The sequence below is a fragment of the Pseudoduganella umbonata genome (assembly GCF_014192225.1).
GTDB classification, from domain to species: Bacteria; Pseudomonadota; Gammaproteobacteria; order Burkholderiales; family Burkholderiaceae_D; genus Rugamonas; species Rugamonas umbonata.
The window spans coordinates 486,740-544,410 of record NZ_JACHXS010000004.1 but is presented as its reverse complement, the minus strand read 5'-3'; the positions used below and the strand labels follow the sequence as shown (position 1 = coordinate 544,410).

Here is a 57,671-nt window from a genome sequence, read left to right as displayed (position 1 = left end):
CGAGGTGTCGATCGTCGACATCGACTTCGATCCCGCCGCGATCGAGACCGATACGCTGAGCCTGGAACTGACTTGCACCAACGGCAACCTGCCGGCCACGCTCACCTATGGCCTGCCGGGCGGCGACCTGTTCATGGAAGGCGGGGCGCGCGTGTCCGCCATCGGCTTCCTGCGCAAGCCCACCCCGTCGCAGCACTTCGCGCGCGGCGCCGGCGCCCACTGGCGCCTGATCTCGCACCTGTCGCTGAACCACCTGTCGCTGGCCGACGGCGGCGTCGAAGCGTTCCGCGAAATGCTGGCCATGTACGACCTGCCGCGCTCGCCGGCCTCGCAGCGCCAGATCGGCGGCATCGCGCAGGTGGCGCACAAGCCGGCCAATGCCTGGCTGCCCGGCAACCCGTTCGCCTGCCTGGTGCGCGGCATGGAAGTGCGCCTGACGGTGGACGAGGAAGCCTTCGTGGGCAGCGGCATCCATGCCTTCGCCCACGTGATCGAGCGCTTCCTCGGCCTGTACGTGCATGCCAACAGCTTTACCCGACTCGTCATCGTATCGTCCAAGAATGGAGAAGAATTATTGAAATGCAGCCCGCGCAGCGGCGATTTGAGCCTGCTGTAATCGAACGCCTGTTCGCGCATCCGCACCGCTTCGAGTACTTCCAGGCGGTGCGGATGCTCGAGCTATGGCTGAAGCGCCACGGCCGGATGCGCGAGGGGGCGGTCGCCAACTTCCTGCGCTTCACGAACTCGACTTCGCTGGCGTTCCCCGCCAGCGAGCTGGAGGCCATCCACGCCGAGCCGCGCGAGCCCGGAACGAAGGTCGGCCTGGACCGGGATTCGCTCGGCGCGGCGCTGCAGGACGCCACGCTGCGCTACGTGCGCATCACGCCGGCCTTCATGGGCCTGCTGGGCGGCACGGGTGCGCTGCCGGCGCACTACACGGAACGCATCGCCGCGCACGTGATCACCACGCGCGACGACGGCCCGCGCGCCTTCCTGGACACTTTTTCGAACCGCTCGCTGGCGCTGTTCTACGAAGCGTGGCGCAAGTACCGGCTGGAGCTGAAGTACCAGGTCGACGGCAAGGACGGCTTCCTGCCGCTGCTGCTGTCGCTGGCCGGCGTCGGCCAGCCGTCGCTGCGGCGCCGCTTCGCCGACGGCGAGCATGGCGGCCTGCTGGACGAATCGGTGGCCTATTTCGCCACCGCGATGCGCCACCGGCCGGCGTCGAGCGTGCAGATCGCGCGCGTGCTGTCCGAGTACTTCGACGTGCCGGTGAAGACCGAGCAGTTCATCGGGCGCTGGTACGAGATGCCCGAGGAGCAGCAGTGCCGGCTCGGCATGGCCAATGCCATGCTGGGCGCGGGCGCCATGGCCGGCGCGCGCGTGTGGCAGCGCGACCTGCGCCTGCGCCTCGTCATCGGCCCGCTCGAGCACGCGCGTTTCGAATCCTTCCTGCCCGGCGGGAAGGCGGCCCGCGCGCTGGCCAGCATGCTGTCGATGATGACCGGCGTGTCCCTCGAATACGAGGTGCAGCTGGTGCTGTGCGCGCGCGAAGTGGAAGGGGCCTCGCTGTCGGATTCGCGCAGCGGCGGGCGGCTGGGCTGGGATACGTTCCTGGTCACCGGCGGCGCGGCGCGCGACCGCGACGACGTGCGCTACGACGTGCACGCGCTGTGACCGCGCCTGACCGCCTCTACGACATTGCAATGACATTTACATCAACACCTGACCTGACAAGGGACCACCTGCATGAGCCTGAACCTCAAGACGCTGATCGGTAAGCTGAACGACACCTGCCGCACGGCCGCCACCCGGGCCGCCGGCCTGTGCGTGTCGCTCGGCCAGTTCGAAGTCGACCTGGAACACCTGTTCCTGGCCCTGCTGGAGCAGCCCAAAAGCGACTTCGCCATCATCGCCCGCCAGAGCGGCATCAGTGCCGGCATGCTGGAGGCGGACCTGCAGGCCGAGGTGGCGCGCTTCAAGAGCGGCAACGCGCGTACGCCGGTGTTTTCCGCGCGCCTGCCGAAACTGTTCGAGCATGCCTGGCTGATCGCCTCGCTCGACATTCCCGACGGCCGGCCGGCCGGGATCCGCAGCGGCCACCTGCTGCAGGCGCTGCTGACGGATGCCGAGCTGTCCCAGCTGGCCTACCGCGGCTCGAAGCTGTTCGACAGGTTCGACGTCGACCAGATCAAGCACAACCTCGACAAGATCGCCGCCGGCTCGCAGGAAGCCGCGCCGCCGCAGACCCAGGCCACGGCAGCGGCGCAGCAGCAAGGCAGCGACCCGGTGGGCGAGCTGTCCGCCACCACGCCGTCGAAGACGCCGGCGCTGGACCAGTTCACCACCAACCTCACGCAGCGCGCGCGCGACGGCAAGGTCGATCCGGTGATCGGCCGCGATACGGAGATCCGCCAGGCGATCGACATCCTGATGCGCCGCCGCCAGAACAATCCGATCCTGACCGGCGAGGCCGGCGTGGGCAAGACCGCCGTGGTCGAGGGCCTGGCGCTGCGCATCGCCACCGGCGACGTGCCGGACGTGCTGAAAGGCGTCGAGATCCACACGCTGGACATGGGCCTGCTGCAGGCCGGCGCGTCGGTCAAGGGCGAATTCGAGAACCGCCTGAAGAACGTCATCGACGAAGTCAAAAAGAGCCCGCACGCGATCATCCTGTTCATCGACGAGGCGCACACGATGATCGGCGCGGGCGGCCAGGCAGGCCAGAACGATGCCGCCAACCTGCTGAAACCGGCGCTGGCGCGCGGCGAGCTGCGCACCATCGCCGCCACCACGTGGAGCGAATACAAAAAGTATTTTGAAAAGGATGCGGCGCTGGCGCGGCGCTTCCAGGTCATCAAGGTGGAAGAGCCGAGCGAGGAGCTGGCCTGCGCCATGCTGCGCGGCATGGCGCCGCTGATGGAGAAGCATTTCGGCGTGCGCGTCTACGACGAAGCGATCACGGAAGCGGTACGCCTGTCGCACCGCTACATCAGCGGCCGCCAGCTGCCGGACAAGGCCATCAGCGTGCTCGATACCGCCTGCGCCAAGGTGGCGCTGGGCCAGAACGCCACGCCGGCCCTGATCGAGAACCTGGCGCGCAAGCTGGAGCGCATCGACGCCGAAGCCGCCGCGCTGAAACGCGAGCAGAGCTCCGGCAGCGGCCACGCCGCGCGCCTGGCCGAACTGGAAGAAGCCCGCGCCGCCGCGGCGGACGAGCATGCGGGCCTGGGCGCCCGCTGGGAAAAGGAAAAGGCGCTGACCGAACGCATCATGCAGGGCCGCCGCTCGCTGGAAGAAGCGGGCGAGGGCAATGCCAGCGCCGGCAACGACGTGCAGGCGCTGGTGGCCGAACTGCGCGCGCTGCAGGGCGAGACGCCGATGGTGCCGGTCCAGGTCGATGGCCACGTGGTGGCCGAGATCGTCGCCGGCTGGACCGGCATCCCGCTCGGCAAAATGGTCAAGGACGAAATCAGGACGGTGCTGAACCTGAAGGACCTGCTGGAAGAACGCGTGCTGGGCCAGCCGCACGCGATCGAAGCGGTGGCACAGCGCGTGCGTACCGCCCGCGCCAACCTGGACGATCCGAACAAGCCGAAGGGCGTGTTCCTGTTCGTCGGCCCGTCCGGCATCGGCAAGACGGAAACCGCGCTGGCGCTGGCCGACGTGCTGTACGGCGGCGAACGCAAGCTCGTCACCATCAACATGAGCGAATACCAGGAAGCGCACAGCGTCTCCGGCCTGAAAGGCTCGCCGCCCGGCTACGTGGGCTATGGCGAAGGCGGCGTGCTGACCGAAGCCGTGCGCCGCAATCCGTACAGCGTGGTGCTGCTCGATGAAGTGGAAAAGGCCCACCCGGACGTGCTGGAGCTGTTCTTCCAGGTCTTCGACAAGGGCGTGATGGACGACGCCGAAGGGCGCGAGATCGACTTCCGCAACACCATCATCATCCTGACCTCGAACGTGGCGTCGAGCACGATGATGCAGGCCTGCCTGAACAAGAGCGAGGAAGAGGTGCCGGCACCGGGCGAGCTGGAAGAGCTGATCCGCCCGCAGCTGATGAAGCAGTTCAAGCCGGCCTTCCTAGGCCGCCTGAAGGTGATTCCGTACTACCCGCTGCCGGACGAAGTGCTGGTCGAGATCATCGAACTGAAGCTGGGCCGGATCGCCCGGCGCATCGCCGTCAACCACAAGGCCGCGTTCTCGTACGACGAGGCGCTGGTCGAAGCCGTGCTGGCGCGCTGCACCGAAGTCGATTCGGGCGCCCGCAACGTCGACAATATCCTCAACGGCACGCTGCTGCCGGAAGTGGCCGAGTCGGTGCTGGGCCGGATGGCCGACGGCGCCGGCATTTCGCGCATCGCCGTCACCGCCGACGAACAGGGGCAGTTCGCCTACACGATCGAGTAAGCGAGGAAGGCGCCGCCGCGGCAGCGCCTTCCGGTGGATCCATCAGTTCGAATCCGGCTGCACGCCCAGCAATTCCTCGATGTGCGCCAGCGAAGCCGAGTCCTTGACCACGGAGCGCAGCCAGGTGTGCAGGTCCTGCTCGCCCGCGGTGGCGGCTTTCTCGGCGTAGTAGGAGACCGGGCTGTGCGGCTCGGTGCGGCGGAAGAATTCGGCGATCGTGCGCAGCTGGGCGATGGCCTGCTGGCGCGTGTGGATGGCGCCCGGCGGACCGGCCGGTGCAGCAGCCGGCACGGCCACGTCGCCGGTGACCACCGCCGCGCCGTTTCCCGCGGCGGCCGGCGCTGCATCCTCGGCCGGCGCGGGTACCAGGTCCTGCATGTCGCGGATGGCGTCGCGCGCGCTGACGAAGCCCGGCGCGTCGTGCCCCAGGCGCCGGTCGGCCACGCGCTCCAGGTCCAGCAGCGCATCCAGGCACGCCTGGGTATCGGCGGCGAAGGCGCGGCGGAACGCTGCCGAAGTGCCGCGCTTCGCCGCATCCAGCTCGGCGATGCGGCGCTCGTCGCCGCCTTGCCGGCGCGCGCTCTCGAAGTCGATGGCCGACCACGCGCCGCCGCTGCCGTCCGTGATCGGCATCTCGCGCACCAGCGGCTTGATGCGGCCCAGCAGCCAGCCCAGCGTGCCGATGCGGCGTTCCTGGTCGCCGTCGTCCGCCTCCGGGTAGAGTCCCCGGTCCCAGAAGCGTTCCAGCAGCCCGCCCAGCACGCGCAGGCCTTCGGCCAGGCCGCGCATTCCGTGCTGCCTGGCGGCGGCCTCGGTCAGCCAGGCGGCCAGGCGCAGGTCCTTGCTGGAGGTTTCCAGCAGGCTGGCGCAGCTGCGCACCACGAATTCCCAGTCGGCTTCCTTCAGGTCGGTGACCCATTCGCCCTGGTCGAGCGACGGATCGTCGAAGGTGCGCGCGTGGGCGATGGCGTCCAGTTCCGGAGAGAAGGACAGGTCGGCGCCGGCCGGCTGGTCCGGGCTGATCGGCTGGAGTAACTGCTCGGCTGAAAACATTGCTTGGTTCCTCATGCGTCGTGACCGCGCTTACTGCGCGATGCGGAATTCGATGCGGCGGTTGCGCGCGCGCCCTTCGGGGGTATCGTTGCTGGCGACCGGGCGGTCGGCGCCCTGGCCCGAGGCGGTCAGCAGCTCGCCATTAATGCCGTTGGCCGACAGGTAGGCCTTGACCGCCTCGGCGCGCGCCTGGCTCAGGCCCTGGTTGGTGGTGCGCAGGCCCTGGTTGTCGGTATGGCCGATGATCTCGATCCTGCGCTGCTTCAGTTTCAGCATGGCGCGCAGCATCTCGTCGAGGATGGCGCGCCCGGCCGGCGTCAGCGTCGCCTTGCCGCTCTCGAATTCCACGGTGCGGTTGGCCAGCGTGCTGTCGAGGATGCCCTGGTCGGCGCTGGAGACGCGCAAGCCGTTGTTGACGGTGTAGGTCGGATTGAGGCTGGTCGCCACGTCGCTGGCGATCTTCTGGCGCTGCGCCTCGTTGGCCACCTCGCCGCGCAGGCTGACGGTGGTGCCGTCGATCTTGAGCTGGCCGCGGCTGATCTGCTTCAGGTCGGGCGTCAGCAGCTTCTGCACATGGCCGTTCCAGTTGGCCGGCGTGGCGACCTGGCCGATGTCGACCTGGTCGACCACGCGGTCGGCGCCGTAGATCTCGCGCAGGCGCGCCAGCACGGCGGCCTTGGTGGCTTCATCGGGCACCGTGCCGGCCACGTTCACCTGGCCGGGCTGGGGCGCGGCGGTCTGCGCGAGGGCCGGGCCGGCAGCGGTGCCGGCGGCAACGGCGAAGAGTAAGGGGATCAGTCTTGACATCGTCAGCTTCCAATAAAGGCGGTGCCCAGCGAGTCGAGCGCGGCCTTGAGGGACAGACCGGGCTGGGCCAGGTAGGTGGACAGTTTTTTCACCGCATAGTCGTCGTTGACCTGGTCTTCCACCCAGTCCAGTTCATCGAAGGCGATATGGCGCTCCAGGCCCGCCTGCCGGTCCATGATGGCCTGCAGCGTCTGCGCCGAGGCGCCCGAAAAGCCCAGCACCAGCGCCGGCCGCCCGTCCAGCCGGGCGATGAACAGCGCCAGCTCGAAATCGGCGCGCGCCAGGAACGGCGTGACCACGTGCATCCAGAACGCCGCCGCCAGGCTGCGGTACATCGGGTCGGCCGGCAGCGGCAGCACCAGGCTTTTTTCCAGCCGGCTGGAGCTGCTCGCCATCACCGGCTGCAGCAGCATGCCCAGCGCAAGGAGGATCTGGCGCACCGACCCTTCGTAGCCGCCCTGGGCCAGCTGGGCCTGCAGGGTGCCCACGGTCTGCAGTTCGAGGAAATCGGCGAAGGCCGCGGCGTACGCGGCCGCCCGCAGGTCCAGCTCGACCGCCTGGCCGGCCGCGGCCTGCAGCGGCGCGCCCGGATCGGCCGCGCTGACGACGCTGTGGCTGAGCGCCGCCAGCCGGTTCCACAGGCGGTTCAGCACCAGCGGCGCATCGCCCACGAAGGTGGCCGGGTCGGGAACTTCCATGGTGCTCATCATCAGGAACGGGAAGCGCCGGTGCGACTGGTCGCTGCTGGCCACGATATGGCCGGCGATCGCATGGCGCCGGCGCGGGCCGATGATGGCGAAGTCGAGCGGGGCGACGGCGTCGTAGCTCAGCTTCCAGCGCGCGTCGGCGCTCATCAGGTCCATGGCCCTGGCCAGCCAGTCGTCCAGCAGCTTGATCAGGGCCGGGTTGTCGCTGCCCTTGACGAAGTCGCCCCGGCCGGGAATCTTGCCGAAGTAGCCGATGGTGGCGGCGGTGGTGGCCGTGCGGCTCGCTGAAGTGCTCATTGTGCTGCTCCTTCCGCTGCCGCCGCCGCCGAGACCACCGGGGCGGGAGCGATGATGGTTTCAGGCAGGCGCAGGCGCTTGAAGCCCTGGCCCGGCTGGGGTGCCGCCGCCACGACGGGGGCCGGCTTGGTGGTGCCGACGATCTTCAGGTTGGCGGTCACGGTCACGCCCGCGTTGCTCCAGCTGAGCTGGAACACGCCGTTGTCGCCGCGCTCGCGCGACGCCGTCTCCACCATCTTGCGCAGGCCATTCGCGCCCGGCTCGTTGAGCAGCACCACGCCGTTGCCCTGCGGCGTGATGGCAGTGATGCGCGCCCCCGGCGTGCCGCGCGCGTTCGGCCACACCATGTGCACCCACGGCTGCGCCTGGCCGCGCCAGCGCAGTGCCTGGCCGTCGATCTCGATGGTGAATTCGCTGGCGCCGATCGCCTTCAGCGCCTGCAGGTCAAACATGGTCTGCTCGACGGCGGCGGTAGCCGCCGCGGTGGCCACGCCGCCTTCGGACAGCGGCGCGACCCAGCCGGGGAAGCTGGCCAGCACCGCCGGCGACAGGTTGACGCCCATGTTGGCCCATGTCCTGGCGCTGAGCGCATCGCCGCGCCGTACCACGAGCGGGCCCATGGTGGTGTCGACGAATTTGGCGATCGCGCCCTGCGGGCCGAACACCTGGCCGATCTCGGCGTTGCTGGCTTCCTGCCTGGATTCGAGCGAGAACGGGTACTTGTTCACCAGGTTCTGGCGGAACGGCGTCAGCACCTGCGCGCCCCACACCTTGTCGATCTCGGCCTCGGTCGGCTTGACGATCACCGCGAAACTCTGCATCAGCGGGCGCACCAGCAGCGCGCGCACGGCCTGCTTCTGGGTGTCGCTCATGCCGGTCAGCATCTGCTCGTCGACATATTTCAGTGCGTCGGCCAGTTCCGAGCCGTTGCCGTCCAGCGTCTGCTGCATCAGCTGCTTGGCGCCCGGGCCGGGATCGCCCTGGTTCCGGATGGTGTTGAAGCGGCTGCGCAACTTGGACAGGTGGCCCATGTAGCCGCCCATCAGCGAGGCGTTGTTGTCCCGCGCGACGACCATGCGTGCCACGCCGGCGAACTCGCGGCCCACGGGGCCCAGCGGCAGGGCGGCGTTCTTCGCGGTGCCCGGCGCCGGAATGTTGATGTTGACGCGCGACGGCGACTGGCGCAGCACCGTTTCGCGGAACCAGGCGGAGATGCCGCGCTGCGCCTGGGCGATGCCGGCATCGGCCAGCGTCGGGTTGTCCCACGAAGTCTGCTCGTACACCACGGTGACCAGTTTGCCGATCGGCGAGATCTGCGGGTCGCCGAGCCGGTTCATCGCGGCCGCGGCGGCGTCGAATCCGGCCAGGTCGCGGATCGTCACGCCCTGCAGGAAGCGCTGCCACTCGCGCGCATATTCGGTCTTGTACAGGTCCACCAGGCTTTTCTGGATCTGTTCCGGGCTGCCTTCCAGCGTCAGGTCGTCCTTGGCCGACGTGCGCAGCACCCAGTCGGCGCTTTGCAGTTCGCGGTTGGCCGCATCGCGGAACGCATCGCGCACGAAGCCTTCCCATGCTTCGCGGGTGAACGTGCCGGGGATGGCATAGCTGCCCAGCACCAGTTCCTTGTCCTGCTCGCCGACGATGCGGGCCACCGTCATCGTCGGGAAGCGGGTCGCGGCGCGCGCCTTGACGTCGGCGTATACGCGTTCGCGTGCCGGCATGCCGCGCACCACGCGCTTGAGGCTTTCGCGCGTCTGGTCGACCAGGGCCAGCTTCGGCTCCAGGCGCGGCCACGACGTATCCTGGATCTGCGCCAGGTGGAACGTGATGATGCGTTCGGCGCCGCGGATCATCTGCTCGCGCGACATGGTGCCGCGGTTGGCATCCAGCCAGCCGCGCCAGAAGCGCGTCAGTTGGTCGTTCAGGTGCGCGCCTTCCGCGCGGGCCGGGTCGGCCAGCATCAGGTAGGTCTTCAGCGCGTTGTAGGCATCCTCGCTGCTGGTCGGCGAGGAATCCTTGAACTGCTGGGCGGCCGCCTGCACCGTCGGCGCGGCTGCCGTTCGGGCCTCGGGCTGCAGCAGGGCGGCATTGCGGTTTACTTCCGCCAGGTAGCCTTCGAGCGCTTCGCCCACCGGCTTGAGCATCACTTCGCGCACGCCGCTGAAGTATTCCTCGCGCAGCTTGCGTTCCAGCTTGTCGCCCTGGTACAGGCCCAGGCTGAGCGACAGCGGGCGGTTCTCGCGGTAGCTTTCCAGCTGCTCGATGCGGTCCTGCAGGATGCGCAGCGCTTCGAAGCGCGACTGCAGGTCGAGGCGCTTGTCCTGCACCCGCGCCGCATGCACCAGGTCGGCCTCGACGTTGGCCACCAGCTGGCGGTTGTTCACGTACGACCAGCTCCAGCCGCCCAGCGCCAGGCCGGCGATCGCGGTGGCGGCGAAGAAGGCCGCATAGCGCATGCGCGTCTTGGCCGGGCTGGCGTACTGCGCGACCAGGTCCTTGTCGGCGAAGATCACCTTGCGGAACAGGTTGAGCAGGAAGTAGCCCTGCTGCCGGTGCGCTTCCTCATGATGCTGCGACTGCAGGCGGATGTCGAAGCGCTGCGCCACGCGTTTCGACGATGCCGAGACCGGCGCGCCTTCCTGCAGCGCGCTGGTGAAATAAAAGCCGCGGAACACCGGCTTGAACTGGAACGGGTTTTCCTCGAACAGCGTGGCGATGAACGAACGCAGCGGCGCCTTGATGGTGGAGAATTCCAGCGGGAACGTGAACACGCCGGGCGGCATGCGTTCGCGCCGCTGCAGCGACATGTTGGCGGCGCTCATGTCCTTCAGACCTTCGTACAGTTCGTCGAAGCGGCTATCGAACTGGTCCAGCACGTGCTGGCCGCCGGCATTCTGGTGATAGGGCAGGGTGGCGCCCCATACGCGGTCGCGTTCCGCGCCTTCCGCATCCTGGAAGAATTCGGAGAACCCGGTGATCAGGTCGGCCTTCGTGAAGACCACGTAGACCGGCGCATGCACCTCCAGCTTCTCGGTCAGTTCCTGTACGCGCTGGCGCAGGTTCTTGGCCAGGTTGATCACGAACTCCGGGCGGTTGCCGGTCAGGTCCGCCACGCTGGCGGCGATGATGACGCCGTTGATCGGCGCCTTCCTGCGGTATTTTTTCAGCAGCGACAGGAAGCCGAACCACTCGGCGCGGTCTTCGTCGGCCACCGAGTAGCGCCCGGCGGTGTCGATCAGGATGCCGTCCGTGGTGAAGAACCAGTCGCAGTTGCGCGTGCCGCCCACGCCCTGCACGATCTGCGAATCGGCAAACGGAAACTGCAGGCCCGAGCTGGCGATCGCCGTGCTCTTGCCTGCCGCCGGATTGCCGATCACCATGTACCAGGGCAGTTCGTACAGCGCCGCGTCGCCCGACAGGTGGCCCAGCTTGGAGCCCTTGATGGTGGCGATGGCATCGAGCATGCGCTGGCGGATCGCTTCCTGTTCCTGGCGCTGGGCGGCGTTGGCCTGCGGCGTGGCGGCGACGGCCTGCTGCTCCAGCATGTCGCCCAGTTCGGCGGCGGCATGGCGGTTGCGCCACCAGCGCCAGGCCCACAGCGCCGCGCCGATGGCCAGCGCCAGCACGAACAGCCCCACGGCCCACGCCGGCGGCAGGCCGAGCAGCCGGGTGGAGATCCACAGCAGCGCGGCCAGCGCCAGGTAGCCGGCCACGGTCAGGCTGAGGCGGGTGGTGAGGAATTGCCAGATAGTGTCGATCATCGTCAAACTCGGTAAGGATTCAGCAAATGGATCATGGCGGCCAGGCCCGTGGATCGGTCAGGCTTGCCGGGGCGGCGGGCGAACCAGCACGGCGCAGCGGTAATGGGGATCTTCGTTGCTCACGCACAGTACCGGCGCCTGCCGTTCCAATGCGTTGCGGTGGGCCAGCGCCAGCGCCGCCACGAACGGTACGGCGCCCGCATGGCCACAGGCGCTGCCGGTGGCCAGCACGTCGGTGCCGGCGTCGAGCTGGACCAGCGCACCGGTGGCCAGCTCCATCAGTTCCATCACGCGGCTGGTGCGGTGGCCGGTATCGGCCAGCAGCATCGCCACGGCGGCCGGTTCGACGGCGCCCTGTGTGCAGGCCTGCGCGCCCAGGTTGCGCAGCAAGGCGGCATCGGGCTTGCGCGCCACGTCGGCGGAATCGTCGCGCCGCGCCGCGACCGTGTGCAGGTGGACCGGATCGCCCCCCAGCAGCGCGGCTGCGGATGCATCGGCCAGCAGCAGGCCGGCCGCCCCTTCGCCCGGCATCAGGCCTTGCTGCCGGGTGGCCGTGAACAGCCGGCCATCGGCAGCCAGCGCATTCACGCTGGCTTCGCCGATCTGCGAATCGCAGGCCAGCAGCATGGCGATGGTGGGCGTGCCGGCCGCCTGGGCGGTCAGCTGGATCAGCCAGTTCGATACCGCGGCGGCGGGCGCCGGCTGCGCCGCGACGCTGATGGCGGCATGGCTCGCAGGCCACCCGGATTCGCCGACCACGTAGTGGATCCAGGCCGCGGCGGCGCCGCGCTGCGCTTCGTTCCACGCGCCGGTCAGTGCCAGCAATACCTGCAGCACGGGAAGCGCCGGCATTCCCGCTGCCGGTACCGAAGCATCGTCCGGCAGTACATGCGGGTGCGCGCCCGCCTGATGCGCCAGTTCTGCGGCCACGCTGGTGGCCATGCCGAGCGCGCGCCACTGTTCGTCGTCGAAGAGCGGGTCGGGCTGGCCCTGCGCCGCCAGCCACAGGCCGATCTGCTCGCGCCCTTCGGCGTCGATCGGGTCGGCCACGCGCACGCTCATGACCGGATAGCCATCGTCGTCCAGCAGTTCGGGATCGAGGTCGCCGCGGGCACGCTGGTCCGTGATCGCTTCGGCCAGTTCCTCTGGCGCGGCGCCATGCGGCGTGCGCAGGGCGGCCGCCAGCAACGCCAGCGACGGCCCGGCAACCGGCGGCGCGGGCGTGGCCGCCTCGGCGGGGCCGCCGGCAGCCTCCGGTGCCGCGGCCGGCTTGCGCAGGTGCCGCACCAGCAGGAAGGTCGCCAGCAGCGCCAGCGGCGCCGCCAGCAGCAGGGCGGCCAGCTCGGTATTCGACGGCGAGCGGCCGGTGCCCTGCCACCAGGCGATGGCGCCGCCCCAGCAGATGCCGAACGCGACCAGCGCCGCCAGGCCGCCTTTGATCCAGGCGCCCATCGTCAGATCTGGTCGATGGTGTTCTGCTGGCCCGCGATCAGGGTCGCGCCGCAGCCGGTCTTGTCGCCATGGCGCGCCACCGGCTTGCCGTCCACGATGCAGGTCTGGTCGCCCGAGACGATGGGCGACGTGCCATGGCCGGGGATGGGGCAGCTGGTCTTGTCGCCCATGCGCGCGATGCCGATGCCGCCGGCGTCGCTCATGTTCGATGCCTCGATGACGGTGCCGCCATGCGATGTCTTGTCGCCCAGCCTGATCACGGGTCCTGCCATGTTTCGTTCTCCACTTCCTTGTCGTCTATCGTTGCCGCCGCGTTCAACGGCGCCGCATCACGCCGGGCAGCCGCAGCTCCGTATGCCCCAGGTCCATCATTTTCCAGCGCCCGCCCCAGGTCAGGCCCAGCGATTCCGCCACTTCGCCATACAGCTGGTAGCCGCGCATCGCCCACGGATCCTTTTCCGAGATGACGAGGCGGCCATTGCGCACGAAGGCGCAGTCGGCGGCCAGGCCGAACTGGTGCCAGCTCTGGAAAGCCGCCGCACCGGTGACGCCCGGCCCCAGCGCCGCCAGCATGTCCTGCCGCTGCGGACTGCGGTACCCCTCCAGCAGCGCCATCTCGTAGCCGTGCTTCTCCTTCATGATGCGAAACACGTGCAGCAGGCGTTGCTGGTAGGCCGCATTGAGCTGCGCCCAGTCGCGGCTCGCCGAGGCGATCATCGGCCGTTCCTTCTCCACTTCCGCGCTGGCGAATGCCAAAGGCGGCAGGGCAGGCGGCGGCACCAGCTGCTCGCCCTCGAGCAGCGTCGCCACCTGCGTATTCACCTCGCGCGTCGATTCCTCGAAGCCGCTCAGCTGCGCATGTCGGCCGCTCGTCAACGCAATCAGCGGCGGCACGCCCAGCAGCACCGCACCGCCCAGGCAAAGCAAATAATTGCGCCGCACAAAGGCGCCGGCTTCACGCAGCGACGCGCTGGATGTCTGCCCGATCGCATCGAGCCGCCGGCTTTCCCGCAGCGCGGCCGCCCGCCAGCCGCTCCGCAGCCGCTTCCCCGTCCCCGCCAATGCCTGTAGCACCAGTGCGCGGCCGGACGGGAACAGGACCAGCCAGCTGACCAGGCAAGCGAGCAGAAAGTACAGCGTGACAGCAACGAACAGCACGGTTGGTCCAATTTCTACAGGGAAAGCAACGGCGTTGAAAAAATCATTGCTTCGAAGTATAACTTAATCTAATGATAATTGGCCGCTTATAATATTGTGTGCGACGCGGGTTCACATATGAAAGCCAGTGGGCTATTAAAGAATTTTGCGCCGGGTATTATATAAATCGCGTAGAGTTAACCATAAAATAATATGGGAGTGTATTTTGCCGCATAATGAAGAAACCGGCCGTACCAGCCGGCCCAGCCTTCTTTCGGAACACGCGCAGCAAGGGCCGGCGGGGGAGGACCAGGGCATCCTGAATAAACTGGATGGTCGCGCGAGCCCGTCCGGTACCACGCATGCCCGGCGCAAACCGGGCCGCATGGGCGGCGTGGCCGCCGCGTTTGCCGCCGTGGCCGTGCTGGGCGGCGGCGCGCTGGCGTGGGCGATGCAGCATGAGGACGACAGCAACGGCGTTCAAGTCGCGGCAGCACCTGCTGCCCCGGCGCCAGCGGCTATGCCGGCGCCCGTGCCGGCACCTGTCCCCGAAGTGAGTTCGGGCGCGTCGGGCGATGCTCCCGTCGAGCAGGCAGCCGCCGTCCAGGCGCCGCCCGCGCAGGAATCGAGCGTGAGCGCGGCAACGATCCTCGACGAAGTGCCGGGCGCCGCCGTCGCCGGCACCGCCGCGGCGCTGGCCGCCGGCACGACCGCGATGGCGGCCCGCAGCTCCGCCAACAACGACGGCAAGGACGAACTGTCCGCCTTGCTCGACAAGCCCGCATCCGCCGGCGCCGATGCAGCGAAGGCCGGCGGCAAGACCGCTTCCACTTCGGCCAAATCGACCGCCGCGAAAAAAGCCGCCAGGGCAAAGGCCGAGCGCATCGCCAAGGCCAAGGCCGCCCGCGACAAGAAAACCGCCATTGCCGCGGCCCGCAAGAAGCCGGCAGCCAAGACGGCGCCGAAGGTCGACAGCGACGTGGCACTGCTGGCCGCGCTGCTGGCCCATTCGAAAGCATCGCCGGAACCGCGCCCCGGCAAATCCGCCACCGGCAGCAAGGGCTGCGCGGCACAAGCCACGGCGGACGCCGCCAAATGCCGCGAGCAGCCGTGCGCAAGCAGCAGCGCCAAGGTGAAGAACGAATGCAAGAGCCCAGCCGTGGCCGAGATATCGGGCTGACCATGGCGGGCGAGCTGTTTGATGAAGTGCGGTCCGCACTGGCCCGGTTTTCAAGCGCGACGCGGCTGTATGCGCTGGAGATCGGCGAGAAAACCGGCCAAACATCCGGGGAAACAGCCGGGGACGACAGCGCGGCGTTCGGCGACGCGCTGCTGGTCGAGGCCTTCCTGGCCGACGACATCGTGCAGGGAGTCGGCGCGCGCGACGTGATCGCCGTCTCCACCAGCGCGTTCATCGACCTGCCTTCCTTGCTGGGCCAGCCGGCCAGCCTGCAGGTCAGCCTGGCCGACGGCACGCGGGCCAGCTTCGCGGGCGAGATCAGCGAATTCGCCCAGCTGGGCAGCGAAGGCGGCCTGGCGCGCTACCGCATGCGCATCTCCCACTGGATCTGGCGCCTGGCCCACGTGCGCAACAGCCGCGTATGGCAGGACACGAGCGTGACCGACATCGTCGACGCGGTATTCGGCGCCCATGCCCCGGCCGCGCGCTGGCGCTGGAGCGACGAGGCCATGCCGTTCATGGACGCGGCGCCGCCGCGCAGCTACTGCTGCCAATACCGCGAAACCGACCTGGCCTTCGTCGAGCGCCTGCTGGCCGAGGAAGGCCTGGCCTGGCGCTTCGAACAGGGCGAGGACGGCCCGTCGATGGTGCTGTTCGCCGACAGCACCAGTACCAGCGGCGTGCCGGACGATCCATCGGGCGCCGGCACGGGCGTGCGCTTCCACGGCGCCCACGCGCGCGAGCAGAGCGACACGGTGCAGGCGCTGGCCGCGATGCGGAGCGTGGGCGCCTCCAGCAGCACGACGCTCAGCTACGACTACAAAGCAAAGAAAGCGGTGGCGGCCACGTCGCCATCGTGGCTGTCGAACGGCGCAAAACTGCCGCCACTCGAATCGTTCGATACCCCGGGCCAGTACGCCCACGCCGACGGCAGCCAGGCGCAGCGCTGGGCCGACCTGCAGATGCAGGCACGCGAGGCGCGCAGCCAGCTGTGGCGCGGCCGCTCGACGGTGCGCACGCTGTGCGCCGGCACCCGGCTCACGGTCACCGGCGCGCCCCTGCAGCGGCTCGGCGAAGCGGCCGGCTACACGATCCTGCGCGTGGTCAGCGTGGGCGTCAACAACCTGCCGTCGAAGGCAACCGAAGCGCTGGCCGAGCTGTTCGGCCCCATCCCGGAACTGCTGCATGACGTGCTGCACGAGGTGGCGCGCGACCTGCCGCCGGATTTCGACCTGGCCATCGAGCAGGCGCGAAAGGCCGGCTACGCGAACTGCTTCGAAGCGGTTGCCAGCGATGTGATCTGGCGCCCGGTGCTGGCGGGCAGCGACGGCCGCGCGCATCCGAAGCCGACGGCATTCGGCGCGCAAACGGCGATCGTGGTCGGGCCGGACGGTGCCGATAGCCCGTCCGGCGCCGAGGAGCTGTACTGCGACGCGCTGGGCCGGGTGCGCATCCGCTACCACTGGCAGGACAGCGGCGACGCAACCTGCTGGGTGCGCGTGGCGCAGCGCCTGGCCGGTGGCGGCATCGGCAGCCAGTTCCTGCCGCGCATCGGGCAGGAAGTCGTGGTGCAGTTCATCGAAAACGATATCGACCGGCCGATCGTCGTGGGTGCGGTCTACAACGGCCAGGGCGAAGGGGGCATCGCGCCGACGCCGGGCGGCGAACCTGCTACTGGCAATGATGGCGCCACGCTGTTCCAGCCGGCGCACGATCACGGCATTTCCGCGCAGGGCAACCTGGCCGGCGGAAACAGCCCGGTGTGGCACGGCGCCTCCGCCGACAACGCCGGTCACCGCAATGCCACGGCGCAGTGGGGCGTCCGTACGAAGGAATTCGGCGGCGCCGGGTACAACCAGCTGCTGTTCGACGATACCGATGCGCAGGGAAGGGTGCAGTTGCGCACCACGTCCGCCGCGTCGGAGCTGAACCTGGGGCACCTGATCCACAGTGCCGACAATTACCGGGGTTCGCTGCGCGGGCAAGGGGCCGAGCTGCGCACCGATGCCTATGGCGCAGTGCGGGGTGGGGCGGGCCTGCTGGTGTCGAGCTACAAGGTTGCCCATGGTGCCGCTTCTCGCGATCCTGCTGGCGATAACGCGGCGGGGATCGCCCTGTTGAAGCAGGCAGTCAAGCTGGGCGAGACGTTCAGCCAGGCCGCAGTGACGCACGAGACGGTGGGGCTGGCCTCTCACCTTGGCGCCGCGAAGGCGTCGTCCAGTGTGCTCGACGAAAATGCCGCACCGTTGCAGGCGATGCTGACCAGCGTGTCGGGCATGGTTGCTGCCGACAGTTTCGACGCTGCGCAGGGCGATGCCGCTGCTAAAAACATCAGCCCGGGGGACGGCAAACTGCCGCACGTTGCCGATGCTGTCGTCGCCATTTCCGCCAAGGCGGGGTTGGCGGTTGCTGCCGGACAGGCGGTGCAGCTATCCAATGGCGAGACCGTCAACCTGATGAGCGGGCAGGACGCCCAGTTCGTGACGGGTGGGCAGATGCGCGTGCATAGCGGGCAGGCCATTGGCGTGCTGGCCGGTGCCGTGAAGGCGGGCGAGGGCGATGCCGGGTTGCAGGTGATTGCGGCAAAGGATGCTGTCGATGTGCAGGCGCAGGCCGATGTGCTGAATGTGCATGCGCGCGACGATGTGAAGGTGGTCAGCGCCAATGCGCATGTGGATTGGGCGGCCGCCAAGCGGATCAGTTTGTCGACGGCGGATGGGGCGAATATTACGATTGAAGGCGGGAATATCACAGTGCAGTGCCCGGGGAAGATTGCGGTGCATGCGGGGAAGAAGAGTTTTGTTGCGGCGGCAAGTCAAGATTACATGATGCCCGTACTCCCCAGTACAAAGAACACTTGGACGGAATTACACGCCGAGTATGACGATGCATGGGCGACACCGTGGCCTCTAAGTGACTTGCAATTCGATGTGGCCGGTACCGTGATCAGCAAGACCGCTACCGTCAACCGGTTGAAATAGATATGGAAAAGAAACCTGCAGAAGACCTGCACTTGCCCGCGCCCAAGGGCGGCCAGGTTATGGTGACGGCCAAGCCCACGGTGACCGAGCGGGAAATTGTCCAGGAACGCGGCAACATCATTCAAACCCTTCATGCGGCGTACCTCACTCTGAACGATGCGATGGCCGAGTTCCAGCAGCGGTGGGACGCTAACCCTGCGATGTCGATTGCCGAAGGAGTGATCGAAGGTACTGCCGACGGCGGATCGACCTGGCTTAGTGACCAAGCCGAGATGTTCGAGAAACAGTACTGGCAGCAGCTTGGCAAACAGATCGAAGAGTTTGCCGGCGGTTGTATTGATCGCTTGGCGATTTATAGCCGCCAGCAGTACAACGATCTGGCACGCGATGTCAATCGACTGGTCGCTGACCCGGACAAGACAATCTATAACTGGGCATGGTGGCAGCAGTCGATCGAAGGCGCGGTCTCTGGCGCGGCACAGGAACAGATCGCCAAGCTAGAAGCGCTGGAAGCCGACGCAAGGCGTACTGCGCGCGCAGTGGCCGGCAGCGCGGAAAAGGCGCGCAAGCTGTATAAGCATCGCGCGGCCATCATGAATTTGCCTGTCTTGATTGCCGAAGGAGATCCAAAGCCAATTCAAGCGTTTGTCGAGAACGAATTGATGGACATAGATCCTGAACTCGCCAAGGCGATCCGAGGAGACCAGCGCTTTGCCATCGTGCTCGAAGTGTTGGCTGATAACGAAACCACGCTGACGTACATCGCCTATGCCGGCTTGATGATCGAGGCGATCCCACCAAACTTCGTTGCCTACATTGCCGGCAAGGGTGCCATGTATCTGATCATTGAGCTGGTGCTGCTGTTGGCGACAGCCTTGCTGAGCGCTGGAACTGCTGCTGCGGCACGCATTGCCACATTGCTGGCGCGCTTGGCGATGACGGGTGCGAGGTTATCAGGCGCAAGCCGTAAATTCCAGCGGGCAAAGATCGCGATCGCTGCCTTCGTGCGTGCGATCGAGGATTTGCAAACGGCTGTCACGCAGATCCATCAATTAGGCCCCAAGCTGATCAGTGCTCGCTCTAAAGGTCTCGTTGTGACGGGCCGCACAGAAACCAAATTGCTGGCAAAAAAGCAGAGCATTCGACGCGACAAGCGCTGCCGGATTTGCGGTAGCACGAAACATCCGACACCACGTAATCGCCGTGGAACTGTGGTTTATAAATGATTGCAATCGTAATGGGGTTGTGAAAAAAGCGGCTTGGTTTTTCTTGAAAGTCGTAAAAGGCGCAGTGAAACTAGAAATATTTTTTTTACTGCGATTGGTAACCTGCTTGAGCGAGGATTTCAGTTGACTAGATTGATCCCCTATCCTGTGGGTCATGAATTGCGTGGTAAATCAGCAAAAGACACGCAATACTTGTCCACTTTGATGCGACGGACTGATAAAAGTCTTATGCCACATCATCCACGTCACCATGGTGTGACGATGCAGGCACACCACGTAATCTCAGCGAAAGCTGTAGTTCTGGCAGGCCCCTCCATTGGTGATAGGCTGGAAGATTTTGGTTACAATATAAATATTCCAGGGAATCTGGTATTTATTCCGTCTACTTTGCAAGGGGCATGTCTGTTGCAGGTGCAGCCCCACCGTGGTAACCATACTGCAACAGATGCGCCGGATATTGATAACAATCGTGACCCTTCCTATCATGAAGGAGTGTCCCAACGCATTTCGAGATTAATGGATGTGCTTGAAGAGAAGTGTGGGGACCCCGGTGTGGACGTGAAGGAACTAGTTGAAAATGAATTGAATAAGGTGAGCCGGGTAATTATCAACCTTATCCAAAGAAAGCCAAGCCAGGCAAAGCTGACAAAGTTATTCGCTAATTTTCAGCCAGGAAATCCTAAAGGATGTGGAGGCGCAAAAAAAAGTGTAAACGACATCTCTGCGCCAATCTGCCCGGTACACAGAAATCATACTGGGCGATGGGCGCCAGGTCAAGAGAATGAAAATATCACATATCAGTTTAAAGAGACTTACCAATTAATTGCAGGACAATAAATGGATAACTTCGATCAAGACTATTTTTTTCTCAAAAAAGACGAGAATAACAGTCGGCTTCCATTCTTAGTCCCGGATGTGAACACAAGTGAACGTCGCTTTGGGAAGATTATGCCCCTAATGGGTTCGGCGCCGCTAATTTTCGAGAACGGCTGGAAGAATGAATTCCTGTCTAGCCACATCAAAGACGATATTGCCGATGTGCTTTTCGATGCTAGTTCGTGCATAGTCCGAGACCCTATCAGAGAGCGGCTATTAAAACTTGAATTGCCCAATGTGTATTTTCACCCGGCTATTTACGTTGATGATCAGGGGGGGTGGCATGAGGATTTTTGGTATCTCGGCCTTAGAGGTTTTTTCGACTGCTGGAGCCGTACGGAATCTACTTATGACGATGAAGTCATCGAAGTTGGCGATCAGAAGCTTTTCAGCATTTATACCTACTCGCTTGATTCCGAGATAATAAAAAATACACCACTGCAAGCGCGGCTCCTGTTTAGGATGGGAGGGACATTAGATGGCCTTGTAACGTGTCATAAATCGATTGCTACTATCTTTCGAGGGAATGGTCGGAGCGGTGCGACGCTTCAGGCTGTTGTGGAATATTAAACCCGCGACCTACGCCGCTATGAGGTCTTGTCCGGGAGTGTGCGTTCCAGCAACTTTCCGGTTGTCGCTTTCGGCAGCGTCAAACTGGCGTCGCTCGACTGGAGCGACACACTGGGATAGTACACATGCGCCGACAGCAGCAAGGCGCAGCGCTGGACCGACCCGCAGATGCAGGCACACTAGGACGCAGCCAACTGGCACGTCCGTTCGACAGTGCGCATGCTGCGCGACGTTCGCCCCAGATGTATGCGGAAAAGCGCTCCGGTGAGCCTGCCGACGGTGAGCCTTCGTATCGAACGACCTATCTTGAGTTACATAAACTGCTAAAAAAATTGCAGAGTGCAGTCGCACTTCATCGGTCCGACGAAAGTGGCAGACCTGCCAAATGTACGCGAGTCATTGTCAACGAAATTCGTGTCAGCATTTTCGGTTTCTCACGCGGAGCGACACAAGCTCGAGCCTTCACAAACTGGTTCAAGGCATGGCAAGACACGAGCGTAACCGACATCGTCGACGCGCTATCGACGAGGTAATGACAGCTAAGCAGACAGCAGAAATGGGCGGAACTCTCCCAATTTTCGATTTATTGACCGGTATAGTACGTAGGGAGCCTTACGGCTGGAGCTGCGGGTGAGAATCTGGAACAGCATTCAATGCTGACTTAGACCTGGAGTAGTTTAGGCGTTTCATAGCGACTGTGCACTGGATGAACTCCGAGTTGGACTCCAATATCAGGGTGTGATGTCGCGCCGTGCGCCATCGTGCGGCGCCTCGCATTGCCAGCCGCATTTGAACTAGCAAAGCGGGCAGGCCGAGATGAGTTTACTGAAACGTAATGGTGCGCCGAATTTATTGCCACGGATAACGTTGATATCGATAGTATCGCTGGCCGATTTGCGGCTTGGGTAGCGAAAAATCTGAATGAAAAAAGATGAGAAATTACCGACGGTTACTTTGCGTTATTCCAGTATTGTTGACTGCATGTAGTAGCATGACGTCCCCAATGGCAGCTTCCAAGAACGCAGTGTCGGTTAGCCTCCATGGTGTGAACTATACCGATCGCCCATTCGAGTATGTAGTCATCGACCAAGAAAATCCCAGCAATTCTGGCGGTGGAGAGCATATTGCTCCCTTTAGCGCTGGCGGTATAGTTTGCTGTTATACACTACCAAGGCAGTGGTCTCCCGGAATACAGGTTCAGGTACGTGCCACCTATTGGCTTCCTAAGACTGCCGACGGCAAGTTGCCAGAGATTACTAAGGTGCATACTGTCGATGTTCCAAAGTATGTTGATGGTGAGGTCGGTGAGCTTTGGGTGTTGCGAACCAAGGAAGGAAACATCGAGGTAGTGTCGAGCAATCACCAGCCAAATCACCCTAGTTGGCCTGGTAAGATAAAAGGTTGGCCTGAGCCATCGGTGGATTATCAGCGTGAAGGCTGGGCTATTCTGAAAAACATCGCGGAGGTGCATGTCCGAAATTATCGAAAACTTATCGATAAAATCGAGAAAACACCGTTACAACATAGTCAAGAATCTTGGAATTTTGCAAAAGAATATAATAAGAAGGAAATTGCGAATTTCAAAGGTCCAGACGATCCAGCGTACCTTGAGTACCTCAAGTCTGACTACGCAGAAGGGTTGAAAAATTCAGAAGAGGAACTTAAGGAAATAATGAAGAGGAAGCCTTGAATACGAAACTTTGCCCACCTTAAGCTGCAAGTTATACCTCTGCCCCAGATGTCGAAACATTCTTCGATGAGTTCAGTTTAGGTTGTTAAAGACGTATGCTAAGCGTGAGCAATCTTTGCCAGCTTCTCCGTTGGAATCCTGCAAAGTGAATTTATTTTTTGGGTTTTTCTTTGATGGTACACGGAACGATTATAAGAAAGCCGAAGCGACAAAGGGGTATTCCAATGTTGCACGTCTCTACGATTGTTTCCCTGGCCAGAGCGAAAAAGGCGTCCTGCTGAACGCAGCTAAATGGAAATATAATCCTGGACAGTTTGAAAATTTCTTTCGCGTGTACATACCCGGTGTCGCATCACCTTTGCAGACGTAAATGATACCGGGGAAGGAATGGATGAGACACGTGGTGCGGCTATGGGAGAAAAAGGTAACGACCGTATCGTCTGGGCGTTGATCCAGGCAATCAACAACGGTAAGCGATATTTCTTGGGCTGGCCACTTGTTTCGCCAGCGAGGTCGTAGCGGGCGCTGGCGGCCGTGGGCATCCGAAGCCGGTGGCATTTGCTGCGCGAATGGCAGCTGTGGTCCACGTATCAACCTGATTTTCTATAGCGTCGTGCCCGGCTAATAGATGAGTAAATACAACGACGAGTACGTCTTCATCCTGAAGAATGAAGACGACCTCCGCCTTCCATCGCTCAAGGCTGATATAACTACGTCACAGCGACAATACGATGTCGAGCCCGTCCCAACGGACTCATCTCCCTATGTTTTTTTCAACGGCTGGCGAGAAGAAAACATCAGGGATGGTTCCAAGGATCACGTCGCCAACATCTTGTTCGAGGGTGCGAATTTCATGGTGCGTGATCACATCCGGGAGCTTCTATTACAAAGAGAACTTCCAGGGTTGACGATGCATCCGTCCATCTATCTTGATGATGCAGGAAATCGGCACGAAGGCTTTTGGTTCCTGACCTTCAAGAGCGAGCTGGACTGTTGGGACCGTGACCGTTCCACCTTCATGCCAGGTACCTCTACCAGAGACATGGTGTTCAACTACAGCCTCAGCGCCGAGGTCCTGAATGCGATACCGCTTCAGCAACGCCTCCTTTTCCAGATGGGCGGTACTCTGGAATCGCCTGTGCTATGTCACCGATCGCTGGCTGCGATATTCCGGCAAAACGGAGATAGCGGCGCGATGCTGAAAGCCGTACGCGATTACCCGTAAGCCGGGGCGGAGTACTGCCGAAGTCATTGACTCTCGGATCAATAATCAGACCGTCATGCTGTGGAGTGAGTAATGGATTGCACTACAGAGTGAGGCGTACCGAAACATCCTCGCTCGCCAGCTCCGTTCGCGGCCACGATGACGCCTGTGAAAATGCCGAAAAGCCGGCCGTCAATCACGCTGCCTTAACATCGCGACCCACCCCAGCCCCAGGCTCCCCCTCACCCTCGCAATACTGGCTCTTCTGCGCAAGCTCCGCCCGATTCATGCACTGCCCCTGAGCCCAGGCACCACGCAGCCGCTCCCGAGAATCAAGCAGCGCTTGCCGCTGCGCCTGCAGCGTGCCGATCATTGCATCGATTTCACCCAGTCGCGCGTCCAGCCCTTGCATCAGGCCATCCTGCAGCGCTTCCCCCTGCAGTTTCAGCACGCCGCGGATGGCGTCCAGCGAAAAGCCCAGCCTTTGCCCCGTGTCGATCAGGTTCAGCTGTTCCAGCGCCGCTTCCTCGTAGACCCGATAGCCGTTAGCGCCGCGGCTGGCCTTCGGCAGCAGGCCCTCCTGTTCGTAATAGCGGATCGTCGACGCCGCCATGCCGCTGCGCGCGGCCAGTTCACCAATCTTCATCATTACCTGTAATTTTCCGCTTGACCTTCAAGTTGACTTGAAGCTTAGCATGCTTCATCTATTTCCCCAATCCGAGGTCTCCCATGATGTTCACCCCGCTCGCGCTGCCCAACGGCGCCACGATTCCCAACCGCCTGGCCAAGGCCGCCATCGAAGAAAACATGGCGGAAGCGGGGCAGCTGCCGGGCGCCGCGATCCACCGGCTGTACGAGCGCTGGGCTGACGGCGGCGCCGGCTTGATCATCACCGGCAACGTGATGGTCGACGGCCGCGCGCTGACCGGGCCCGCCACGCTCGTGCTGGAAGCGGGCACGCCGCTGGAGCCATTTACGCGCTGGGCGCAGGCCGCGCGGCGGCAGGGCGCGCAGGCGTGGATGCAGATTAACCATCCGGGGCGCCAGGTGATGGCCAATATGGGTGGCCAGGCCTGGGCACCGTCGGCCATCGCGCTCGACATGGGCAGGCACAGCAAGCTGTTCGCCCAACCGGTCGCCATGACGGAGGCTGATATCGCCGACGTGGTGGCGCGCTTCGCGGCCACGGCGCGGGCAGCCGAACAGGCCGGCTTTACCGGCGTGCAGATCCACGCCGCGCACGGTTACCTGATCTCGCAGTTCCTGTCGCCGCTGACCAACCGCCGTACCGATGCGTGGGGCGGCACCCTGGCTGGGCGCGCCCGGCTGCTGCTGGACGTGGTGCGCGCAGTGCGCGCCAGCGTGAGCGCGGGGTTCTGCGTCGCCGTCAAGCTCAACTCGGCCGACTTCCAGCGCGGCGGGTTTTCCGAGGCCGACGCACGGCACGTGGTGCTGATGTTGAACGACTTGCCGGTGGACCTGGTGGAGCTGTCCGGCGGCAGCTACGAGAGTCCGGCGATGCAAGGGCAGACGGCCGACGGCCGTACGCTAACGCGCGAAGCGTATTTCCTGGAATTCGCGAAGGACGTTGCGGCGGTGGCGCGCATGCCGGTGATGACCACGGGCGGTATCGCCCGGCGTGCCGTCGCCGAGCGGGTGCTGGCGGGCGGCGTGGCGATGGCCGGCATCGCCACGGCATTGGCCGCCATGCCGGACTTGCCGCGCCAGTGGCGGGAAGGGCACGATCCCGTTGCCGCCATGCCTTCCGTCACCTGGAAAGACAAGACGCTGGCCGGCCTGGCACGCCTGGCCCTTGTGCGCCGCCGGATCCGCGCGCTGGGCGCCGGCCGCGATCGCGGCACGGCTTACCAGCCGCTGCTGACACTGGCCGTCGATCAGTTGCGCGGCGCCTGGATGGCGAGACGCTATCGCGCATGGCTGGCACAGCGGCCAAGGAGTTTCGCCGCATAACAGTATGCGGTCCTGCCGCATAACAATATGCAAAGTTATTCGTGGCCGCTTTCATAACCCCTCCTTATGATGACATCACTCATCTGTAGTGATCTCATCTAAAGGAGAAGTTCATGTCCGCTGTACCGCGCCGCTTCAATACCCTGCCAACCTCGATCGCGCTGGCGGCAGGCATGATGCTGGCGATGTCGGCGACCGCCGCGCCGAGCGTGCACCCCACCGGCGTCACGCGATACGAGCCGGACCGCGCATGGAACGGCTACGTGCTGTTCACCGGCCAGGACAAGAAAACCCGCCTGATCGACATGAACGGCAACGAGGTGAAACAGTGGCCCTATGAAGGCTTTCCGCCCGTGCTGCTCGATCCCGCGCTGACGAAAGGGAAGAAGGGCAATGTGCTGCTGCAGCTGGCCCAGTTGCCCGGCGTGCAGCAGGCCGGCAATGGCCTGGGTAACAAGGCGATCGGCGAAGTGGACTGGAACGGCAACGTGCTGTGGCAGTGGGGCGCCGGTTCGCAGGATGCCTATGCTTCGGCATCGGTCGACAGCGGCGGCGCGCCGGGTGGTGCGGCCAAGCAGCACCATGACTGGGGCCGGCTCACCAATGGCAACACGCTGGTGCTGGCCAACAAGGTGCACGCCGTGCCGGGCTTCGCGGCCAAGGCGCTGCTGGACGACGTGATCTACGAGGTCACGCCGGACGGCAAGATCGCCTGGCAGTGGACCGCCTCCGAGCACTTGGCCGAATTCGGCTTCTCGCCCGAGTCCCTGAAGCTGGTGAAAGCCGCGCAGCCCAAGTACGGCGCGCAGGCGGTGGACTGGCTGCACATCAACGACATGGCCGTCGTCGGCCCGAACAAATGGCACAAGGCCGGCGATGAGCGCTTTAACCCGGACAATATCGTCATCGATTCACGTGAAGCCAATTTCGTCGCCATCATCGACAAGAAGACCGGCAAGGTGGTGTGGACGCTGGGCCCGGACTTCCCGGCCATCGCCGGCACGAAGGTGCCGCGCCCGGTGGACCAGCTGATCGGCCAGCACGACGCCCACATCATTCCAGAAGGCTTGCCGGGCGCCGGCAACCTGCTGGTGTTCGACAACCAGGGCGAGGCCGGCTATCCGAAGGTCAGCCCCGGCATCTTCCCGCACTCGCGCGTGCTGGAGATCGACCCGGTCAAGAAGGAAATCGTGTGGCAGTACACGGCCGTCGATTCGCGCCAGCCGGCGTGGAGCTTCTACAGCGCGTTCATTTCCAGCGCACGCCGCCTGCCGAACGGGAACACGCTGATCGACGAGGGCATGAACGGCCGCTTCTTCCAGGTCACGCCGCAGGGCGACATCGTATGGGAATACGTGAGCCCGTACTACGGCACTTCCGCCGTGGGTGGCAACGGCAAGCAGATCGACACCAACTGGGTGTATCGCGCACAGCCAGTGCCGTATGACTGGGTGCCCGAAGGCACGCCACGCGCCGAACGGCCGGTCAGCGTGCCCGCCATCGCCAAACGATAAAACCGCATTCCATGCAGCGACAGGCGCGCCCGCCAAGGGGGCAGGGCGCCGCCATGCCCAGACAACTATAAAAAGGGGAGTATCTTGATCAAACCGTTCAATCGCACCGCCATCGCGCTGGCCCTGCTGGCCGCATATGCCGGCAGTGCCCATGCCAACCCGCTGGTCGCCGCTGTCGCTGCCGCGCCTTCGGGCGTGGCACTGGCCTTCGCGGAAACCGATAGCGGCGCCGCCGCGGTGGACGCCACTGCAGCCGCTGTGGCCAATGCGGCCGATGCGGCCGCCGCGCCGGAAGCCCAGGCCACGGCAGCCGGCGCTTCCGCCGAATCGTTCGTCGGCGCCGTTCAGACCGTGCTCGTGACTACGCGCCGCCGCGTCGAAAGTTCGCAGAGCGTGCCCACGCCGATGACGGTGCTGGGCGACGACGTCCTCGAAGGCAGCCGCATCTACCGCGTGCAGGACCTGCAGCAACTGCTGCCCAGCACCACGATCAACTACGTGCATGCGCGCCAGCTGAGCTTTGCCGTGCGCGGCCTGGGCAACAACCCGGCCAGCGACGGCCTGGAAGGCAGCGTCGGCATCTACCTCGACAACGTGTACCTGGCCCGCCCCGGCATGGCCGCCTTCGATGCGCTCGATGTGCAGCAGCTGGAACTGCTGCGCGGTCCGCAGGGCACGCTGTTCGGCAAGAACACCACCGCCGGCGTGCTGAACATCTCGACGAAGAAGCCGACGTTTGCGCCAGAGCGCAGCGTCGAGCTGTCCGGCGGCCAGTTCGGCTACGTGCAGGGGAAAGTATCGTTGTCCGGCCCCGTCACGGAACAAGTCGCCGCGCGCTTCTCCGCGTACAAAACGCATGACGACGGCTACATCACCAACCGCTACAACGGCAAGAAGGTGCAGGGCGGCGACCGCCAGGGCGTGCGTGGCCAAGTGCTGTATGAACCGAGCCGCGAATTCAGCCTGCGCGTGATCGCTGACTACAACGAGGAAAACTCGAACAACGGCACGCTGGTGTTCTTCAACGCCGGCCCGAGCGGCCGGGCCATCGCGCAGGCCGCGCTGGTGGGCACTACGCCCGTGCTCGACCCGACGGCCCGCGCGGTCAACCTCGATACCGGTTCGAGTGTGACGGTGCACCAGGGCGGCGTGTCGGCCGAGGCCAACTGGACGTTCGCCAACGATGCGAAGCTGACGTCGATCACCGCTTGGCGCCGCTGGAACTTCGTGCCGCAGAACGACGACGGCCTGCCGGTTCCCGTCACGCTGAATGTGGGCGCTTCGGCCAACCACAAGCAGTTCACGCAGGAGCTGCGCTGGTCCACGCCATCGGGCCGCGCGGTGGAGTCCGTGTTCGGCGGCTATTACTACTACCAGGAACTGTCGAACAATTCGTTCACCGTCAACGGCCCGCTGGCCGACATCTACAACGGCAATCCTGCCGGCGCCTGGGCCAACGTCAACAGCACCGCGCCGGGAGAACTGCGCGTGAACAGCTATGCGCTGTTCGGCCAGTCGACCTGGCATGCGACCGGCAAGCTCGATCTGACCGCAGGCGTGCGCGCCAGCTACGAGGACAAGTGGGCCCGCGTGATCCGCAACGCGCCGACCGGCGGCGCCGCCGTGACCGGCGCTGCGCTGGGCGCCCGCAACGGCCGCTACGGCGCCTTCGATTCGGGCGACCTGTCGCTGACGCAATCGAGCCCCACCGCGCTGCTGTCGGCCGGCTACAAGCTGACGCCGGACGTGCTGCTGTACGGCAGCCTGTCGCACGGCGAGAAGTCCGGCGGCATCAACCTGGCCGTGCCGGGTGCCGGCGGCGTCGCTTCGATGCTGGTCGGCGCCGAGCGGGCCAACGCGCTGGAACTGGGCGTGAAAAGCACGGTGCTCGACAACCGCCTGCAGCTGAACGGCAACCTGTTCGCCACGATCGTGCACGGCTACCAGAGCAACGCCTATGACCCGATCAGCCGCACCTCGTATCTCACCAACGCGGGCGACGTGCGTACCCGCGGCATCGAGGTCGAAGCGATCGCCACGCCGTTCCGCGGCCTGACCCTGCGCGCCAACGGCTCGTTCAACGACGCCAGCTACCTGCGCTACACCAACGCGCCGTGCGCGCCGGAGCGGGCGGGCGTGTTCTGCGACCTGTCGGGCCGCAACGCGCTGGTCAACGCGCCGCGCTGGATCGGCAACCTGCGCGCACAATACTCGCGTGCCGTGGCCGAAGGCCTGCAGGGCTACGTCAACGGCAACTACGCCTACCGCGGCACCACGTACGGCACGCTGGATGCTTCCGAGTACGCCAAGATTCCGTCGTACAGCGTGAGCAACCTGTCGGTCGGCGTGCGCAGCACGCGCGGTGCGGCCTGGGACGTTTCGCTGTGGGTGAAGAACGCCTTCGACAAGCATTACTACACCAGCCTGTGGAACAGCGGTTTCGGTTCCTACAACGCCGTCATCGGCACCCCGCGCACCGCCGGCATCACCGGCCGCTACGAATTTTAAGGAGGAGAATTCATGACTATCAATCAAAAACGCCGCGCCGTCGTTGGCGGACTGGGAACGCTTGCCGTGCTGCCTGCTATCGCACTGGGCAAGGCCGTGCGCGGTAGCGCCGGCAGCAAGCCGAATATCATCTTCATCCTGGCCGACGACCTGGGCTGGGCCGACCTGTCGGTATACGGCAATACGGAGTTCAAGACGCCGAACCTCGACAAGCTGGCCGCGCAGGGCCTGCGCCTGACGCAGCATTACTCGAATTCCGCGGTGTGCTCGGCCACGCGTTTCGGCCTGATCACCGGCCGCTACCAGTACCGGCTGCGCGGCGGCCTGGAAGAGCCGATCGCCGGCGCATCGGACACGATCGGCCTGCCGCCCGACCACCCCACGCTGCCGTCGCTGCTGAAGGCGGCCGGCTACCGCACCGCGCTGTTCGGCAAGTGGCATCTGGGTTCGCTGCCGAACTTCGGCCCCCTGAAGAGCGGCTACGAAACCTTCTACGGCAACTACGGCGGCGCGATCGATTACTTCACGCACAAGCCGGGCGTGGGCCCGAACGTGAAGGAAGACCTGTACGAAGGCGAAACGCCGGTGTCCGAAGTGGGCTACTACACCGACCTGCTGGGCGACCGCGCCTCCGGCTATATCAAGAAGCACTCGTCCGACAAGCCGTTCTTCCTGTCGCTGCACTACACGGCGCCGCACTGGCCGTGGGAGGGCCCGAAGGACGAAGAGGTGTCGAAGCAGATTTCGAACATCTTCCACTACGACGGCGGCGACCTGGCCACCTACGCGAAGATGGTGGTGGCGCTGGATGCCTCGATCGGCCGCGTGCTGAAGACGCTGGAGCAGAAGGGGCTGGCCGACAACACGATTGTCATCTTCACCAGCGACAACGGCGGCGAGCGCTTCTCGAAAACGTGGCCGTTCGCCGGCCAGAAAACGGAGCTGCTGGAAGGCGGCATCCGCGTGCCCGGCATCGTGCGCTGGCCCGCCAGGATCAAGGCCGGGCAGGTCAGTGAGCAGGTGGCGATCAGCATGGACTGGCTGCCTACGCTGCTGGCCGCCGCCGGCACCGAACCGGCCGCCTCGCATCCGCCCGATGGTAAAAACCTGCTGCCGGTGCTGCTGGGCGACGAGAAGCCCGCCGAACGCACGCTGTTCTGGCGCTACAAGGCCAACGCGCAGCGCGCCGTACGTGCCGGCGACTGGAAGTACCTGAAACTGAACGGCAACGAGTTCCTGTTCGACCTGTCGAAAGACCAGCGCGAACGCGCCAACCTGGCCCGCAAGCATCCCGATAAACTGGCCGACCTGAAAGCGCAGTGGGAACAGTGGAATACCGAGATGCTGCCGGTCACGCCGGAGGTGCGCACGCACGGCGTGAACGGCAAGGTGCAGGCGGACAAATATGCGCCGGAGGGGACGGACTGACAGGCTGCTAGACGTGCGCGGCGCAGCGCACGCGCATCTTCCTGCCCCCGACCGGCTTGAACGCGTGCCGCTGGTAGAACGCCAGCGCGTTGGCAAATTCCGGCAGCGGCGGCGTGCACAGCTCCATGCATGCCCAGCCGCGCTGCGGCGCCAGCGCCAGCGCGGCTTCCAGTAGCGCCGAGCCGGCCGACTGGTTCCGGTACGCCGGCACCACGTAGCATTCCTGGATGATGCCGATCTTCCCTTCGGCATACAGCGCATGGCTTTCCGCGATCGCCACCACGCCAACGGCGTCGTCGCCGCTCCAGGCCAGCAATACCGTGTAGATCCCTTCATCGATCCAGCGCGCGCATAACTGCGCGGTCAGCGCTTCGTTATGGTCGAAATGGGTCTGGTCGTTGCAGCGGTCGCAGATTTCCCGGGTCAGGGCGGTGATCAGGGAGGCGACGAGAGGGGCATGTGCGGATGTGGCTTGGGTAATGTGAATGGTCACGTGACGGTTCCGTTGGCGCGCAGGTGCTTGTTAGAATGCCACCATTCTATTGCACCAGAGCCGCACGAAGGTGCCGGCAATCTGCCGGCCGTCCCGATCCCTTATCCGGAGCCGCTGCCCATGAACAGGACCCTCTGCTGCCTCATGTTCGCCCTCTCTTGCGGCGCTGCCCATGCCGTACCCGCATCGCCAGCAACCGCAGTGGAAACCGCCGTGCAGGCGGGCATGCGCGCCACCGGCGCGCGCGGCCTCGCACTGGCGATCATCGAGCCCGGCAAGCCCGCAGTCATCCGCACCTGGGGCGAGCGCAATGCTTCCGGCGCGAAGCTGGAAGCCGATACCGTCATGTACGGCGCTTCGCTGACGAAAACCGTGTTTGCCTACCTCGCGGCGCAGCTGGCCGGCGAGGGAAAGCTCGACCTGGACCGGCCGCTTGCCGGCTACCTGGCCATGCCGCTGCCCGAGTACGGAAACCTGCCGGCCTATGGCAAGTGGGCCGATTTGCACGGCGACGAACGGTGGCGCCGCATCACGGCGCGCATGGTGCTGAACCACGCCACCGGCTTCGCCAACTTCGCGTTCGTGGAACCGGACGGCAAGCTGCGCATCCATTTCGAGCCCGGCAGCCGCTACGCCTATTCCGGCGAGGGCATCATGCTGCTGCAGTTCGCACTGGAAAAGGGACTGGGTTTCGACGTGGGCGCCGAACTGCAGCGGCGCGTGTTCGACCGCTTCGGCATGCGCAATACGAGCCTGGTGTGGCGCCCGGATTTCGCGCGCAACCTCGCCGATGGCTGGACGATCGACGGCAAGCCCGAGCCGCACGACGAACGAAGCCGCGTGCGCGCGGCCGGTTCGATGGACACGACGATTACGGACATGGCGCGCTTTGCCGCCGCGCTGGTGAACGGAGAAGGCTTGAGCAAGGCGGCGCGCGACGACATGCTGCGGCCGCAACTGGCGATCGCCACGCGCAGCCAGTTCCCCACCTTGCAGCCCGCGGCGACGCCTGCGGAACGGGTGCCGGGCCTTGCCGCCGGCCTGGGCGTCGTCACCTTCACGGGCCCGCAAGGCCCCGGCTTCTTCAAGGGCGGGCACAACGAGTCGACCGGGAACATGCTGGTGTGCCTGCGCGCGCAGCGGCGCTGCGTGGTGATCCTGTCGAACGACGTGCGGGCCGAAGCCGCGTTCGCCGGCATCGTGCGGGCCGCGCTCGGCGACACCGGCATGCCATGGCAGTGGGAGTATGGTGCCAAGCCCGGGACCGAGCCCGCCAAGGGACCGTGAACGACTAGTGGTAGCGTAACCACATACCCGAAGTCAACTGTGCCCGCAAGCTGATATTTCAGCTTGTTGCTGCCTGCCGACTGTTCGCCGGGTATCAGTCAACTCACTGACCGTTTCGCCGCGCGCCGCTCAACTACCGGTATTCATCTTCTAGAATCGGATCGAAAGGTAACCACCTTTCATATCGATAATAAGATTCCCGGAGACCAGAAAGATGTCATCGAACCGCTCCCCGCGCGACCGCATCCACCCCACCGTGTGCGCCGCCGCCGTCGCTACCGCAATTTCCCTGCTGGCCGTTGAAACGGCCGTCGCACAACAGGCGCCTGCCGCCGCACCTTCGAACGTCGTCGTCGTTTCCGGTACCCGGGCATCGGTGGCGTCGGCGATCGACCGCAAGAAAAACGCTTCCACGATCGTCGATTCGATCGTGGCCGAGGACATCGGCGAATTCCCCGACAAGAACGTCGGCGAGGCGCTGTCGCGCGTCACCGGCGTGCAGCTGTCGCGCGACTTCGGCGAGGGTTCGCAAGTGAACATCCGCGGCGTGGAAGCCAACCTGAATCGCGTGGAGATCAACGGCCTGTCCGTGCTGTCCACCAACGGCACCGCGGGCCGCGGCGCCGAGCTGCGCGAACTGCCGGCCGAACTGATCAAGTCGATCGACGTGGCCAAGGGCGTCACGGCCGACCAGACCGAGGGCGGCATCGGCGGCACCGTCAGCATCAAGACCAACATGCCGCTGGACTTCAAGACGCGCACGCTGGTGACGAAACTGGAAGCGGAGCACAGCACCAACCGCGGCGGCGTCGACCCGCGCGGCAGCATCCTGTTTGCCGACAAGTTTCTGAACGGCCGCCTGGGCGTGATGGCCAACATCGTCTACGACAAGGTGATGACGCAGAACGATTACGTCCGCAACAGTAACTGGCGCTACCTGCGCGACTGGGATTTCTCGCCGGAGAAGACCAACACCAGCCTGAACGCGGCGGCCGCCGCGGTGACCACCAAGGACGGCTGCGCGGCGCTCAGCGGCGCCAGCAAGGCCGCCTGCGAAAGCCAGTGGAACGATTACTCGCCGGGCGTGCCGCGCTACGGCATCTGGACGCGCGACCACAAGCGATCGAGCGCCGAGCTGACCGCGCAATACCGGATCAACAACGGCTTCGACGTCTGGGCGCGCTACAACAAGAACGACCAGAAGCAGATGCTGAACGACCGTAACTACACCACGGACTTCGGCTCGCTGCACCGCTTCTCCACGGGCGGCGTGGCACCGACCTACGGCGCCAACGGCAACATCCTGGCCGGCTCTCCCACCGCCACCTGCGCCAATCCGGCCGCCGGCGCGACGCCGCCCGGCATGTCGTTCAACAACCACGTGATGACCGAGTTCACTGCCGGCACGTGCCAGAACGTGCCGGGGCAGGGCGCCTCGTACAACTTCGATACCGCGGCGCGCGACTTTGCGCTGAACATCAATTCGAACTACAAGTCGGCCGGCTTCAACTGGAAGAACAGCCAGTGGTCCGTCGATGGCCTGGTGGCCAAGACCGATTCGTTCTACGAGCTGCATACCAACCTGATCTCGATGGCCGGCAATATCCCCGGACTGAAGGTCGCGCTGGACGACCAGGGCCTGCCGAAGTTCACCTTCCCGGCCGGCTACGACCCGAACGACAGCAGCACCTATACCCGCATCCGCTCGCAGTACCAGCCTTCGTTCACGGACAACACGGAAGACCAGGTCAAGCTCGACCTGAAGTGGCGGCCCGACCTGCCGTTCCTGAAATCGATCTGGTTTGGCGGCCAGGGCCGCCGCGCCACGTCGGAACAGTACCGCTGGACCGGCTACATGGTCACCGGCGATCCGGGCACGACGGCGGACGACGTGTACGTGCGCAGCCCGGAAGTGCTGCACGAGATCATCTACGATCCGAACAACAAGAGCGGCGTGCTGCGCAACAACGGCGCGATCATCCCGGGCACCAACCTGACCGCCAACAACACCACCCGCTACGTGACGGCCGGCGAAATGGCATCGCTGGTCGACACGATCCGCACCAGCACGCCGGGCAGCTTCCTGAACGGCTACAGCGGGCTGTCCGGCTACCCGAACGGCTGGATGGCGCCGAGCTTCGCCAACTCCACCCAGCACTTCGACCTGTCCCGCTACAACCACGACCTGCTGCGCAATTCGATCGGCAGCGACGGCAAGAACTATCCGATGCCGCCGCAGTTCGCCGTCGAGGAGCGCATCCGCGCGTTCTACGTGCGCGCCGACTTCGCGCACGAACTGTTCGGTGTCGAGTGGGACGGCAACGTGGGCGTGCGCTACACCGGCACGCGCACCCGCGCCACCGGCCTGCAGTCGTCGCGCGCCTACCGGCTCGATGCGAACGGCGTGCGCGTCGAGGACATCCGGTCGAACCAGATCATCACGGTGGAGAACAAGTACAGCGACGTGCTGCCGAGCGTCAACCTGGCCGGCTGGCTGGTGCCGGACAAGCTGGTGGCCCGCATCGGCTGGGGCAAGGTGATGTCGCGCCCGCCGATCGACAAGCTGACGCCGAACTACAGCTGCATCGCCGGCAGCGGCCAGTCCATCTTCGGCGGCGATGGCGGCACCGACGACTGCACGGCCGGCAACGTGAACCTGGAGCCGTTCCGCGCCACCAACAAGGATGCCAGCGTGGAATGGTATCCGTCGGCGGACAGCCAGCTGTCGCTGGCCTTCTTCCGCAAGGATATCCGTACCTATATCCAGAACGACGTGACGATCGGGAACGTCGACCTGTTCGGCGACGGCCAGCTGTGGGATGTGAAGACCTCGATCAACAGCCGCGGCACCACCACCAAGGGCTGGGAGCTGGCGGGCCGGACGGCGCTGACCATGCTGCCGGGCCTGTTCAGCGGCTTCGGGCTCGATGCCAACTACACGCGCATGAGCTACAAGTATGCGGCGGGCAACGAGCTGCTGAATCCGCTGGACAACTCGGTGCTGCCATACCCGGGCCTGTCGCGCAACAGCTACAACGTGGGCGTCTGGTACGACCTGGGCAAGTGGAATGCGCGACTGGCCTACAACTACCGCGACGGCTACTACACCGGCACGGTGGATGCCAACGCCCAGCTACCGGTGTATGCGGAAAAGGCGGGCTTCCTGGACGCCAAGCTGCAATACCGCGCCACCGAGAACCTGACCCTGTCCGTCGAAGGCAAGAACCTGTCGGACGAGGGGCAGTTCCTGAACGCGGGTTCGACGGCGCGGCGCAACGAGCTGGCCTGGTCGGGACGGCGCTACTTCGTGGGGGCGACGTACAAGTTCTGATGTCGGCCTGAAGTATCGGCAACGGGTGTCCGGCGGCGTTGCTGCCTGACACCTTTTTTCATTGGCACCCTTCTTGCAACGCAAAACTGCATCGCTGCGTGCAGCACAGGAGGGTAATCATGGCTCACCAATCCAGGGCACTATTCCTTGCGCTGCCGGCGCTGGCGCTGTGGTGCTGCGCCGGCATGGCGATGGCGGCCAATCCGCTCGGTTTTGCCGTGGCCGCTGCGCCGTCGATGTTCGTGCTGGCAGTCGAGGAAGCCCGCGGCAACGACAAGGATGCCAAAGCCGCCATGCAGGAACGCGAGGCGGCGCTGGCGGCGGCGGAACAAGCGCGGCAGGTCGTACAGCCCGCGCCGCAGGAGCGCGCCGCCGCCCGCGCGACCGCCGACGACCGCAAGGTCACGCTGCGCTGAACGCGGCCACCGGGCACCGCCAAGGTGCACCGGAGCCTCGCGATGGGGAATCGTCCCCGTTTGCGGGCATCGCGCAGATTGATTGGGGCGCTTCGATGCGCTCAGGTCCTGAACGGATTGCGCTCGTTCAGCTCATCCATGTAAGACTCGATCCCGCCGCTTTCGCGCTCCAGGAACCGTTCGACGGCATCGGCGAACGCCGGATGCGCAAGCCAGTGCGCCGACCAGGTGCGCGTGGGCAGGAAGCCGCGCGCCATCTTGTGTTCGCCCTGGGCGCCGCCCTCGAACGTGGCGATGCGCTGTTCAATGCAGAACTCCAGCGGCTGGTAGTAGGCGGTCTCGAAATGCAGGCAGGGCACGTGCTCCAGCGCGCCCCAGTAGCGGCCATACAGCGTGTCTTCCGTGTGGATCAGCAGCGATGACGCGATCGGCCTGCCGTCCCGTTCCGCGATGACCAGCAGGATATTCTGCGGCATCGTCGCGCCGATGCGCTGGAAGAAGTCGAGGTTCAGGTAGGGCGACGAGTGATGTTCGGCGTACGTGTTGCGGTAGCAGCGGTGGAAGAAGCGCCAGTCGGCGTCCGTCGCATCGGCACCGCGCACGCGGCGCAGCGTCACGCCGGCCTCGCGCACCTTGCGCCGCTCGGCGCGGATGTTCTTGCGCTTCTTGTGCTCCAGCGAAGCGAGGAACGCCTCGAAGTCCGCATAGCCTTCGTTCAGCCAGTGGAACTGCACGCCGCTGCGCAGCATGAACCCGGCATCCTTCAGCGTGTCGGCCTGCGCCTGCGGCGGATACAGCACGTGGGTGGACGACACGCCCGAGGCCTCCTGCTGCTCGCACAGCAGCGCGACGAGCGCAGCCCGTGCCGCGTCGTCGCGCGCCATCAGCCGCGCGCCGGTCACCGGCGTGAACGGGATCGCCGACAGCAGCTTCGGGTAGTACTCGACGCCGTTGCGGTGGTACGCATCGGCCCAGGCCCAGTCGAACACGTATTCGCCGTACGAATGCGATTTGACGTACAGCGGTATCGCGGCGGCCAGCGCGTCGCCGTCCCAGAGGGCCAGGTATTGCGGCTGCCAGCCGGTCTTGCCGCTGGCGCTGCCCGATTCGTGCAGCGCGTGCAGGAAAGCATAGGAGAGGAAGGGATTCGGCGCGCGGCCGGGATCCTGTTGCGCCAGCAGGGCATTCCAGGCGGCTTCGCCGGCCTGCGACAGGGAAGTGAAGACGGCGGTTCGAAAGCTCATCGGCGCATTGTACGGGAGTTCGGCTGGCGTTGCCGGCCGCTTGCCGTCGTCATCCGGACGTAATTCGCGATAACGGCAGTGTATTTTCGCGAACCATATCGATCGTGATTACCCGGTCTTTTCATGGACGAGGTATATCGCCAATCAGCCGGTTGATTATTTTTACCGCGGCGGATATTTTATCGGCGCCCCGGCATAATCGCCGGGTTTTTAATGCGCCAGATAAAAATGCTATCCCGACTGACTTCCATATTAATATTTTCAGCGAGTGTTCCGGTCTTTGCGCAGGAAAGCAAGCCGGCCGACCCGCCAGCCGCGCCGCCATCGGAACAGAAACCGATGGCGAAAGTGGAGATCAAGGGTTCGGCCGAGGACTATGATCCGCGCCGCGACGATACGGCCAGCAAGACCGTCATCGGCAGCGAGGAAATCCTGAAATACGGCGACACCAATGTGTTCGACGTATTGAAACGGGCGCCCGGCGTCACCGTGATCGGCAACAGTATCCGCATGCGCGGCCTGGGCGGCAATTACACGCAGATTCTCGTGAACGGCGAACGGCCGCCGCCGGGGTTTTCGCTGGATAACCTGCCGCCGGAACAGATCGATAAAATCGAGGTGATCCGCGCCGGCTCGGCCGAGCATTCGATGCAGGCGATTGCCGGCACGATCAATATCGTGCTGAAGAAAGTGGTGGCGAAGGCGCAGCGCGATATCCGCATCAACACCAGTTATTCGCGCAACCAGCGCAACCTGTTCCTGAACGGCACGATTGCCGACCGTTCGGGCAACCTGTCGTGGTTTGCCAACCCCCTGTTCGGCCGCTTCCTGCTGGATTCGGAGGGCGACGGCTTCGACCGCTTCATCGATCCGGCAGGGGAGGTGACGAAGCTGCGCGAGTTTACGCGTACCTCGACGGGCAACAACACCTTCGTCGGTTTCGCCCCGCGGCTGAACTGGAAGCTGCCGGACGATGGCCAGCTCAATGCCAGCGCCCAGATCGGCGCCAACCGGAACGAATTCAACAATACCACGGCCTATGCCTACCGCATCGGCAGTTTCAACCGCACCGATTACGCCGATTTCAGGACCCGCAACGAAAACCGGGCGCGCAACGCGCAGGGCGAGGTGAACTGGATCACGAAGCTGGCGGGCGGCAGGCTCGATGCCAGGCTGTCGGCTTCGGGCCGCTCCGGGAAGCAGTCGTTGCGCGCGCTCTCCGTGACGGCCGATGGCGCGGCGACATACCGCAACGACAGCGATACCGATGAACACAACATCACCTGGAGCACCACCGGCAAGTACACCCGCACGCTGTTCGAGGGCCACGCGCTGGCCACCGGCTGGGAATACAACCGCCAGCGCAACGACGACGACGTGCTGCGCATCCAGGGGCGCCTGGGCAGCGAGCTTGCGGCCATCCCCGAACGGTTCGAACCGGTGGTGACGCGCTACGCTGGTTATGCGCAGGACGAATGGAACGTGACAAAGGACTGGTCGATGTACTTCGGCGTGCGCTGGGAAGCGATCCGCACCGACAGCGAGAGTACCGGGCTGGCGTCGACGCGCTCGAAGAGCCACGTGCTGAGCCCTGTCGCCCAGACGCTGTACAAGTTTCCGGACAAGAGCGGCCGCCAGCTGCGCGCCGCGCTGACCCGCAGCTACAAGGCGCCGGGCCTGCAGCAACTGACGGGCCGGCGCTTCTATGCGGAAGAAAACTCGCTGTTCACGCCGGACGGCGGCGGCAACCCCGACCTGCAGCCCGAGCTGGCAAACGGTATCGACCTGACGTATGAACACTTCTGGGCGCCGGGCGCGGTGTTCTCGGTCGGCACCTCGCAGCGCCGCATCCGCGACTACATCCGCACGCTGCTGCGGCAGGAAGCCGACGGTCGGTGGATGTGGCGGCCGATCAACAGCGGCAATGCCACCGTGCGCACGCTCGATGTGGAATTGAAGTTCCCGCTAAAGGCGGTGATGAAGGATGCGCCGGGCATCGACCTGCGCGCCGGCGTCAACCGGAACTGGTCGAAGGTCGACAGCGTGCCCGGGCCGGACAACCGCCTGGACGAGCAGATCCCGCTAACGGCGACCCTGGGCATCGACTACAAGGGCGGCGCGCACAGCGCGGGCGCCAGCCTGGCCTACCGGGGCGGCGGCCCGCTGCGGGTGTCGGTGGAGCAGTACCGGCGGCAGTTCCTGCGCCGCGACCTGGAAGCGTACTGGCTGTACAAGTTCACGCCGCGCTACCAGTTGCGCGTGACCGCCAACAATATCCTGGGCGAGGACAGCCACGAATACCAGCGTTACGTGACGGCCGCCGGTACCGAGGAAAACCAGTCGCGCAGGCCGGAATCGGCGCGCATCTCGGCGAACCTGGAGCTGAAGTTCTGACGGCATTCGTCGAGGGTGGCGGCAATGCCCGGAGGGCAATGTTAAAATCTTCGACATCCGACGCGAAGAACAGCCCCATGCCGCAATCCTTCCACAATCTGTACACCCATGATTTCGTCCGCGTCGCGGTGGCCGTGCCGCGCTGCCGCGTGGCCGATCCGCTCTACAACGCTCAGCAGACGATCGCGCTGGCCGAACAGGTCGCCGCCAAGGGCGCCATACTGGCGGCGTTCCCCGAGCTGGGCCTGTCCGCCTACACCTGCGACGACCTGTTCCACCAGCGCGCGCTGCTGGATGCGGTGCAGGTTGCGCTGGGCAATATCGTCGAGGCTTCGATCCGGATTCCCGTGACGATGATCGTCGGCATGCCGCTGCGCGTCGACCACCGGCTGTTCAACTGCGCGGTGGTGGTGCACGGCGGCCGCATCCTCGGCGTGGTGCCGAAGATCTACCTGCCCAACTACAACGAGTTCTACGAGGTGCGGCAGTTCAGCTCGGCCGACGATGCGGTGGCGACGGAAATCGAACTGCTGGGCCAGCGCGTGCCGTTCGGCGCCGACCTGCTGTTCCAGGCCGCCAACCTGCCGCTGCTGCGCTTCCACACCGAGATCTGCGAAGACGTGTGGGTGCCGATTCCGCCATCGTCGTATGCGGCGCTGGCCGGCGCGACCGTGCTGGTGAACCTGTCGGCGTCGAACATCGTCGTCGGCAAATCCGATTACCGGCACCAGCTGGTGGGGCAGCAGTCGGGGCGCTGCATGGCCGCCTACCTGTACTCGTCGGCCGGGCGGGGCGAATCGTCCACCGACCTGTCGTGGGACGGCCAGGCGCTGATCTATGAAAACGGCGAGCTGCTGGCCGAGTCCGAGCGCTTCCAGGACGACTCGCACGTGATCTTTGCCGATGTCGACCTGGAACGGCTGTCGCGCGACCGCATGCGCACCAATACCTGGGGCGACTCGATGCGGCGCCATGCCCAGCAGGTGGCAGCCTTCCGCGTGGTGAAATTCGCCGTCGAGCTGCCGGTGCAGGATGCGCTGCCGCTGCAGCGCAGCGTCGCCCGTTATCCATACGTGCCCGCCAACCCGGCCGTGCGCGACAAGCGCTGCATGGAGGTCTACAGCATCCAGGTGCAGGCGCTGGTGCAGCGGATGGGCGCCATCGGCATGAAGAAGGTGGTGATCGGCATTTCCGGCGGCCTCGATTCGACCCACGCGCTGCTGGTCTGCGCGAAGGCGATGGACCGGCTGGACCTGCCGCGCACGAATATCCTGGCGTACACGATGCCCGGCTTCGCGACGAGCACGCGCACGCTGGAGCAGGCGCGCAAGCTGATGGAATTCGTCGGCTGCACGGCCCACGAGATCGACATCCGCCCCAGCTGCATCCAGATGCTGAAGGACATCGGCCACCCGTATTCGGAAGGCGCCGAGCAGTACGACGTCACGTTCGAGAACGTGCAGGCCGGCGAGCGCACCAGCCACCTGTTCCGGCTGGCGAACCACCACAACGGCATCGTGATCGGCACCGGCGACCTGTCCGAGCTGGCGCTGGGCTGGTGCACGTACGGCGTGGGCGACCACATGTCGCACTACAACGTGAACGCCAGCGTGCCGAAGACGCTGATCTCGCACCTGGTGCGCTGGGTGGCCGAGAGCCGCCAGTTCGGCGAAGGCGACTCGCAGGTGCTGCTGGACGTGGTCAATACCGAGATCAGCCCGGAGCTCGTGCCTGGAAAAGCCAACGACACGGCTCCCGCACAGAGCACGCAGAGCGTGATCGGCCCGTATGAACTGCAGGACTTCAACCTGTACTACACGCTGCGCTTCGGCTTCGCGCCGGCCAAGGTGGCCTTCCTCGCGCTGCACGCGTGGAAGGACCGGTCGAGCGGCGCCTGGCCGGAAGACGCGCACGTGGTGCGCAACCAGTACACGCTGAAGGACATCAAGCAGAACCTGGGCATCTTCCTGCGCCGCTTCTTCCAGAGCCAGTTCAAGCGCACCTGCGTGCCGAATGCGCCGAAGGTGGGCTCGGGCGGTTCGCTGTCGCCGCGCGGCGACTGGCGCGCCCCGAGCGATGCCGAATCGGTGGTGTGGATGGAGAACCTGAAGACCGTGCCGGATGCCTGACACCTGTACCACGATTCCGGGTCGGCGCCTGACCCAACAATTTCTATAAGGAGAATGCCATGAAACAGATTACCGCCATCATCAAGCCGTTCAAGCTCGACGAGGTGCGCGAGGCGCTGGCCGAAGTGAACGTGACCGGCCTGACGGTCACCGAAGTCAAGGGCTTCGGCCGCCAGAAGGGCCATACCGAGCTGTATCGGGGCGCCGAATACGTGGTCGACTTCCTGCCGAAGGTGAAGGTGGAAGTGGTGGTCGACGATGGCGTGGCCGAGCAGGTCGTCGATGCCGTCATCAAGGCCGCCCGCACCGGCAAGATCGGCGACGGCAAGATCTTCGTGCAGAACGTGGAGCAGGTGGTGCGGATCCGCACCGGCGAAACGGGCCCGGACGCGGTTTAAGCAAAACCGGTGACAGACACCTATTTTTCTGGAACAGACGTTGCAAAAAAACCGGTGACAGACACCGGTTTTTTTGCAATGTTTCAGATAAATAAGAGCAGGCGCGGAACATGTTCCGCGAAAACCCTGCTACGACACCGGTTTTAATTACGGCCGGCCCACCCGCAAGTCGAACTTCCACGTCACCAGCCGCAGCACGGTGATCGTCGCCGCGGACGACCACAGCGCAACATCTTCCGATATCTCCACCTGCCGCAGCAGGATATACAGCCAGCAGCCGAAGAATGCGCAGATCGCGTAGGGCTTGCCGTCCCTGAACACCATCGGCACCTCGTTGCAGACGATGTCGCGCAGCACGCCGCCGAAGATCCCCGTGATCACGCCCATCATCGCCGCGATGAAGACCGGCATTTCCGCCGCCAGTGCCTGCGACACGCCGGCCACCGCGAACAGGCCCAGGCCCATCGCATCGGCGATCACGATCAGGCGCTCGGAAACGATGTGCCGCAGGTGCTTCATGAAGGGTGCCACCGCGAGCGCCAGCACGAACAGCAGGATCGTGTATTCCTGGTGCTGCACCCAGAACAGGGGGCGCTTGTCGAGCAGGATGTCGCGCAGCGTGCCGCCGCCGAACGCGGCAATGAAGGCCACGATGATGACCCCCACGATATCCATCCGCTTGCGCCGCGCCTCCACGAACCCCGAAAACGCCCCGACCAGGATGGCGATCACTTCGATGACGGTAACGAGGGAAACGTGGGGAACGATTTTCATGCGGGCTCATCAAGTAATGATGGCCACAGGTTAACAGAATTTGGGGTTCTGCACGGGAAAACCGGTGTCTGACACCGAACGGCCGGTGTCAGACACCAGACCCGCTCGAGCCGCTGGTGTCAGACACCGGCATCATCGGTGTCTGACACCGGTTTTCCCGGGAAAAGCCGTGGTCTGACGTCAGCGTTCGGGCCGCAGGGCGGCCCGCAGCAGCACGATCAGCGCGCCTTCGCCGCCCTCGGCGGCATGGGCCTGGCAGAAGGCGATGACGCCGTCGGTCTGCACCAGCCAGCTGTGCACCATCGATTTCAGTACCGGCTCGCCGCCGCGCGAGCCGAAGCCGCGGCCGTGGATCACGCACACGCAGCGCTGGTTGCGCTGGACCGCCTTGTGCAGGAAGGCGGCCAGGGTTTCGCGGGCGTCGTCGCGGCGCAGGCCGTGCAGGTCCAGTTCATCCTGCACCGGCCAGTAGTTCTTGCGCAGCCGTTTCATCACGTCGCTGCCCACGCCGGGGGCGAGGTAGTTCAGCGACGGTTCTTCTTCCATGTAGTGCTCGACCCCGAACAGGTCGGACAGCGATTCGCGCAGCACGGCCGCGTCGTCGTCCTTCTGTTCGGCCGCCGTCAGCTTGCGCTTCGGAGCAGGGGGCGGCGTGATGACCGGTTTCGGCAACTGCGGCACGTAGCGGTTCGACTCGGGCAGCTTGTTGACGCCCTTCATCGTGGTGCGGAAGATGCTCGCCTCGGCCACGCGCTGCTTTTCGCGCTCGATACGCTCGGCCTCGGCCTTGGCGCGCTCGGCTTCTTCCCTGGCGCGCTCCTCGCCCTTGCCCTTCAGCTGCTGGCCGAGGGCTTTCAGGGCCGCGAAATCTTTCAGGCTGCCTGCCATGCGCATTTCTCCATATCGTTACTCCTGTGCTTCCAGGTAGCGCTGTGCATCCAGCGCGGCCATGCAACCGGTGCCGGCGCTGGTGATCGCCTGGCGGTACACGTGGTCCTGCACGTCGCCGGCCGCGAACACGCCGGGGATCGACGTGGCCGTCGCCATGCCTTCGGTGCCGGCGCGCGTCTTCAGGTAGCCATTGTGCATGTCCAGCTGGCCTTCGAAGATGCCGGTGTTCGGCTTGTGGCCGATCGCCACGAACAGGCCGTGCACGGTGATCTTCGATTGCTCGCCATCGTTGGAGCGCAGGATCAGGCCCGTCACGCCGCTGTCGTCGCCCGTCACTTCATGCAGGTTGTTGTTCAGCTTCAGCTCGATCTTGCCCTCGGCAACCTTGGCCATCAGGCGGTCGACCAGGATCGGCTCGGCGCGGAACTTGTCGCGGCGGTGGATCAGCGTGACCTTGCTGGCGATGTTGGACAGGTACAGCGCTTCTTCGACGGCCGTGTTGCCGCCGCCGATCACGGCCACTTCCTGGCCGCGGTAGAAGAAGCCGTCGCAGGTGGCGCAGGCGGAAACGCCGCGGCCCATGAACGCTTCTTCGGACGGCAGGCCCAGGTACTGGGCGGAGGCGCCGGTGGCGAGGATCAGCGCGTCGGCCGTGTATTCGCCGGCGTCGCCGATCAGGCGGAACGGTTTCTCATCCAGCTTCGCAGTGTGGATGTGGTCGAACACGATCTCGGTATTGAAGCGCTCGGCGTGCTGCAGCAGGCGCTGCATCAGTTCCGGGCCCTGCACGCCCAGCGGATCACCGGGCCAATTTTCCACGTCCGTCGTCGTCATCAATTGGCCGCCCTGTTCGACGCCGGTGATCAGCATCGGCTTCAGGTTCGCGCGTGCCGCATACACCGCGGCGCTGTAGCCGGCGGGGCCGGAGCCAAGGATCAGGACGCGGGCGTGTTTGGTAGTGGTCATGGAAGCTTCTCTGCGAAATGGGGTATAAGCGGGATATAAGCCGAAAACAAGGGCGTGCACCCTATATGGAGGCCTTGCCGAAACGCACAAGTGGTTCCGTCAAGTCGTTCGGTCATCAAAAGCAAGATTATATGCGAACCCCTGCTTTCTTGAATCGGGAGGCCGGAAGCGGCCGGGATGCCTTAAAATAAGCGCAATAGAAACAATTCCCCTGGCGCAACTCGTGACTTGACCGTCTGCGCCCACCCACCGCACCGCATTCACCAAAGCAGCAATGAGCAAAACCACGCAACAGACGAGCACTTCCTACCGTCGCACGGCAACCGAGAGACAACCGTTGCCGAGCCGGCTGGTGCGCCTGCTCTCGGAGGCCCGCTGGCTGGCGCTGGCGTTCGCCTGCCTGTATTTCGTACTGATCCTGGCCAGCTACCACGAGGGCGACCCGGGCTGGTCGCATGCCAGCCTGGTACCCGACGTGAAGAACCTGGGCGGCCGCGGCGGCGCCTGGCTGTCCGACCTGATGCTGTACATCTTCGGTTTCTCGGCCTGGTGGTTCTGTTTCTACCTGGTCCGCTATACGTGGCTCGGCTACCGCCGGCTGACGAACAAGTTCGTACTGGAGAAGGAAGAAGACGAAGAGCACAGCCATGAAGGCATCATCCGGCTGATCGGCTTCGTGCTGCTGCTGACCGGCAGCATGGGCCTGGAATACCTGCGCATGTATTCGCTGCCGGTCGACCTGCCGCGCGCCCCCGGCGGCGTGCTGGGCCAGCTGATCGGCCATGCCGCACACGTGGGGCTGGGCTTCACGGGCGCCACGCTGATCCTGCTGCTGCTGCTGGGCATGGGCATCTCGCTGTTCTTCCATGTGTCGTGGCTGACCGTGGCCGAGCGCATCGGCGCGGGCATCGAGACGGCGATCGAATGGGCCATGCTGCGCTATGAAGACCGGCAGGATCGCCGGCAGGGTGCGGCCGCCACCGTGAAGCGCGAGGAAGTCGTCGTCAAGGAACGCGAGAAGCACGTCGAGAAGCATCCGGAAATCCTGCCGCTGAAGGTGGAGCCGCAGATGGTCGTGGTGCCGAAGGCCGAGCCGGTGGAAAAGCCCGAGCGGGCGCCGAAGGAGAAGCAGCAGACGCTGTTCCCGGAAACCGAGCTGCCGAAGGAAAGGCCGGTGCTGTTCCAGAACATCGAGAACACCGACCTGCCGCCGCTGGCGCTGCTGGACGAGCCGCCGCCCGTGCAGGAAACGGTGTCGATCGAAACGCTGGAATTCACCAGCCGGCTGATCGAGAAGAAACTGTCGGACTTCGGTGTCGAGGCGAAGGTCGTCGCCGCCTATCCGGGCCCGGTCGTCACCCGCTACGAAATCGAGCCCGCCACCGGCGTGAAGGGCAGCCAGATCGTCAACCTGGCGCGCGACCTGGCGCGCTCGCTGTCGCTGACGTCGATCCGCGTGGTCGAAACGATCCCCGGCAAGAACTACATGGCGCTCGAGCTGCCGAACATGAAGCGCCAGATCGTGCGCCTGACCGAGATCCTCGGCTCGAAGGTCTACAACGACAGCGCGTCGGCCCTGACGGTCGCGCTGGGCAAGGACATCGCCGGCAAGCCGGTGGTGGCCGACCTGGCGAAGATGCCGCACCTGCTGGTCGCCGGTACCACCGGCTCGGGTAAATCGGTGGGCATCAACGCGACCATCCTGTCGCTGCTGTACAAGTCCGACCCGCATGACGTGCGCATGATCCTGATCGACCCGAAGATGCTGGAGATGTCCGTCTACGAAGGCATTCCGCACCTGCTGGCGCCGGTGGTCACGGACATGCGCCAGGCCGGCCACGCGCTGAACTGGGCCGTCAACGAGATGGAACGCCGCTACAAGCTGATGTCGAAGCTCGGCGTGCGTAACCTGGCCGGCTACAACGCCAAGATCGCCGACGCAGCCAAGAAGGAACAGCACATCCCGAATCCGTTCTCGCTGACGCCGGATGCGCCGGAGCCGCTGGAAAAGCTGCCGACGATCGTCATCATCATCGACGAGCTTGCCGACCTGATGATGGTGGTCGGCAAGAAGGTGGAAGAGCTGATCGCCCGTATCGCGCAAAAGGCGCGTGCCGCCGGCCTGCACTTGATCCTGGCCACCCAGCGCCCATCTGTGGACGTGATCACGGGCCTGATCAAGGCGAACATTCCGACCCGGATCGCGTTCCAGGTGTCGTCGAAGATCGACTCGCGCACGATTCTCGACCAGATGGGCGCCGAGACACTGCTGGGCATGGGCGACATGCTGTACATGCCGCCCGGTACCGGCCTGCCGGTGCGCGTGCACGGCGCCTTTGTCTCGGACGAGGAAGTGCACCGCGTGGTGGCGCACCTGAAGGAACAGGGCGAACCGAACTACGTGGAAGGCATCCTCGAAGGCGGCACGCTGGAAGGCGAGGGCGGTGGCGAAGGCGCCGTGGCGGGCGAGGGCGGCGGCGAAGCCGACCCGATGTACGACCAGGCCGTGCAGGTGGTGCTGAAGAACCGCCGCGCGTCGATCTCGCTGGTGCAGCGCCACCTGCGCATCGGCTACAACCGCGCGGCGCGCCTGCTGGAACAGATGGAGCAGAGCGGCGTGGTATCGGCCATGCAGTCGAACGGCAACCGGGATATCCTCGTGCCGGCGGCTTCCGCCGAATAACGACGGAAGCAAGAGCGGAAATAAGAACAGAACCAAGGACGGAAATGGCAAAACAGCATATCAATCGGTTTATCCTGGCCGCGGCGTTCGCGGTGTCGTTCGCCGGTGCCGCGCATGCCGCCGCGCTGGACCAGTTCAAGTCGTTCGTGGGCTCGACCAAGTCGGCCCGGGGCGAATTCACGCAGACGATGACGAAGAACGTCGACGGCGCGAAGAAGACATCGGCGCCGTCCACCGGCACCTTCGTGTTCGCCCGCCCCGGCAAATTCATCTGGACTTACCAGAAGCCGTACGAGCAGGTGCTGCAGGCCGATGGCGAGCAGCTGTTCATCTACGACAAGGACCTGAACCAGGTCACCGTGAAGCAGCTGGGCGATGCGCTGGGCTCGTCGCCGGCGGCGATCCTGTTCGGTTCCAACGACCTGGAGAAGAATTTCACGCTGACCGAGGGTGGTGCGCGCAACGGCCTGGAATGGCTGAAGGCCGTGCCGAAAGCCAAGGACAGCAGTTTCGAACTGATCTCGATCGGCCTGAAGAACGGCCAGCCGGAAGCGATGGAGCTGACGGATAATTTCGGCCAGGTGTCCACGCTGGCGTTCCGCAAGTTCGAGAAGAACCCGTCGCTGGGCAGCACCGCGTTCCGGTTCGACGTGCCGAAGGGCGCCGACGTCGTCAAACAGTAATTGAACATTAATTGAGCAGGCAACCCGTGGCCGATCTCTTTTCCACCGAGCCCCGCCAGCCGCTGGCCGAGGCGCTGCGCCCGAAAACGCTGGACGAGGTGATCGGCCAGGGTCACCTGCTGGGCGAGGGCAAGCCGCTGCGCCTGGCGTTCCAGGCCGGCAAGCCGCACTCGATGATCCTGTGGGGCCCGCCCGGCGTAGGCAAGACCACGCTGGCGCGGCTGACCGCCAACGCCTTCGATTCGGCGTTCATCGCGCTCTCCGCCGTGTTCGCGGGCGTAAAAGACATTCGCGCGGCGATGGAACAGGCGCAGCAGAACCTGGACCAGTTCGGCCGCCACACGATCCTGTTCGTCGACGAGATCCACCGTTTCAACAAGGCACAGCAGGATGCGCTGCTGCCGTTCGTCGAATCGGGCCTGGTGACGTTCATCGGCGCGACGACGGAAAACCCCAGCTTCGAAGTCAACTCGGCATTGCTGTCGCGCGCCCAGGTGTACGTGCTGAAATCGCTGACGGATGCGGAGATGCGGCAACTGCTGGAGAAGGCCCGCTCGTCGGCCTTGCCGGGCCTGTCGTTCGACGACGTGGCCATCGACACGCTGGTCGGCTTCGCCGACGGCGATGCGCGCCGTTTCCTGAACCTGCTCGAGCAGGCCGACACCGCCGCGCGCTCGGCACGCATCACGCACATCGACGCGAAGTTCGTCGAGAACGCGATGACCCTGAACGCGCGCCGTTTCGACAAGGGCGGCGACAATTTCTACGACCAGATCTCGGCGCTGCACAAGTCCGTGCGCGGCTCGCACCCCGACGCGGCGCTGTACTGGTTCTGCCGCATGATCGACGGCGGCGCCGACCCGCGCTACCTGGCGCGCCGCATCGTCCGCATGGCGTGGGAAGACATCGGCCTGGCCGATCCCCGCGCGCTGACGATCGTCAACGATGCCGCCGAAACGTATGAGCGGCTGGGCTCTCCCGAGGGCGAGCTGGCGCTGGGCCAGGCCGTGGTTTACCTCGCCATCGCCGCCAAGAGCAATGCCGGCTACAACGCCTTCAACGCCGCCATGGCGTTCGTGAAAAAGGACAAGTCGCGCGAAGTGCCGGTCCACCTGCGCAACGCACCGACGAAGCTGATGAAGGAACTGGGCTACGGGCACGAGTACCGCTATGCCCACGACGAGCCGAACGCCTATGCGGCCGGCGAGACCTACCTGCCGGACGGGATTCCCGAGCCGCGCTGGTACAAGCCGGTACCGCGCGGGGTGGAGTCGAAGATCGCGGAAAAGCTGGCGTGGCTGCGCGAGCTGGACCGGCAGGCGGGGCGAGAGTAAGCCTGATCAGGCCGTGGCGCGCTGCTGGCGGCGGCGTGCCCAGCCGATCATCGCCAGCCCGGCGCCGAGCATGGCATACGTTGCCGGTTCCGGTACCGGGGTGAGGAGCACCGAATGGCAGGTGTCCTCCCGGCAGCCCTGGCCGACGATCTGCCCGAGCGAGTTCATGCCGTCGACGGAAGCGAATGTACTCCATCCCGCTTCAGTCACGAGATCGTCCAGCCGATACGTTTCGCCATTGAGCATCGCCACCACGGCGTACAGACTGTTATGGGTGTTGTAGCCCACCGCGTAACCGCTCGGATCGATGCCGGCAATGTAGCCGATATCGTATGGATAGCTGACCACGCCATCCTTGAGGAAGTAGCTGGCGGCGCCGCCGAATTCATCGGTCGCATAAGCGCCGACATAAGCGCCGTCGGGCTGGAATCCGGAGACCAGCAGGTTGTTCGGTGTCTCCAGCTTGGTCATCGCACCGTTTTCATAGATGAAGTTGTACCAGGTGCCGCTGCCATACTGCGACTTGCCGAGGATGCGGCCGGCGTCGTCGATGTCCGATATGCTGCTGTTCCTGCCGCCGAGCGTGCCGATGTCGACCATGCCGCTGCCGGTGGTGTAGATGAAGCCGTGTTCATCGCCATTCGCCAGCCGCGAGGAGCCGAGCACCGTGCCGTTGTCGGTGATGCCGTAAGCCGAGCTGTAATTGCCGCCGAGCGTGCCCAGGTCGGTCATCTTGCCGTCGCTGTAAAGGAAGGCATGCGATGTGTTCCCGACGCCGGTCTCCGAATCGCCGACGACCTGGCCGAGATTGTTGATGCCGTTCGGTCTGCTTAATGCGCCACCCAGCGTTCCCAGCAAAGTCTGCTTGTTGCCGTCGAGGATCGCGGCGACGGTTCTGCCATTTCCGGCGTGCATCTGAAGGATCTGGCCGTTGTCGTTGATGCCCAGCGCGCCGTCATTGAAGGGCAGGATATCGACACGGAACCTGGGTGGCTCGGCGGCCACGGCGGCGCTGCTGAGCAGCGACAGGGAAATAGCAAACAGGGAAATGCGCATTTTTTCTCCAGTTTAAGGCGCCGGACCATCCGGCTCGCACCGATCATAAGCAGTCCCTGGGGAAGATGCAATTTTGATATTAACTATCGAATGGCAATCGACCGGATGCCCATCGCGTCATTTTTGCTGGCCGATCAGCTCATGAGGGAGCTTCCCGACCCGCCGATCATGGCCATGTCGGTACATGCTATATTTCCTGCAATTCTTATAGGGATAGTGACCACATGAGCGTGATCCATATCGACGGCGTCCCGGTAAGCATCGACGGCACCGGCCCCGACACCATCCTGATGCTGCACGGCTGGCCCGACACCGCTGCCATGTGGGAGCCGCAGGTGGCGGCGCTCTCTCCATACTTCCGCTGCGCGCGCTTCACATGGCCCGGCTTCGAGACCGGCGCACCCCGCAAGGAGCATTCGCTGGATGAACTGATCGCGCTGTGCGAGCAGGTCGTGCGCGAAGTCAGCCCCGGCAGGGCGGTCACGCTGCTCGTGCACGACTGGGGCTGCGTGTTCGGCTACCAGTTCGCCCAGCGTCACCCGGAACACGTGGCGCGCGTGATCGGCGTGGACATCGGCGATGGCGGCTCGAAGGCGCACCTCGACGAGATCGGCCTGAAGGGCAAACTGGGCATCGTGGCGTACCAACTGTGGCTGGCGGCGGCGTGGAAGATCGGCGGCGGCATCGGCGAATCGATGACGCGCTCGTTCGCGAAGAAGGCGCGCGTGCCGGTGGCGCCCGAGGCGCTAACGCCGGAAAAGAACTACCCGTACTACTCGACCTGGACCGGCAAGTACAAGGCCATGAAGCCGTTCCGGCCAGCGTGCCCGATGCTGTTCATCTACGGCACGCGCAAGCCGTTCAATTTCCACTCGTCCGCATGGGCCGCCGAGCTGAAGTCCAAGGCGGGCTGCCAGGTCGTGGCGATGGACACCGATCACTGGCCGATGCTGCGCCAGCCTGCGCTGTTCAACGACACGGTGATCGGCTGGCTGCGCGCGGATGCGCATGCCGGTCTCCCGGCCGCCGCGCCCTGAAGCTGCATGCGACACCCGGACAGCGCGGTCAGGCCAGCCAGCTGCGTCGTGGCCGGGCCGTCCAGCCAACGAATGCGAGGCCGGCAGCAAGCATGGCCCAGGTCGTCGGTTCAGGCACCGCAGCCAGCGGGTCCAGGCGGATCGCGTAGCAGCCGCCTCCCAGGATGCAGCCGGTTCCGCTGATCTGGCCGGCATCGTTGATGTCCAATAAGGAGCTCCACGTCAGGTTGTCCGGATCGTCGACCAGCTGCTCGATGCTGTAGGCGCTGCCGTCGGGCAAGCCCAGCTGGCCGATATTGTTGGTGTCAAAATCGGTTCCCAAGGCCAGTCCGCTGGCGTTCATGGCCGTGATACTGCCGAGGTGGTAGGGCGTTTCCACCACGCCGTCGCGGAACACGATAGCATCGCTGGTCCCAAGGTTAGGCTTGGGACGGTAGCCGTAATAACCGCCATCGGGCGCGAACCCGGTCAGGGTCATGCCGGCGCCGAGGAAGGTCATGGCGCCGTTTTCATATACGAAGTTGTTCCACGTGCCGGTGGCATCCTCTGCCTGTCCCAGGATGCGCCCGTCGTCGTGGATCGCCTTGACCGTGCTGGGCCGGAGGCCCGGCATACCGATGTCGACCATGCCACCGGCTTCCGTATAGACGAAGCCGCGCTCGAGCCGGTACCCTGCCACGTAGGTCCCGATCACGGTGCCGGCATCATTGATACCGATGGCCGTGCTGCCGGCACCGCCGATTGCCGTCATGACGTTGTCTTTCCATATGAACGCCCGCACCTGATCGTTCGAATCCCGGGAACCGCCAACGACCGTATGGCTGCTGTTGATGTCATACCCGTAACTGGTGCGGCCGCCCAGCGTGCCCAGCATCGTTTGCTGCACGCCGTCCGTCACGATGGGGCGGCTGTCGTTCCAGTTCGATTGCGACAGCAGGACAGTGCCATTGCTGGCGATGGCAGTGGCGTACCAGTCATTGCTGCTCAGGATGACGAATTCATACTTCGGCGTGCTTGCCGCCAAAGCGGAAGCGGACAACGTCAATAGTACACATGCAGTGGCCAAGTTTCGCATTTCCATCTCCCGGTTGCCGGGCCGGCGACCCGGTCCAACCAGCATAGTCCATCGCCGCAGGAAAGTCGCTTCCGGTCACAGGCATTCTGCGCCGGGGTGATGCGTTAGCTGTACCATTCCAGACCTGTGTCCCTGCCGTACAGGCCGGGGCATCCACGACAAGAAACGTACTCACGCACAAGGAACGTACTCATGCATTACCTGCTGACTTATGAACTGGCCGACGACTACCTGCAGCGCCGCGGCGAGTTCCGCGACGAACACCTGAAACTGGCCTGGGACGCCGTCGAACGCGGCGAACTGCTGCTGGCCGGCGCGGCCGGCGAGCCGATCGACGTTGCCCAGCTCGTCTTTACGATCGATGCGCCGGCCATTGCCGAAGCGTTCGCCGTGGCCGATCCGTATGTGAAGCATGGCCTGGTCAGGCGCTGGACGGTGCGCAAATGGCACACCGTCGTTGGCGAACTGGCCAGCACGCCGGTGCGCTGAGCACGCGGTACCCGTTGCCGGGAAGGGGGCCTGGCGAGCTCCTAAGCAGCGCGGATGGTCTCCAGCACCTCTGCCAGGCGCTGGAAATCCACCGGCTTGACCAGGTGGTGGTCGAAGCCCGCGTCGAGCGCCGCGAGCCGCTCCCGTTCCTTGCCGTAGCCCGTCACCGCGATCAGGACCGTGCGCGCGGTTTCCGGTTGCTGCCTCAACCGGAGGGCCAGTGCATTGCCGTCCATGCCCGGCAAGCCGATGTCGAGCAGGCACACGTCGGGACGCAGCGTGCGGCTGCTGGCGCCTGCCATCATGATGGCCACCGGAGCATCCGTGCCATGCCGGCGGATCGGCACGGCGAATGCCGCGTCGGGTGCCTCGTCGTACGGTCCGCAGCGCTGCATGCCGATCCGGTCGCGCAGCCGTGGCACCTGGATCGCCGTCATGGCGTGCATCAGCTCCGCGACGGGCCAGCCGCCCGGCTGGTCGATCGACAGCACCGGCGGCGCAAACGTGGCGCCGCTATCGATGCCGTGATGGCCATGCAGGCGATACTGCGGGGCCGGCTGGTCGACGGTCGCCGGATCGGGTTCGTACAGCAGCATGAACGGCACGTCGAACTCGAAGGCGGCGAGCGTGTCGACGGTCAGCCGGAAGACCTCGTCGGTGGTGGTGGCCTGCGCCAGGCGCGCGGTCAGGTCGCGCACGGCGCGCGTGCGGCGTTCGCCCACCATGGTCGCCGTGGTTTCCGTTACCGGATGAAACAGGCCGCCGATGCCGCCGGTCTCGTCGCGGATCGGGCTCAGCGAGAAAGTAAAGAAGGTCTCTTCCAGGTAGCCGTTCCGGAACAGGAACATGCGCACGTTTTCCAGGAACGACGTTTCGCCGTTGCGGGCCCGTTCGAACGGGTCGCCGATGGCGGGCCAGGCCGATGCCCGGCATTCCTTGTAATCCATCCCCAGCGAGGCGGGGTGCTTCTCGCCGCACACGATGCGGTAGCCGTCGTTGTAGATCTGCACATTGCGTGGCCCCCAGATGATATTGATGGGGAAGCTCGATGCCAGGCACAGGCTGACCGTCGTGCGCAGGCTCTGCGGCCAGCCTTCGATCGGCCCCAATGGCGAGTTGGTCCAGTCCAGCGAGCGGATCAGTATTGCCATGTCGCTGCCGCCATCGAGAAAGCTGGCATCTCCGCCTCGCTGGTCAGGCACGGAAGCGGGGGCGCGGGCGGAGTCGGAATTCATCACGTTATGGCTGGTCAGGTAGGTGATTCCTGAGTGTGACGACAAGTCACTTGCCTGCACGCACGATTGCCGGTGCCGGCTGCATGCCGTGCCCCGCGAAGTTTGCTGACTGTGGCTTGATTTCCATCAGGCTGTTTCCTTGTGCCGGCTCAACTGGCGTCGGTCGGCGTGGCCTAACCTGTGATCCTCGTCAAACGAGGATTTGCCCTGTCGCAGCGCATTTCATGCCGCGTTTTTTGCGCTTCATCGCACGCGGATGGCAACGCAGACCGCCTGTAGGTACAGTGCAAACATCCCGGGACGCCTTGTGACACCAGCCAAAACCAACCACCATCGGAGCCCATCATGAACGCAATGAAACACATGGAAGCCATCTTCTTCACCGTCGCCGCCATCGGCATCGGCGCAGTCTTCGCCACCAGCGAACCCCAGCCGCTGGTCGTGGCCGCCGAGCGTCCGCTGTTCATCCATCCGGACGTGCAGATGCCGGTCGTGACGGTTGCCGCCAAGCGCCTGAGCGCCGCCGAAAAAGCCGAGCTGATGTAATGCGGCCGGCCCGGCAGGGCCACGCCGCGAGGGCGTAAAACTCCTGGGAAGGTGCGTCGTCTTGGTACAATTGCGGTTTCGACATTCGCCGCGTTTGCCATGATTGACATCCAACTTCTCCGTAAAGACATCGACACCGTGGCCGCCCGCCTGGCGACCCGCAAGTTCCAGCTGGACGTTGCCGGATTCACCGCCCTGGAATCCGAGCGCAAGGCGATCCAGACGCGTACCGAGGAACTGCAGGGCAAGCGCAATGCGCTGTCCAAGCAGATCGGCATGTTGAAGGGCAAGGGAGAAGACACCTCCGCCGTGATGGCGGAAGTAGCCGGCATCGGCGACGAGCTGAAGAACAACGAAGGCGCGCTCGCCGCCCTGCAGCACAAGCTTCAGGCTTTTCTGCAAGCCGTTCCGAACCTGCCGCATGAATCGGTGCCGGTCGGTACCGACGAATCGGGCAACGTGGAAGTACGCAAGATCGGCACGCCGCGCAGCTTCGACTTCGAGGTGAAAGACCACGTGGACGTCGGCGCCGCGCTGGGCCTGGACTTCGACACCGCGACCAAGCTGACCGGCTCGCGCTTCTCCGTCATGAAGGGAGGCATCGCGCGCCTGCACCGCGCGCTCGCCCAGTTCATGCTCGACACGCACACCGACAAGCACGGCTACACCGAGTGCTACACGCCCTACATGGTCAACGCCGAGTCGCTGCTCGGCACCGGCCAGCTGCCGAAATTCGAAGCCGACCTGTTTTCGGTGAAGAAGGGCGGCGTCGAAGGCGAGGGCGAGACCTTCTACCTGATCCCCACGTCGGAAGTGACGCTGACGAATACCGTGCGCGACGAAATCATCGCGGCCGACGCGCTGCCGCTGAAGATGACGGCGCATACGCCATGCTTCCGCTCGGAAGCGGGCAGCTACGGCCGCGACACGCGCGGCATGATCCGCCAGCACCAGTTCGATAAAGTCGAGATGGTGCAGATCGCCCACCCGGACGCTTCGTACCAGGCGCTGGACGAAATGGTGGGCCACGCCGAAGCGATCCTGCAGGCGCTTGGCCTGCCGTACCGGGTGCTGTCGCTGTGCACCGGCGACATGGGCTTTGGCGCCGCGAAGACCTTCGACCTGGAAGTATGGCTGCCGGCGCAGAACACCTACCGCGAAATCTCGTCGCTGTCGAACTGCGAAGCGTTCCAGGCCCGCCGCATGCAGGCCCGCTTCCGCAATGCGCAGGGCAAGCCGGAACTGGTGCACACGCTGAACGGCTCCGGCCTGGCCGTGGGCCGCACGCTGGTGGCCGTGCTGGAAAACTACCAGCAGGCCGATGGCAGCGTGGAAATCCCGGAGGTCCTGCGCGGCTACATGGGCGGTCTTACGCACCTGAAAGCTTCGCAGTGAAAACCTGAGTTCGGCTTTTGAAAATAGCCCTTCCATTTTCTTTTTGGGCTGGCTATAATCTTGCCTTCTCGCAGCGATGTGGGAAAAGGAGAGGTGGCAGAGTGGTCGAATGTACTTGACTCGAAATCAAGCGATGGTGCAAATCATCCGTGGGTTCGAATCCCACCCTCTCCGCCATGAATAAACAAAAACGGCCTTCCCTGCGGAAGGCCGTTTTTGTTTATTCGGACGGAGAGGGTGGGATTCGAAGACCACGCGCCTGCAGGCGCGGGGGCTCTCCGAATCGCCCATCTGCTGGCGCTTCAGCGCCAGCTTCGCGCGCCGAGGGCGCGCGGCGCATGCGTCGTCTATATCGGCCACCCCTGCGGGTGGCTTTTTTTGTTTATTCGGACGGAGAGGATGGATTCGAAGACCACGCGCCTGCAGGCGCGGGGGCTCTCCGAATCGCCCATCTGCTGGCGCTTCAGCGCCAGCTTCGCGCGCCGAGGGCGCGCGGCGCATGCGTCGTCTATATCGGCCACCCCTGCGGGTGGCCTTTTTTATTTATTCGGACGGAGAGGGGGGGCGCCGAGGGCGCGCGGCGCATGCGTCGTCTATATCGGCCACCCCTGCGGTATATCCGAAAGACCCATGCCGCTCTGATGCTGAAATACGCGCGACTGCTTCAATCAAATTGCACCTTTGATTTGACGCAACTTCGGTGCTGCTATAGAATCATGCCTCTCGTGTTGCAACGGATCTTTTCTGTGCCGCACGGGGATGCAGGGCGCCGAGTCAGCGTGCTGCAGGTACCACCAGGAGAGGTGGCAGAGTGGTCGAATGTACTTGACTCGAAATCAAGCGATGGGGCAACCCATCCGTGGGTTCGAATCCCACCCTCTCCGCCATGAATAAACGAAAACGGCCTTCCCTGCGGAAGGCCGTTTTTGTTTATTCGGACGGAGAGGGTGGGATTCGAAGACCACGCGCCTGCAGGCGCGGGGGCTCTCCGAATCGCCCATCTGCTGGCGCTTCAGCGCCAGCTTCGCGCGCCGAGGGCGCGC

General features: G+C 64.6%; 43 protein-coding genes and 2 tRNA genes (1 of these 45 cut by a window edge). 29 read left to right on the top strand and 16 right to left on the bottom strand.

Features of this window, described 5'->3' with window-relative positions:
- The 3 genes from tssF to tssH all read left to right on the top strand — a co-directional run.
- Window positions 1–616 carry the end of a type VI secretion system baseplate subunit TssF gene (gene tssF, locus FHS02_RS14120; RefSeq protein WP_137316949.1) on the top strand. It extends 1,229 nt beyond the left edge of the window, so 616 of the gene's 1,845 nt are visible here — the last part of the coding sequence; the start codon falls outside the window, past its left edge; its stop codon occupies window positions 614–616.
- Window positions 580–1,677 carry a type VI secretion system baseplate subunit TssG gene (gene tssG / locus FHS02_RS14115; protein ID WP_137316950.1) on the top strand — a complete coding sequence of 366 codons (1,098 nt, stop codon included), beginning with the start codon at window positions 580–582 and terminating at the stop codon, window positions 1,675–1,677. Before tssF ends, tssG begins: the two co-directional genes overlap by 37 nt.
- Window positions 1,678–1,749: 72 nt before the next feature.
- Window positions 1,750–4,410, top strand: coding sequence for a type VI secretion system ATPase TssH (tssH, locus tag FHS02_RS14110; protein WP_137316951.1), 2,661 nt, complete (start codon window positions 1,750–1,752; stop codon window positions 4,408–4,410).
- Between the two features lie 42 nt (window positions 4,411–4,452).
- Here the strand turns inward: tssH and tssA are convergent, their stop codons facing one another.
- Genes tssA through FHS02_RS14075 form a run of 7 tightly spaced genes read right to left on the bottom strand, consistent with a single transcriptional unit; the run spans window position 4,453 to window position 13,645 of the window.
- Complete coding sequence (gene tssA / locus FHS02_RS14105; protein WP_137316952.1) at window positions 4,453–5,463, bottom strand: type VI secretion system protein TssA; 1,011 nt, start codon at window positions 5,461–5,463, stop codon at window positions 4,453–4,455.
- 30 nt (window positions 5,464–5,493) lie between these two features.
- The gene (locus tag FHS02_RS14100; protein ID WP_137316953.1) at window positions 5,494–6,270 is read right to left on the bottom strand and encodes an OmpA family protein; all 777 of its coding nucleotides are present in this window, start codon (window positions 6,268–6,270) and stop codon (window positions 5,494–5,496) included.
- A 2-nt stretch (window positions 6,271–6,272) separates the two neighbouring features.
- Window positions 6,273–7,274, bottom strand: a complete 1,002-nt coding sequence (gene tagF, locus FHS02_RS14095) for a type VI secretion system-associated protein TagF (protein WP_137316954.1) — start codon at window positions 7,272–7,274, stop codon at window positions 6,273–6,275.
- Window positions 7,271–11,035, bottom strand: coding sequence for a type VI secretion system membrane subunit TssM (tssM, locus tag FHS02_RS14090; RefSeq protein ID WP_137316955.1), 3,765 nt, complete (start codon window positions 11,033–11,035; stop codon window positions 7,271–7,273). Before tssM ends, tagF begins: the two co-directional genes overlap by 4 nt.
- Window positions 11,036–11,092: 57 nt before the next feature.
- Entirely contained in the window at window positions 11,093–12,487 is a 1,395-nt protein-coding gene (locus FHS02_RS14085) for a hypothetical protein (protein WP_137316956.1), read from the bottom strand.
- Window positions 12,488–12,489: 2 nt separating this feature from the next.
- On the bottom strand, window positions 12,490–12,759 hold the full coding sequence (locus FHS02_RS14080) for a PAAR domain-containing protein (RefSeq protein WP_137316957.1): 270 nt from the start codon (window positions 12,757–12,759) through the stop codon (window positions 12,490–12,492).
- A gap of 43 nt (window positions 12,760–12,802) precedes the next feature.
- Window positions 12,803–13,645, bottom strand: coding sequence for a M15 family metallopeptidase (locus tag FHS02_RS14075; RefSeq protein WP_137316958.1), 843 nt, complete (start codon window positions 13,643–13,645; stop codon window positions 12,803–12,805).
- A gap of 205 nt (window positions 13,646–13,850) precedes the next feature.
- Between FHS02_RS14075 and FHS02_RS14070 the strand changes: the two genes are divergently transcribed.
- The 7 genes from FHS02_RS14070 to FHS02_RS14040 all read left to right on the top strand — a co-directional run bounded on the left by FHS02_RS14070 (window position 13,851) and on the right by FHS02_RS14040 (window position 23,372).
- Window positions 13,851–14,804, top strand: a complete 954-nt coding sequence (locus FHS02_RS14070) for a hypothetical protein (protein WP_137316959.1) — start codon at window positions 13,851–13,853, stop codon at window positions 14,802–14,804.
- A 2-nt stretch (window positions 14,805–14,806) separates the two neighbouring features.
- Complete coding sequence (locus FHS02_RS14065) at window positions 14,807–17,785, top strand: type VI secretion system Vgr family protein (RefSeq protein ID WP_137317773.1); 2,979 nt, start codon at window positions 14,807–14,809, stop codon at window positions 17,783–17,785.
- 2 nt (window positions 17,786–17,787) lie between these two features.
- Window positions 17,788–19,011, top strand: coding sequence for a hypothetical protein (locus FHS02_RS14060; protein WP_137316960.1), 1,224 nt, complete (start codon window positions 17,788–17,790; stop codon window positions 19,009–19,011).
- Window positions 19,012–19,044: 33 nt separating this feature from the next.
- On the top strand, window positions 19,045–19,848 hold the full coding sequence (locus tag FHS02_RS14055) for an AHH domain-containing protein (RefSeq protein WP_137316961.1): 804 nt from the start codon (window positions 19,045–19,047) through the stop codon (window positions 19,846–19,848).
- Entirely contained in the window at window positions 19,849–20,457 is a 609-nt protein-coding gene (locus FHS02_RS14050; protein ID WP_137316962.1) for a hypothetical protein, read from the top strand.
- 1,003 nt (window positions 20,458–21,460) lie between these two features.
- The gene (locus tag FHS02_RS14045; RefSeq protein ID WP_175424944.1) at window positions 21,461–22,147 is read left to right on the top strand and encodes a DUF3304 domain-containing protein; all 687 of its coding nucleotides are present in this window, start codon (window positions 21,461–21,463) and stop codon (window positions 22,145–22,147) included.
- A gap of 628 nt (window positions 22,148–22,775) precedes the next feature.
- The gene (locus FHS02_RS14040) at window positions 22,776–23,372 is read left to right on the top strand and encodes a hypothetical protein (RefSeq protein WP_137316964.1); all 597 of its coding nucleotides are present in this window, start codon (window positions 22,776–22,778) and stop codon (window positions 23,370–23,372) included.
- 175 nt (window positions 23,373–23,547) lie between these two features.
- Here FHS02_RS14040 and FHS02_RS14035 read toward each other — a convergent pair whose 3' ends face one another.
- The gene (locus FHS02_RS14035; protein ID WP_229422431.1) at window positions 23,548–24,000 is read right to left on the bottom strand and encodes a MerR family transcriptional regulator; all 453 of its coding nucleotides are present in this window, start codon (window positions 23,998–24,000) and stop codon (window positions 23,548–23,550) included.
- 80 nt (window positions 24,001–24,080) lie between these two features.
- Here FHS02_RS14035 and FHS02_RS14030 point away from each other — a divergent pair, with 80 nt between their 5' ends.
- The 4 genes from FHS02_RS14030 to FHS02_RS14015 all read left to right on the top strand — a co-directional run bounded on the left by FHS02_RS14030 (window position 24,081) and on the right by FHS02_RS14015 (window position 30,772).
- Window positions 24,081–25,322 carry an NADH:flavin oxidoreductase/NADH oxidase family protein gene (locus FHS02_RS14030; protein WP_217496870.1) on the top strand — a complete coding sequence of 414 codons (1,242 nt, stop codon included), beginning with the start codon at window positions 24,081–24,083 and terminating at the stop codon, window positions 25,320–25,322.
- A gap of 113 nt (window positions 25,323–25,435) precedes the next feature.
- Window positions 25,436–26,836: an aryl-sulfate sulfotransferase gene (locus FHS02_RS14025; RefSeq protein WP_137316965.1), complete on the top strand. Its 1,401-nt coding sequence runs from the start codon at window positions 25,436–25,438 to the stop codon at window positions 26,834–26,836.
- Window positions 26,837–26,920: 84 nt separating this feature from the next.
- Window positions 26,921–29,344, top strand: a complete 2,424-nt coding sequence (locus FHS02_RS14020; RefSeq protein WP_229422432.1) for a TonB-dependent receptor — start codon at window positions 26,921–26,923, stop codon at window positions 29,342–29,344.
- A gap of 12 nt (window positions 29,345–29,356) precedes the next feature.
- Window positions 29,357–30,772 carry a sulfatase family protein gene (locus FHS02_RS14015; RefSeq protein WP_137316966.1) on the top strand — a complete coding sequence of 472 codons (1,416 nt, stop codon included), beginning with the start codon at window positions 29,357–29,359 and terminating at the stop codon, window positions 30,770–30,772.
- A gap of 7 nt (window positions 30,773–30,779) precedes the next feature.
- Here the strand turns inward: FHS02_RS14015 and FHS02_RS31540 are convergent, their stop codons facing one another.
- Window positions 30,780–31,265 carry a GNAT family N-acetyltransferase gene (locus FHS02_RS31540; RefSeq protein WP_137316967.1) on the bottom strand — a complete coding sequence of 162 codons (486 nt, stop codon included), beginning with the start codon at window positions 31,263–31,265 and terminating at the stop codon, window positions 30,780–30,782.
- Between the two features lie 120 nt (window positions 31,266–31,385).
- On the opposite strand from FHS02_RS31540, the gene FHS02_RS14005 reads away from it, so the two are divergent.
- The 3 genes from FHS02_RS14005 (at window position 31,386) to FHS02_RS13995 (ending at window position 36,299) form a co-directional block, all read left to right on the top strand.
- A complete protein-coding gene (locus tag FHS02_RS14005) occupies window positions 31,386–32,552 on the top strand; it encodes a serine hydrolase domain-containing protein (protein WP_137316968.1) in 1,167 nt (388 codons plus the stop codon).
- 214 nt (window positions 32,553–32,766) lie between these two features.
- A complete protein-coding gene (locus FHS02_RS14000) occupies window positions 32,767–35,883 on the top strand; it encodes a TonB-dependent receptor (RefSeq protein WP_137316969.1) in 3,117 nt (1,038 codons plus the stop codon).
- A 119-nt stretch (window positions 35,884–36,002) separates the two neighbouring features.
- Window positions 36,003–36,299: a hypothetical protein gene (locus FHS02_RS13995; protein WP_137316970.1), complete on the top strand. Its 297-nt coding sequence runs from the start codon at window positions 36,003–36,005 to the stop codon at window positions 36,297–36,299.
- A gap of 101 nt (window positions 36,300–36,400) precedes the next feature.
- Here the strand turns inward: FHS02_RS13995 and FHS02_RS13990 are convergent, their stop codons facing one another.
- Complete coding sequence (locus tag FHS02_RS13990) at window positions 36,401–37,543, bottom strand: GNAT family N-acetyltransferase (RefSeq protein WP_137316971.1); 1,143 nt, start codon at window positions 37,541–37,543, stop codon at window positions 36,401–36,403.
- A gap of 339 nt (window positions 37,544–37,882) precedes the next feature.
- Between FHS02_RS13990 and FHS02_RS13985 the strand changes: the two genes are divergently transcribed.
- From FHS02_RS13985 to FHS02_RS13975, 3 genes are all read left to right on the top strand, one after another.
- Complete coding sequence (locus FHS02_RS13985; protein ID WP_175424945.1) at window positions 37,883–39,937, top strand: TonB-dependent receptor plug domain-containing protein; 2,055 nt, start codon at window positions 37,883–37,885, stop codon at window positions 39,935–39,937.
- A 77-nt stretch (window positions 39,938–40,014) separates the two neighbouring features.
- Window positions 40,015–42,066 carry an NAD(+) synthase gene (locus FHS02_RS13980; RefSeq protein ID WP_137316973.1) on the top strand — a complete coding sequence of 684 codons (2,052 nt, stop codon included), beginning with the start codon at window positions 40,015–40,017 and terminating at the stop codon, window positions 42,064–42,066.
- A gap of 59 nt (window positions 42,067–42,125) precedes the next feature.
- On the top strand, window positions 42,126–42,464 hold the full coding sequence (locus tag FHS02_RS13975) for a P-II family nitrogen regulator (RefSeq protein ID WP_131146791.1): 339 nt from the start codon (window positions 42,126–42,128) through the stop codon (window positions 42,462–42,464).
- A 147-nt stretch (window positions 42,465–42,611) separates the two neighbouring features.
- Here the strand turns inward: FHS02_RS13975 and FHS02_RS13970 are convergent, their stop codons facing one another.
- From FHS02_RS13970 to trxB, 3 genes are all read right to left on the bottom strand, one after another.
- Window positions 42,612–43,238 (bottom strand): trimeric intracellular cation channel family protein, encoded by a 627-nt coding sequence (locus tag FHS02_RS13970; protein WP_137316974.1) that lies wholly within the window; start codon window positions 43,236–43,238, stop codon window positions 42,612–42,614.
- 180 nt (window positions 43,239–43,418) lie between these two features.
- Entirely contained in the window at window positions 43,419–44,126 is a 708-nt protein-coding gene (locus tag FHS02_RS13965) for a Smr/MutS family protein (RefSeq protein WP_137316975.1), read from the bottom strand.
- A gap of 18 nt (window positions 44,127–44,144) precedes the next feature.
- Complete coding sequence (gene trxB / locus FHS02_RS13960; protein ID WP_137316976.1) at window positions 44,145–45,095, bottom strand: thioredoxin-disulfide reductase; 951 nt, start codon at window positions 45,093–45,095, stop codon at window positions 44,145–44,147.
- Between the two features lie 274 nt (window positions 45,096–45,369).
- Between trxB and FHS02_RS13955 the strand changes: the two genes are divergently transcribed.
- Genes FHS02_RS13955 through FHS02_RS13945 form a run of 3 tightly spaced genes read left to right on the top strand, consistent with a single transcriptional unit; the run spans window position 45,370 to window position 49,795 of the window.
- Window positions 45,370–47,778 carry a DNA translocase FtsK gene (locus FHS02_RS13955; RefSeq protein ID WP_137316977.1) on the top strand — a complete coding sequence of 803 codons (2,409 nt, stop codon included), beginning with the start codon at window positions 45,370–45,372 and terminating at the stop codon, window positions 47,776–47,778.
- 44 nt (window positions 47,779–47,822) lie between these two features.
- Entirely contained in the window at window positions 47,823–48,461 is a 639-nt protein-coding gene (gene lolA, locus FHS02_RS13950) for an outer membrane lipoprotein chaperone LolA (RefSeq protein WP_137316978.1), read from the top strand.
- Between the two features lie 26 nt (window positions 48,462–48,487).
- A complete protein-coding gene (locus FHS02_RS13945) occupies window positions 48,488–49,795 on the top strand; it encodes a replication-associated recombination protein A (RefSeq protein ID WP_137317777.1) in 1,308 nt (435 codons plus the stop codon).
- 6 nt (window positions 49,796–49,801) lie between these two features.
- On the opposite strand, the gene FHS02_RS13940 is transcribed toward FHS02_RS13945, so the two are convergent.
- Entirely contained in the window at window positions 49,802–50,851 is a 1,050-nt protein-coding gene (locus FHS02_RS13940; protein WP_137316979.1) for an HAF repeat-containing PEP-CTERM protein, read from the bottom strand.
- Between the two features lie 224 nt (window positions 50,852–51,075).
- Here FHS02_RS13940 and FHS02_RS13935 point away from each other — a divergent pair, with 224 nt between their 5' ends.
- Window positions 51,076–51,888 (top strand): alpha/beta fold hydrolase, encoded by an 813-nt coding sequence (locus tag FHS02_RS13935; RefSeq protein WP_137316980.1) that lies wholly within the window; start codon window positions 51,076–51,078, stop codon window positions 51,886–51,888.
- Between the two features lie 28 nt (window positions 51,889–51,916).
- Here the strand turns inward: FHS02_RS13935 and FHS02_RS13930 are convergent, their stop codons facing one another.
- Entirely contained in the window at window positions 51,917–52,954 is a 1,038-nt protein-coding gene (locus FHS02_RS13930; protein ID WP_175424946.1) for a PEP-CTERM sorting domain-containing protein, read from the bottom strand.
- 201 nt (window positions 52,955–53,155) lie between these two features.
- On the opposite strand from FHS02_RS13930, the gene FHS02_RS13925 reads away from it, so the two are divergent.
- The gene (locus FHS02_RS13925; RefSeq protein WP_137316981.1) at window positions 53,156–53,452 is read left to right on the top strand and encodes a YciI-like protein; all 297 of its coding nucleotides are present in this window, start codon (window positions 53,156–53,158) and stop codon (window positions 53,450–53,452) included.
- A gap of 41 nt (window positions 53,453–53,493) precedes the next feature.
- On the opposite strand, the gene FHS02_RS13920 is transcribed toward FHS02_RS13925, so the two are convergent.
- The gene (locus FHS02_RS13920; RefSeq protein ID WP_229430076.1) at window positions 53,494–54,603 is read right to left on the bottom strand and encodes a response regulator; all 1,110 of its coding nucleotides are present in this window, start codon (window positions 54,601–54,603) and stop codon (window positions 53,494–53,496) included.
- A gap of 429 nt (window positions 54,604–55,032) precedes the next feature.
- Here FHS02_RS13920 and FHS02_RS13915 point away from each other — a divergent pair, with 429 nt between their 5' ends.
- From FHS02_RS13915 to FHS02_RS13900, 4 genes are all read left to right on the top strand, one after another.
- Window positions 55,033–55,233: a hypothetical protein gene (locus tag FHS02_RS13915; protein ID WP_137316983.1), complete on the top strand. Its 201-nt coding sequence runs from the start codon at window positions 55,033–55,035 to the stop codon at window positions 55,231–55,233.
- A 99-nt stretch (window positions 55,234–55,332) separates the two neighbouring features.
- Window positions 55,333–56,628 (top strand): serine--tRNA ligase, encoded by a 1,296-nt coding sequence (gene serS / locus FHS02_RS13910; RefSeq protein ID WP_137316984.1) that lies wholly within the window; start codon window positions 55,333–55,335, stop codon window positions 56,626–56,628.
- A gap of 87 nt (window positions 56,629–56,715) precedes the next feature.
- Window positions 56,716–56,805, top strand: a tRNA-Ser gene (locus tag FHS02_RS13905).
- Window positions 56,806–57,425: 620 nt separating this feature from the next.
- Window positions 57,426–57,515 (top strand) — tRNA-Ser (locus FHS02_RS13900).
- Window positions 57,516–57,671 lie beyond the last annotated feature (156 nt).

Bases quoted from the DNA above. Each gene is read 5' to 3' on its own strand.
- tssG (WP_137316950.1), top strand. From the start codon at position 580: ATGCAGCCCGCGCAGCGGCGATTTGAGCCTGCTGTAATCGAACGCCTG.
- tssH (WP_137316951.1), top strand. From the start codon at position 1,750: ATGAGCCTGAACCTCAAGACGCTGATCGGTAAGCTGAACGACACCTGC.
- tssA (WP_137316952.1), bottom strand. From the start codon at position 5,463: ATGTTTTCAGCCGAGCAGTTACTCCAGCCGATCAGCCCGGACCAGCCG.
- FHS02_RS14100 (WP_137316953.1), bottom strand. From the start codon at position 6,270: ATGTCAAGACTGATCCCCTTACTCTTCGCCGTTGCCGCCGGCACCGCT.
- tagF (WP_137316954.1), bottom strand. From the start codon at position 7,274: ATGAGCACTTCAGCGAGCCGCACGGCCACCACCGCCGCCACCATCGGC.
- tssM (WP_137316955.1), bottom strand. From the start codon at position 11,035: ATGATCGACACTATCTGGCAATTCCTCACCACCCGCCTCAGCCTGACC.
- FHS02_RS14085 (WP_137316956.1), bottom strand. From the start codon at position 12,487: ATGGGCGCCTGGATCAAAGGCGGCCTGGCGGCGCTGGTCGCGTTCGGC.
- FHS02_RS14080 (WP_137316957.1), bottom strand. From the start codon at position 12,759: ATGGCAGGACCCGTGATCAGGCTGGGCGACAAGACATCGCATGGCGGC.
- FHS02_RS14065 (WP_137317773.1), top strand. From the start codon at position 14,807: ATGGCGGGCGAGCTGTTTGATGAAGTGCGGTCCGCACTGGCCCGGTTT.
- FHS02_RS14060 (WP_137316960.1), top strand. From the start codon at position 17,788: ATGGAAAAGAAACCTGCAGAAGACCTGCACTTGCCCGCGCCCAAGGGC.
- FHS02_RS14050 (WP_137316962.1), top strand. From the start codon at position 19,849: ATGGATAACTTCGATCAAGACTATTTTTTTCTCAAAAAAGACGAGAAT.
- FHS02_RS14045 (WP_175424944.1), top strand. From the start codon at position 21,461: ATGGCAGCTTCCAAGAACGCAGTGTCGGTTAGCCTCCATGGTGTGAAC.
- FHS02_RS14040 (WP_137316964.1), top strand. From the start codon at position 22,776: ATGAGTAAATACAACGACGAGTACGTCTTCATCCTGAAGAATGAAGAC.
- FHS02_RS14035 (WP_229422431.1), bottom strand. From the start codon at position 24,000: ATGATGAAGATTGGTGAACTGGCCGCGCGCAGCGGCATGGCGGCGTCG.
- FHS02_RS14030 (WP_217496870.1), top strand. From the start codon at position 24,081: ATGATGTTCACCCCGCTCGCGCTGCCCAACGGCGCCACGATTCCCAAC.
- FHS02_RS14025 (WP_137316965.1), top strand. From the start codon at position 25,436: ATGTCCGCTGTACCGCGCCGCTTCAATACCCTGCCAACCTCGATCGCG.
- FHS02_RS14015 (WP_137316966.1), top strand. From the start codon at position 29,357: ATGACTATCAATCAAAAACGCCGCGCCGTCGTTGGCGGACTGGGAACG.
- FHS02_RS14005 (WP_137316968.1), top strand. From the start codon at position 31,386: ATGAACAGGACCCTCTGCTGCCTCATGTTCGCCCTCTCTTGCGGCGCT.
- FHS02_RS14000 (WP_137316969.1), top strand. From the start codon at position 32,767: ATGTCATCGAACCGCTCCCCGCGCGACCGCATCCACCCCACCGTGTGC.
- FHS02_RS13995 (WP_137316970.1), top strand. From the start codon at position 36,003: ATGGCTCACCAATCCAGGGCACTATTCCTTGCGCTGCCGGCGCTGGCG.
- FHS02_RS13990 (WP_137316971.1), bottom strand. From the start codon at position 37,543: ATGAGCTTTCGAACCGCCGTCTTCACTTCCCTGTCGCAGGCCGGCGAA.
- FHS02_RS13985 (WP_175424945.1), top strand. From the start codon at position 37,883: ATGGCGAAAGTGGAGATCAAGGGTTCGGCCGAGGACTATGATCCGCGC.
- FHS02_RS13980 (WP_137316973.1), top strand. From the start codon at position 40,015: ATGCCGCAATCCTTCCACAATCTGTACACCCATGATTTCGTCCGCGTC.
- FHS02_RS13975 (WP_131146791.1), top strand. From the start codon at position 42,126: ATGAAACAGATTACCGCCATCATCAAGCCGTTCAAGCTCGACGAGGTG.
- FHS02_RS13970 (WP_137316974.1), bottom strand. From the start codon at position 43,238: ATGAAAATCGTTCCCCACGTTTCCCTCGTTACCGTCATCGAAGTGATC.
- FHS02_RS13965 (WP_137316975.1), bottom strand. From the start codon at position 44,126: ATGGCAGGCAGCCTGAAAGATTTCGCGGCCCTGAAAGCCCTCGGCCAG.
- trxB (WP_137316976.1), bottom strand. From the start codon at position 45,095: ATGACCACTACCAAACACGCCCGCGTCCTGATCCTTGGCTCCGGCCCC.
- FHS02_RS13955 (WP_137316977.1), top strand. From the start codon at position 45,370: ATGAGCAAAACCACGCAACAGACGAGCACTTCCTACCGTCGCACGGCA.
- lolA (WP_137316978.1), top strand. From the start codon at position 47,823: ATGGCAAAACAGCATATCAATCGGTTTATCCTGGCCGCGGCGTTCGCG.
- FHS02_RS13940 (WP_137316979.1), bottom strand. From the start codon at position 50,851: ATGCGCATTTCCCTGTTTGCTATTTCCCTGTCGCTGCTCAGCAGCGCC.
- FHS02_RS13935 (WP_137316980.1), top strand. From the start codon at position 51,076: ATGAGCGTGATCCATATCGACGGCGTCCCGGTAAGCATCGACGGCACC.
- FHS02_RS13925 (WP_137316981.1), top strand. From the start codon at position 53,156: ATGCATTACCTGCTGACTTATGAACTGGCCGACGACTACCTGCAGCGC.
- FHS02_RS13920 (WP_229430076.1), bottom strand. From the start codon at position 54,603: ATGGCAATACTGATCCGCTCGCTGGACTGGACCAACTCGCCATTGGGG.
- FHS02_RS13915 (WP_137316983.1), top strand. From the start codon at position 55,033: ATGAACGCAATGAAACACATGGAAGCCATCTTCTTCACCGTCGCCGCC.
- serS (WP_137316984.1), top strand. From the start codon at position 55,333: ATGATTGACATCCAACTTCTCCGTAAAGACATCGACACCGTGGCCGCC.